Here is a 57,671-nt window from a genome sequence, read left to right on the forward strand (position 1 = left end):
AAGAAATTCTACAAGCTAAGCAAGCTGGGGATACGACAAAATAAATTTTGAGAAATTATTATTTCTGTCCCACTCCCGTGCTTTTAATATTTTTTAAACTGATAAATATCTAACTTGAGTGATTGACAAAAACTAGGGAACAACCTATCATCAATAATGAAAATGTTTTCATTAAAGGTGGTACTATGGCAACAATAAAAGATGTAGCTCAGAGAGCAGGGTTATCTATATCGACGGTTTCAAGATATTTAAATCATCATCCTTATATTTCTGAGGATAAGAAAATTAAAATCCAACAAGCGATGGATGAACTTGATTATGTGCCAAATTCAGTCGCTATGCAATTGCGTTCTAACAAGTCGTATACGATTGGTATCATTGTACCTAGAATTACGAATCCATATTTCGCGTATTTGATTGATGCAATTGATAAAAAAATTAAAGGCACACCATACCATATGTTAATTATGCAAACATATAATGATAAAGAAGAGGAATTAAGATTATTAAATATGTTTAAGCAAAGACAAATTGCTGGTGTGATAATGGGCGCACTTGAAAATGACATAGAGGTTTTAGAGACGTATACGAAATATGGACCTATTATTTTATCGGCAGATCAGTCAATGCAGTCTGATAAAGTGAAGATTATACATACCACCCAACGTCAAACGACGTATGATGCCATTCAATACTTAATTAATAAAGGATATCGAAACATAGCTTATTGCACGGACAATAATTACTATGATCATTGCTTCAATAAACCTAGAAATGTCGGATTTAGAGTAGCGATGAAAGATAATGGTCTAGATATTAGAAATGAATGGATTTTTAATAATGTTCATACAATTGAAGATGGTGAGCAGATAGGGAAAATATTGTTGCGACAAGAACAGTTACCAGATGCTATATTTACAGGTAGCGATGAAGTGGCATTAGGGTTAATGCACTTTATGACTGCCCATCAAATAGATATTCCTAACCAAATCGCCATTTTGGGATATGATAATCAACCCATTTCTAGTTTATTGAAGATTCCATTATCGACAGTCAATCAACCAGTCAATGACATTGGTATGCAATTGATTAACTATTTATTGGCATTACTTGAAGAGACAGAATTTGAAATCAACAATAATGTATTAAAATTAAATAACGTAGAACGACAAAGCACATAAATAGAGCTTTCCATTTCGAATTTCAAACGAAGTGGAAGGCTTGTTTTGATTTATAAATCAAACAAGGATACTTAAATATTGTAAGTAATTATTTTTATGTGTAAAATGTAAATAACATCTATGTATAATACATGCAAAAGTTAATAAGGGGATGAGTAGCATGGTAAATGTAAAAAAACAAAGAATGAAAATTTACGTACTAGACAATGGACGCATGAAGATGGATAAAAACTTGATGATTGCTAATTCAAACCAAGCGACGATGGATAATCCAAATCAGCCTAATGAAATGCATGAATTTCCTATTTATACTGTATTCATTGATCATCCTGAAGCAAAGATTTTATTCGATACAGCATGTAATCCAAATGCTATGGGAGATAATGGGCGTTGGATTACAGTAACACAAAAAGCGTTTCCATACTTTGCTGACGAAGCATGTCATTTACCTAATCGACTTGAACAAATTGGCATAGACCCTAAAGATGTTGATATTGTTGTGGCCTCTCACTTGCACTTAGATCATGCAGGATGTCTTGAATACTTTACAAATGCGACTGTCATAGTGCATAACGATGAACTCAACGGAACAATGCAATCTTATGCACGTAACCAAAAAGAAGGTGCGTATATATGGGCGGATATAGACGCATGGATTAAAAACGATTTAACTTGGAAGACTATGAAACGAGATGAAGATTATTTAAAACTCGTAGATGGCGTTAAGGTCTTGAATTTTGGCAGTGGTCATGCATGGGGCATGATTGGCTTAGAAATTGAAACTGAAGAACTTGGAACAATTATTCTCGCCTCAGATGCTATTTATACGAAAGAAAGTATGGAACCAACACTTAAACCTCCAGGTATCTTGTATGATTCGGTTGGTTGGACAAATTCTGTAGAAAAGATAAAAAAATTAGCAGCAGAGAAAAACGCACAAATTTGGTTTGGCCACGATGGAGAACAATTTGCAAAATTTCGAAAATCAACAGACGGATATTATGAATAGGGACTTTCAAGGGAGTGTTTAATTATGAAAACAAGAGCAGCAGTATTATATGAAATGGAAGCATCTCAACCTTATAAAGAATCGAAACCTTTAAAAATTGAGAGCTTAGAGTTAGAAGATCCTCATGAGCATGAAGTATTGCTAAAAATACATGCAGCAGGGCTATGCCATTCAGACTTATCAGTAATTAACGGCAGTAGACCTCGATCTTTACCAATGGTACTTGGTCATGAGGCAACTGGCGAAGTATTAAAAGTTGGAAGTAGTGTCACAAGGGTGAAAGAAGGTGACCATGTAGTTTGTACCTTCATTCCAAGCTGTGGTAAATGTATATCATGTAAAGAAGGACGTCCAGCTTTGTGTGAAAATGGAGCTAAAGCAAATGAAAAAGGCGAAATGTTAGAAGGAGGTATTCGATTATCTAATGAAGATGGACAAGTATATCATCATTTAGGTGTCTCTGGATTTGCAGAACACGCAGTTGTCTCTGAAAATTCTATTGTAAAAATCAGTGATGAAATACCATTTGAACGTGCAGCAGTATTTGGTTGTGCTGTCATTACAGGTATTGGTGCTGTGATGAATACAGCTCAAATTCGTCCAGGTAGTAATGTTGCTGTAGTTGGACTAGGTGGTATAGGATTAAATGCCATTATTGGTGCTAAGTTAGCAGGTGCAAATGAAATTATTGCATTAGATATTAATGAAGACAAATTTGATTTAGCTAAGCAGTTTGGAGCTACCGCGACATTTAACTCTAGTGATGATGATATAGATGAACAAATTAAAGAATATGTGCCTGGCGGAGTAGAATATGCATTTGAAACAGCAGGGGTTGTTCCAGCAATGCAAGTCGCCTATAAAATTACTAAACGAGGGGGTACTACAGTAACAACGGGCTTACCTCATCCTAAAGATGAATTTTCATTTCCACAAGTAACATTAGCTGCAGAAGAACGGACAGTTAAAGGTTCTTATGTAGGAAGCTGTGTTCCTGATAGAGATATTCCTCGTTTTATAAGTTTATATAAACAAGGAAGATTAAACATTGATCCACTCATTAGTGAAGTGATTACTCTAGATGATATCAATGAAGGATTTGATAAATTAGCTGGTGGTGATGTCGGTAGAATTATTGTTAAAATGCATTGATTGAAATTAAAAATTTGAGACTGAATAACGAAAAGTCCTCTATTTCAAATGAATGAAGTAGAGGACCTTGTTGTATAAAGTCAAAATTAAAGTGCTTTCTCCACTTTCCAATACACAATAAACATATACCACAGCATTACTACCAATTCTATGCCTAAACCAGTCATGATGATAATGTCAGTACTTCTCATCATACCTACAATTTCAATCACTACTCCGATAATTCCAAACAATAATAACACCCATAAGTATTTTAAAGAATAGATGCCAAATTGTTTTTGTGCTTTAATCCAATTACGATCATTGACCATTGATTTCGTTGTTCGATAACCGTACCAACGATTGCGCTCGGTAGGTGGATGGAATTTAAAGATATAACCAAAGCAACCCATAACAAAGCTTAATGGCAATAATATCATATTATAAACTCCCTTAATAATTTATCGACTATACAACTAAATGATATATTAAAATTTTTTCTTATCCAAATTGCATTAAAATTAGTAATTGTCTAAAATGAAAATTAAAGAGTTCGTTAATAAATGTTATGCAACTCAACTAAAATATGTTTTGAATATAAAAGACGTTGAAATTCTTCAATGAAAGAAGGCGTACTTTGTGATTAAGTATTATGTTAGTTGTTTAGTACTATTTTTCACTTTTGCAATTCTCTGTGGCATGGCACTGGCTGAAGATGTTACTGATGAAGCATCAGTGGTTGCAGTAGGAGATAATTTAATACACCCCGTTGTCTATAATGATGCACTGCAACAAGATGGGTCATTCAATTTTAAGCCTATGTATTTACATATTAAGAACGACATACAATCACCTGACCTTGCATTTATTAATCAAGAATCTCCATTAGGTGGGGATGATCGCCCATTTTCAGGATTTAAGAACTTCAATACTCCGAGTCAGATTGCTCAAGATGTTGTCGAAACCGGATTTGATATGGTAAATGGTGCCAATAATCATTCATTAGATCAAGGTGATGAAGGTGTCCTAAATCACCTCAAGACATGGAATAAGTTTGATAAACAAGTTTTATTTACAGGTATTTTTAATTCGGAAAAGGACGCTCAAACGATACCAGTTATGACTGTGAATGGTATTAAGGTGAGTTTACTTAGTTATACATATGGTACAAATGAAATGACATCACAATATCCTTACACAATTAAAACGTTTGACGAAGCTACTATTAAACAGGATATACAAAAAGCAAAACAACAAAGCGACGTAGTGATAGTGTCTGCCCATTGGGGAAATGAAAATCACCATACACCAAATAAGACACAGAAGAAATACGCTCAATTATTTGCGGATGAGGGTGTAGATGTTGTCATTGGTACACACCCACATGTCATTCAACCGGTTAAATGGGTGAAGAGTAAGCGTGATAATCATCAAACACTTGTCGCATATTCATTAGGTAACTTTCTGAATGGGCAAAATACTGGAGATGAACATAATCAATTATTAGGAAGACTAAATTTTGATATAGTTAAAGCGCCTAAAGGTGCACATATTGAAAATGTGAAGTGGACGAGTATGGTCAATCATTATCAACAGTGGGATCCTACCAATAAAGACACGAGACATGATTTTGAAGTGTATAATTTAGATGATTATAATGAGAAATTAGCCCAACAACATGGATTAATAAACGATAAGAAAAGTCAATGGGATATAAAACATCTTCAAGATATCACGAAAGATGTCATTGATTCTGAATACTTGGATGAAAAGAGTATATGATGCAAAAAAGCCTGTGACATGGTAGAACATGCGACAGGCTTATTTTAATAATTGTAGATGACCTATTTATTCTGTGCTGCAAAGGCTTTTGAAATGTCGCGAAGTTTAGCTGGTGCGTCATCCCACTTCATTGTGACTTCAGTGAAGTGTAATTGCTCTGGAGCAGCGTTAATGGCGTCAAAGACGTTCTGTAAGTCATTCGATGTTTTCACGTCATGCACAATAACATTATCGCCACCGAACACTTTAGGTAAGGCTTTATAATCCCACATACGGATATCATTGTACGTTTCTTCCATGCCGTGGATTAAACGTTCTACTGTATAACCATCGTTATTAATCACAAAGATAATCGGTTTGATATCTTGGCGGATCATCGTAGATAACTCTTGAACTGTAAGTTGTAATGAGCCATCCCCGATTAGTAAGATGTTACGGCGATTTGGATCAGCCATTTGCGTACCTAAAGTAGCTGGTAGAGTATAACCGATAGAACCCCATAATGGTTGTCCTATAAACGTCATGTCTTTCGGTAAAGCTAAATCATACGCACCGAAGAATGATGTACCTTGCTCAGCTAATAAGACATCATCCTCTTTAATGAATTGTTGCATCATGTCAAAGTAAGTTGATTGCGTTAAGATATCATCTGATAATGCGACTTCTTTTGATGTCCCTTTTTCAAAAGTAGGGAACGAGCCCTCATATCGATAATCAATGGTATTAAGTCCATCAATTAAGCTAGGTAGCGTCACATCTTCAGCAACCGTTTCATTCAATTTAAAGTTATGATGATTAAGCATAACCACATCATCAATATCAAATTCATAAGAGAAACCGGCTGTAGCTGAGTCAGTTAATTTAGCGCCAATATTTAAAATGGCATCACTGTTATCGACATAATCTTTAATTTGGTCTTCTGCAATTTTGCCATCGTAAATGCCAATATAATAGGGGTTCTCTTCGTTAAATGCCCCTTTACCTAATGATAATTGAGCGACTGGAATGTGTGTTTGATTAACAAATTGCTCGAGTGCTTTGTGTAAGTGAAAACTGTTGATTTCATGACCTGTGATAATGACTGGTTGTGAAGCGGAGCGTAGTTTGTCAGCGACCATATTAATATATCGATCAACATTTACGTCTGGAATTGGTGCGACATCATACTCTGAATCTACCTCGATTTCAGTCATTGCAACATCAATAGGAAGATGAATGTGCACTGGGCGACGTTCATGAATAGCAGCATTAATGACTCTAGGGATTTCAGTTGTTGCGTTCTCAGCAGTAATGTATGCTTGCGCTGTCGTAATGTGTTCGAACATCTTTTGATAGCTATCGAAACGACCTTCACCCAATGAATGGTGCACATACTTACCGGCTTGTTCTACTGCTTGCGTTGGCGCGCCTGTAATTGCAATCACTGGGACACGTTCAGCATACGAACCTGCGATACCGTTAACAGCACTTAATTCACCAACACCAAATGTAGTAACGAGCACGCCTAGTCCATTGATACGTGCATAGCCATCTGCAGCATAACTACCATTAAGTTCATTAGTCGTTCCTACCCATTCAACGCCTTCATGACGTACGATGTCATCTAGAAAAGCTAGGTTGAAGTCTCCTGGCACGCCAAAGATTTTGTCGACGCCTGCATGATGTACTGCATCCATTAAGTATTGTCCTACACGTTGTTTCATATTCATTCCACCTTTATTTATAAATTAGAATACACTTACAATATAATTATATTGGCTAATAAAGTCAATTTAGTTGACCTTTTTTCGACTGTTTTTTGAAAATTGATTATAATGTGTATAATCATTCATAAATGGAAAAGGAAAGAAATCTATGGATAGTAATAAAAATGATTATGAACATATGTTATTTTACTTCGCATATAAGACATTTATAAAAACGGCAGATGAAATTATTGAAAAATACGACATGAGTCGTCAGCACCATCGCTTTTTGTTCTTCATTAATAAATTGCCTGGTATTACCATTAAGCAATTATTAAAGACATTAGAAATCTCTAAACAAGGATCACATGCGACGTTGCGTAAATTGAAGGAAGAAGGGTTAATTGTTGAACAAACATCTGAAGAAGATCGACGTGTGAAACAATTATTTCCAACGCCTAAAGGCAGTAAGTTAGTTGATAAATTAAATAAAGCACAAGATGAATTAATGCAGAGTACCTTTCAGAAGGTAGGACATGATTGGTATGACATCATGGAAGAACTATCGAATTACAGAGAAGGATTTCAAGATATTCAGCATTTGAAAGATGAGAAGTAAATAGGATTGAATAGTAAAAAGGCATTGCGTAAATGACTACGCAATGCCTTTTAATATGCTTATTAGAAATTTTTACCCATTTCTTGTGCTTCAGTAATTGAAGCGGCTTTAATTTCTTCTGTTCTCTCTGGTTCCGCATTATGACCTTCAATAATTACATTTTCGTATGAAGGTACACCTAAGAATGTCATGATTGTTCTTAAGTAACGGTCGCCACTTTCAACATCTGCAGCTGGACCTTCTGAATAGAAACCACCACGTGATTGAATGTGTAATACTTTTTTATCTGTTAAAAGACCTTGAGGACCTTCTGCAGTGTATTTGAATGTTTTACCTGCAATTGAAATTGCGTCAATGTACGCTTTCAATACAGGTGGGAATGATAAGTTCCACATTGGTGAAACGAAAACATATTTATCAGCTGAAAGGAATTCTTCTAAAATTTCACTGAAACGATCAACTTTTTGTTGTTCATCTTGATTAAGTTCATCGCCATTTCTTAATTTACCGCAACCAGTTAATACATCTTTATCAATAACAGGGATATCTTCTTTGAATAAATCAATGTGCTTCACTTCATCACTTGAATGATTATCTTTGTATGAATCAATAAATGCTTTACCAGCAGCCATAGAATTAGAAGCTAATTCATCTAATGGGTGTGCTGTAATGTATAATAATTTTGCCACAGTCGTGCACCTCATATATATTTATTTCGAAATCGATATAATTAATATACTCGATTTTCAAAATAATACAATACTTTTCATGAAAAATCAGACCAATGGTGTATAAGATAATTAAACGTGACTTTAAAAATGAACAATTTTAAGTGTATAATATAGGTAAATTTAGATTTTAATATTTAAGAAATCTAATAAATGTAGAACCTTAAAGGAGTGACAGACATGAAGGGATTATTAATTACAGTAGTTTTAGGCGTAGCTGCATATGTTGGTTTCAAAAAATACCAAAACAAAGTAAACGAAATGCCAAATATTGAATATTAATGTTTTAAGCCAAGATATCTCTGTGTAGAAATATCTTGGCTTTTTTATATTTATGTAAATTACATAATTATTGTTTGTTGGAGAGACCTTAATTGAGGAAGAGGATAAATGTAAGTATAACTTTTTAAGACAAATAATGAATTTATTGCATAAGGACATATATTGACCGTTCAAAATTGTATAATGTACGGATAAAGAAATCTGAAAGTTTTACTCGGAATTACATAGCTATAAAATGAATTTTTATAAATAAGCTACTAATTCATTACGCAAGTAGTTTATTTATTGCATATTTACATGATAGTTACATTAGTTTTAACGTAAATTCTAACTAATATTATAAGATAAAATGTAATGGTTTTGATGAATGTAAAGAATATATTTTGTAATGTTGAAGAAAAACAAAATTAATTCGCAATTACAAAAAAATAATATTGAAGCACGTCCAGTATGGAAACCAATGCACTTACAACCATACTTTGAATCTTATGATTATATAATGGTTGATGGTATAGATAACAGTGCCTATTTATTTGACCATGGAGTATGTTTACCATCAGGTTCTGATATGACAGATGAGCAGCAAACACGAGTGATTGAAATTATTAAAAGTCTATAAAAAATGAGTGATTAATATTATGAAAAAAAAGAAATCAACTACTTTTAAAGTAATTATTACAATACTGATTATATTATTAGTACTTATTGTTGCTGCAGCTATTTTTGTCTTTACGAAATTACATTCATTAAATAATTCAATTAATGAATCCTTAGATAGAGATCATTCCCAATTAAGACAAAAGGCAGCAAAAGAGGGAGACCCTATGACGGTTGTGCTTTACGGTATAGATGACGATGCTGAAAGACAGCAAGAAAATCTCGGGCAACGTAGTGACTCTATCGTCTTGATGTCAATTAACCCAGAGGATAAAAAAACTGTAATGGTAAGTGTACCTCGTGATACACGTGCTAAAATTGTTGGACATGGAACTACCGAAAAAATTAACCATGCTTATGCATATGGTGGTCCCAAAATGGCAGTCAACTCATTGGAAAAATTAATGGATGTACCTGTTGACCATTATATTTCTATTGATATGGATGGCGTTAAAACAGTAGTAGATGAACTTGGTGGAGTTACAATTACGAGTAATGGCTCTTTTATAACTAAAGATAGTACCAATACCTATCAATTCACTAAAGGTGAGCAATACAAAATGGATGGTAAAAAAGCTTTAGCTTACATGCGTAGTCGTAAGGAAGATGGTGCTGGTGGCGATGAAGGTCGTCAATTGCGTCAACAACAAGTAATTACAGCAGTTGCTAGAGAAGCATTCTCTGTTAACTCAGTAACTAAATTAAACGGTATATTCAAAGCTGCTCAAGATAACTTGAAAACAGATTTAAGCTTCGTACAGTTAAATCGCTTCAAATCTGACTATGATAAAGCACAAGACAATGTTAAACGTTTAACAATTAACGGTCAAAATGCACTTGGTGATGACAATCTATACTACTTCTATCCTGATAAAAATAGTCTAAAAGAAGTTAATGAGAAATTAAAAGAAAACTTAAATCTTAACTAAATGAAAGCACCTTGTCGATGATATAAATCATTGACAAAGTGCTTTTAAATTGCAATTAACCTTTATTATACTTAAATTTTTAGTCTTAATTATTGTTGGTTTTGATTAGATGTTACATCGTTATTAAAGAAATCAAAGATATTTTTTGCGCTATCTGTATTATCATTATTACCAGCAAATTTATTTTCACCTGGTCCATGTGCATATGTGTTTACGTCTTCACCTGTATGACCATAAGTAGTCCAACCAGTGTGAGATTCATCGTTGATTGGTTTTTGAATCGCATCTTGAAGTTTAGTAGTTGCTGCAGCTACTTTTTCATCGTCTTCACTTTTAGCTTTATCTTGAGCTTCTTTCAATTCTTTAGCAGCGTCTTTAACTTTATCCATTTGTTTAGAAGGGAATTCGATACCATAACCTTCGTTGATTACTTTTTCAGGATCTTTGCCATCTGCAATTTGTTTAGTCATGTAGCTACCAGAGTGTTTCATTTTATGAATTGCTTCTGGATTCCATACGTAATCTTTCCCTTTAGCAATTGATAAACCACCAGTTGAATGATCGGCAGTTGCTACAACTAAAGTGTCTTTGTGTTTGTTTGAGTAGTCTATTGCATTTTGGAAAGCTTTTTCAAATCCGCCCATTTCTGACATAACACCAGTAATGTCGTTAGGGTGTCCTGATTTATCGATAGACGCACCTTCGACCATTAAGAAGAACCCTTTATCATTCTTTTCTAGTTTAGATAAGGCACTGTTTTCCATATCTACTAATAATGGATTACTTTGTGGTGCATCGATTTGTAAAGGCATATCTTTTTCAGAGAATAAACCTAATACTTGATCACTTTGTGAATTAGCAAGTTCATCTTTGTTTGTTACATAATCATAACCGTCTTTTTGGAACTTATTCGTTAAATTACCATTTTCTTTACCGAAGTATTTAGAACCGCCACCTAAAATAACATCAGCTTTATGTTGACCATTAATTTTGTCATTGTAAAACTGTTGCGCGATTTCGTCTTTCTTATCACGGTCATCAACGTGTGCAGCATATACGGCTGGTGTTGCATCTGTTACTTCAGCAGTTGTCACAATACCAGTTGATTTGCCAAGTTCTTTCGCTTTTTCTAGAACGGATTTTAATGGCTTTTTATTATTATCTACTGAAATTGCACCATTATATGTTTTGTGACCAGTTGCAAAGGCTGTACCACCTGCAGCTGAATCTGTTACATTCTCTTTAGGGTCATTAGGGTTAGTACGGTTAGTACCCTTTAAATATTTGTCAAATGCAGTTTGATCTAATTCTTTAGTATTTGGATTGTCGGCATAGTAACGATAAGCTGAATTGTATGCAGGTCCCATACCATCGCCGACCATGAAAATAACGTTTTTAGGATTCTTTGTGTTACCGATGGCCATGTAATCTTCATTTTGTCCTTGTTGGCCTTGGTTACCTTCGCCAGAACCTGACGCGAATGACACGTGTGTTGTCCCTAATACAGATGCAGCTAAGATTGAACTTGCTACTGTTGTTTTACCAAATTTATTGATGAAACTCATTTAAAAAAAGCCTCCTAATATGTATATTGTATAGTTGTTACACTATTCATATTAAGAAATTTAATTTGATTTTCAGTTAGTATAAAGTTATTTTTAAGTAAAGTAATTGTAAACAATTATTAATGAATAGAATTTATTTTATATTTAGTTTTATCATATGTTGTAAACGTTTTACTTTTATAATTGTTAAAAGTGAGTTATAATACCAATAAATAAAATAGTTCGTCTTATTAAGAGTGAGTGGAGGGAATTGGCCCTATGAAGCTCCAGCAACTGCGTTTGACGTGAGGTGCTAAATCCAACAGGAGTTCCTGAAAGATAAGAAGATGTCCGTGAGCGCTTCTTATTTAAGGAGGGCTATTTTATTTACCCAAATTTAGAAAAGGTGGTAAATCTTATGGAAACATTGAAAGAACTATTTGAACAATTAGACTATTGGGAGCAATATTCACCAAAGAGCTATGGTGGAAGTATGTTGAGAGTAGCCAAAATAGGAGAAGCCAAAACACAAATATACGACAGTATTTCAATAGAAGATATTAGAACTTACATCTTAAATAAAAAGTAATATCTAATCTGTACTTATGAGTCGCAATTAAATTTATAATCTTTATTATGATTGAAGCGGTACGTTGAAATAGTCATTATTTCGGTATCGCTTCAGTTTTTTGATGTTCATTTTATAAGTAAAGTTGTAAAATGAAGACTAAGACGATGTATCAATCAAATATAAAATATAGAGGTGTTCAATCGATGATATTTGTAATGTTATCACCACTACTCATCATTGGATTTATCGCATTATCAATAATGGAAGAACGTAAACGTAAAAAGAAAACTGAACAAAAAGAAGCAGAATTTGAAAAGGAAAAGAATAAAGTTTCAAATCCTGATTATGACGACGACCACAAAGCTTAATAAATCATTAGTAATGAAAGGTGAGCAATATGAAAGTATTCATCGTGGAAGATGATTTTATCATTGCAGAAAGTTTAGAGCAAGAGTTATCGAAATGGAATTATGAGGTCATCGTGGCTAAACAATTTGATAATATTATCGACGTATTTCATGCAAATCAACCGCAACTCGTATTGCTCGATATCAATCTACCGACATTCAATGGCTATCACTGGTGTCAGGAGATACGTAAGACTTCTAATGTACCGATTATGTTTATTAGTTCAAGAACCGACAATATGGATCAAATTATGGCAATTCAAATGGGCGGCGATGACTTTATCGAGAAACCATTTAATTTATCGTTAACTATAACTAAGATTCAAGCATTATTACGTAGAACGTATGATTTAGCAGTGTCTAATAATGAAATTACTGTTAAAAATTGCAAACTTGTTGTAGATGAAGCAACACTTTACCATGAAGACGAATCGGTTCAATCGGTTCAATTGTCCTTTACTGAATTACAAATCTTAAATATGTTGTTCCGCAATGTAGGTAAGTATGTCAGCCGTACCGCATTGATTGAAAAGTGTTGGGAGTCGGAGAATTTTATAGATGACAATACTTTAGCAGTCAATATGACACGATTGCGTAAGAAATTACAATCGATAGGTGTTATAGATTTAATTGAAACTAAGAAGAATGTTGGATATAAGGTGTCTTAATTATGCTGAAAGCTTTTATTAAATCAATATTAAATGAAATTATTATAGTTATCACATTTATATTATTATTCTTACTTATCTTCTTTCTATTTAATTTGCCACTGAGTGCGTATCTATTAGGTGCCGGAATAATGCTATTCATCATGATAATTTATTGGTTAGTACAATTAAGTGGGTTTAGAGAACAAGTTCAGATGAGAGACACTATTCATGAACTAGAGCATGAATTGCAACAGGTGAAAAGTGATCAAACTGAATATCAAGCTAATGTGGAGAATTACTTCTTAACGTGGGTTCATCAAATGAAGACGCCTATTACAGCATCTAAATTGTTGTTAGAGCGTAATGAAGATAATGTCGTCAATCGAGTGCGACAAGAAATTATTCAAATTGATAATTATACAAGTTTAGCGTTAAGTTATTTAAAATTGATGAACCAAGAAACGGATATGTCCTTTTCAAAAGTAAAGATTAATGACCTTGTCCGTCCATTAATTATGAAATATTCTATTCAATTTATTGATCAGAAGACAAAGATTCATTATGAACGGTGTGAGGATGAAGTTCTGACCGATGCACAATGGTGTTCGATTATGATTGAACAGATTCTAAATAATGCATTGAAGTATGCGCGAGGTAAGGACATTTGGATTACGTTTGACCAACAACAGCATGTATTGACTATTCGTGATAATGGTGTCGGTATTAGTCAAGCTGACTTACCGAAGATCTTTGATAAAGGCTATTCAGGATATAATGGTCGATTGAATGCTAATTCATCAGGCATTGGATTGTTTATTGTTAAACATATCTCTCAACATTTACATCATCATGTAGATGTACAGTCTGAGTTGAACAAAGGTACGGCATTTAGTATTTATTTCCCGAAAAATAATTAAACTTTCAATATTGTAAGCTAGCCAACAACATTTGTAAGAAATTATCAATGTTGTTGGCATTTTTTTGTTTTATGATAGAGATAACAAAAGGAACATGAGGTCTTAAATTATTGGATTACATCTTCATTGTGATCATTTTTGTAAAAAATTATTAAAGAGAGCGAGGTTGAAGCGATGTTATTAGACGTCAAAAATGTAAAGAAAACGTTTGGCAGAGGGTTAAATGCGACTACTGCGCTGAATGGCATTTCATTTACAGTTGATAAGGGAGAATTTGTAGCCATTATGGGTGAGTCGGGTTCAGGTAAATCCACATTATTAAACTTAATTGCAACGTTTGATAAAGTGTCTGAAGGCAACATCACTATTAACACTCAAGATATTCGCAAGTTACGTAATAAGCAAATTGCGCATTTTCGTCGTGATAATCTTGGCTTTGTCTTTCAAGATTTCAACGTCTTACCAACTATGACGAATCAAGATAACATCTTAATGCCACTTGTGCTTGCTAACCGCTCTCATAAAGTAATGGAACAGCGTATGAATGCGCTAAGTTCTAAATTAGGTATTGAGAAATTACTTTCTAAATACCCGTATCAAGTTTCTGGTGGTGAACAACAACGAATTGCGATTGGTCGTGCATTAATCAATGAACCCGATTTACTGCTCGCCGATGAGCCGACCGGTGCGCTCGATTCAAAGACTTCGAAACAAATCATGACGCTATTTCGAGAAATTAATGATAATACGCAAACGATATTAATGGTAACTCATTCAACTATCGATGCGTCTTATGCTAAACGAGTATTATTTATTAAAGATGGACGTTTGTATCATGAAATTTACCGAGGGGAAGAATCGCAACAAGATTTTCAAAAGCGTATCGCTGATAGTTTGGCTATTCTGAATGAAAGTGGGTACTAACATGACCATACATATGCTCTGGAAGATGATTGCTCAAAACTTCAAGATGCAGCGACATGTGATCATGCCCTTTATATTAGCACTGAGCATCATGTTCGCAACGGAATTTATTCTATTATCTTTAAATATGAATGACTACGTCCAAAAACGAAGTCAGCTATTACCTATATTTATTGGTGTGGGAAATTTCTTTATGAGTGTCTTGGGTTTTATATTTATTTTATATGCCAATCGCTTCATGATGAAACGTCGTCAACAGGAACTTGCGATGAACATGATACTTGGAATGGAGAAGAAACATTTCCGAATGATTAGGCTCATCGAGATGGTATATCAATATGTTTTAATCGCGGTTATCAGTATAACTGGTGGCTATCTCTTTGGCGTATTAATTTTTATGCTTATGAATAAATTAATGCATCAAACGGGCATGTCGCTATTGGATTATCCTTTTGATGTGAAAGCGATGTGCATTACTTTAATTATTTTAGCAGCGGTAATGTTATTTCTCTTCTTGATTAACAATTTAAAAATATTATTCCAAAGTCCTATTAAATTAATACATCAACGTCAAAGAGCTGAAAGAAAGTTACCCAAATTTGTATTATACGTTTTACTAGTTATTGGAGTTGTTACGTTATTTAGCAGTTATCACATTGCGCTCTCTAATCAAATGGTATTACGCTCGTTATATGATTTGTTCGGTGCAATTGGCTTGGTTATGATTGGGACATATTGCTTATATTTATCGTTAGGCGTTTTACTATTAGATTGGTTAAAACGAATCCCTAAATGGTATTATAATCCCAAATACTTTTTTACCATTTCAGGATTGCAGTCTAGGATGAATTCAAATGCGATTGGACTTGCAAGCATCACGATGTTATGTACATTTCTAATTGTTACTGTGGGTATGACGATTTCAACTTATAGAGGGATATCGAATCAGGTCGATTCTATTATGTCGGATCAATATAGAGTTTCAATGGATGGAAATCTTCACAATAATAAGAAGACTCAGGAGAAAGTACGTCATTTGGAACGTGATATTAAAGATCATGCTAAAGTTGATTTCTTTAAGAAGAATGCAGTTTCACTGATTGCGGTGGATTACAAACAACCAGGATTATTTAAACATCGTAATAATAAAGATTATAATATGACGATTAATAGTACCTATCTCGTGATTATGACACAGCACGATTATAATGAGCTAAATACGAAGAAGGTTAAGTTGAAACATGGGGAATTAGGATTTGAAAGTTTAAATCAACCTTTTAAAAAATTAAGAACTGCAACAATGATGGGGGACCAATTCAATATTAAACAGTTAAATGGTCATAATTATTCGTATCCAGTTCCAGGAGCGTTAACTATTATTACTCCAGATGATAAGACATTCCAACAATTAAACAATTATTATGTCAATGCTGATAAGAACGACCATCATGGCACGCAGAAAGTTCAAAATACATTTATGCATTTTAATATCATGACAAAGCATACATCTGATTTTGATAAGTTGAAAAATACATTAATGCAACGCTATAAAGTGAGTATTGATGATAAAAAAGAAGTGGCGGGCACATTATATGAAATTAATGGAGGACTTATCTTTATTGGAACGGTAGTGTCTATCATTTTATTCATTGGCACATTTCTAATGATGTATTATAAAAATGTTGCAGAAGGATATGAGGACCGTAAGAATTATCAAATTATGCAGCAAGTTGGTATAGATAATGACAGAATTAAAGATACCATTAATAAACAAATTATATGGATATTTGCATTGCCAATTATTGTCGCAACGATTCATGTTATCTTTGCTTCAAAAATAATATATAACGTGTTAAGTATTCTGAATGTTAATCATGTTGGTGTGTTTGTGACAAGTTATGTCGGTGTTATTATTTCGGTTGTTGTTATGTATGCGTTGATGTATTGGATTACATCGCGTATTTATTACATGATTGTTAATCGATATCACTAGATCGAGTATTAAAAATTTGCCATACTTTTTAAAAATTAAGTGTAACCTAATCATCGGTAGGGTATACAACAAAAAAAGGAGGCGTAAAAATGGCTAATCAAACAAACGATAATACATTACATCACACGCAAAATAACAAGATTAAACGCACAGTTGAACATATCCTTACTTGGCTAGGGGTTGTATTGCAAGCAATAGCTGCAATCATGTTCTTAGTTCTTAAACCTTTAATGGGAAATAATAACTTTAAAGATCAAATGATTAGTGAATCTCAAAAGCAAGGTAATTCAGTATCTACTTCAGAATTGAATCAAGGTATTGATGCTTTAGGTAGTTTCATTAGCTTCTTAACTTGGGGTGCTGTAATTTCACTAATTTTAGCGATTATTGGCGGTATTTTAATTAGTAAAAAACCTAAAATTGCAGGTATCTTATTAATTATTGCAGGTCTAATTGCATTATTGTCTAACTGGATTAGTTTTATTCTTTGGATCGTAGCTGGTATTATGCTACTTGTAAGAAAAGGTAAGAAAAAAGATAATTACGCTAATGGCTATTATGACAATAACAACCGTCGTGAAAATCATCATGATGATAAAGATGTTAACGCTAAAAACAATGCATTCATCTTAGATGAAGAAGATAAAGCGAAAGAAAAAAGAGATATTAAAGAACATTATTCTAATGATGATGTTCATAATGGTAGTCATAACCATTCAAATCACAATGATAACAATCGTTATGACAATAATAATCATGACCGTTCTAATTTAGAGCGTAATGATTATCAAGAGTCTAATCGTCGGGATGACTTACATCGTTCAGATGAAGACTTTAACCGTCGTAATGATGTAGATTGGTCTTCAGATGACCGTAAAGACAATAACTTTAATCAAAATAAAGAGCACAATCATAATCATCACAATGAAGAACGTAGTCAATTTGGTTCTCATAGTGATAGATATCAAGATGAAACACATAAAGATTTAAATGATTTTGATAAAGATCGAAATGAGCATAAAGATAACGATTTTGTACGTGATGAAGCAGACAAATTGAAAGATAAAAAAGATAATGACCCATATAAATATTAATAGTTGAGTCGTTTAAAGAGTGAGACGAATGTCTCGCTCTTTTTAATTGTAATAAAGAAGTCGGTGACGTCCCTAAGTTAGCATCACCGACTTTACGTTAATTTCTATTATATGGATAAATAAAATGAATTTTCTACAATACTACTAGTCTAAGCTTCTCTCAGACAATGCTTATTTCAACATGACATTTTTGCTACTATGATAAAATTGCCTGGCGGTCACCTCTGTCTCTTTTTTAAAGTAAAAAATACGCAACCTTCACTATAGAAAAGTTACGTAAATGATAGATGTGAGTTTATATGAAATAAGGCATGACATATCTAGACCTTAATCAAGTTATCTACGATTTCGTCCACACTTTCCTACGCTAGTACCATCTAGTTCAGGTTCAAAGGGTTTGGAGTATGACTCCATCTCAGTTTGAAAACACCCCTAGTGCATATTTTTATACTATGTATTTAATTTAGTATTTTTAATTTTAGAAGTCAAGACTGTAATTTGACTAGTTAGAGTTAATGTGAATAGCCGATTATAAAACAATTTCATAAGTCTACAATACAAATTCGCATTAGCTGACTGAACTGATAATAAGTTTAAAATTAACCTCTTCTTAGTACTAGTTATCCTTGCGAGAGTTGAAAAGCGAATTCAAAACGAATTCTGTTCAACTCCCTTAATTGCAAAAAGTATTGTTATTATCATAAAATGAGCATTGCATAATTTTGACCCTGTTAATTAATACTTTTTCAAACAAATAATCAATAGTAAACTTAGCAAATATTAGAAGAGGAAGGAGGTTAATCATGACCTTTACGATTGGATTAGTGCCATCGCCAGGCGTTGCACATAAGCTCGTCGATAATGCGATACCAAAGGTTCAACAACATTTACATGACCGAATTAAGGATGTGGATGAATGGCATTTCGAGAGTAAAGTAGATTTATTAATAGGATCTGCTGAGGATGTACATGAGAGTATAGATAAAGCAGCAGAATTGAAGAAAGAATATGAATGGGATTTCGTTATCTGTATTACAGATTTACCAAGTATCTCAGGTAATAAAGTTGTTATTAGTGACTTTAATAGTGAAAAGCAAGTTTCTATGCTTTCATTACCTGCGTTAGGTTGGATTAATTTAGAGCGTAAGTTAGTGAAGAGTATGACAGCACTAGTTGAACAGTTATATCACAATAATACGAAAGAGCGCCCCAAAGTGCATCCACTGATTAAACCTAAAGCTGTTGATCCTCGAGAAGATGAAAGTTCGAAAAGACGTTATATTAATCGCTACTTTATATTAGGATGGTTGCAGCTTATTTTAGGTTTAACGCGAGCGAATGAGCCATGGAGGAATTTGTTTAATTTTAAGAAGATTATTTCCGTTGCATTTGCGACAGGGACATATGTTTCTATCTTCTCTATGCCATGGGAGTTAAGTGTTCAATATTCAACCTTAAGATTTATTGTCTTAATGATTATTTCTATATTAGGTATGGCGGGATGGTTATTATACGCGCATCAGTTATTTGAAGGAAAAACAGCAAAGTCTCAACGTGTTTATCGCTATGTATATAACGCGACGACATTACTTACTTTAGTCATCATTACATTGATGAATTACGTAGTTTTATATGTATTACTATCTATTAGTATTTCATTATTTGTACCTGTAGGTTTATTTAATAGTTGGACGAGTGCAAATCCTGATTTCACATTTATAAATTATTTGAAATTATTATGGTTTGTATCATCGCTTGGTTTATTAGCGGGTGCAATGGGCTCAACTGTAGAAAATGAAGAGAAGATACGACGTATTACGTATTCTTATCGCCAATATCATCGTTATAAAGAAGCGCAACAAGAGGAAAAAGAGAAAAAAGAACAACAATCACAAGATGTATCGCAACATGACGTGGAACAATCTTCATCAAACAAAGAAAGTAATGATGATGAACAGTATGAAGGTAAAAAACAAGATCATAGAGAGGAGGATGACGCATGAATGAAGCTAAAACAATCGGTTTAGTTGTTGCTCCTGGTGTTACAGAAAAATTAGCTGAGAGTTTAATGGATGATATTCCGAACATCTTATCTCACCAGAATAACAACCAACATGACTGGGAAGTGGATCTCGTGGTTGATCCTCTGACAGGCTACGCAGAATCCGTTGGCAAAATTTTTAAAAAGATACAAGATTATCATGATAAGCGAGAATGGGATTATGTCGTTGCAATTACAGATTTACCTATGTTTCATGATGAACGTGTGTTAGCACTGGACATCAATAAGAAGAATGGTGCTGCTGTCTTTTCTTATCCTGCATTTGGTTGGCGCCCAGTTAAGAAACGTTTTAAGAACGTCATCGTTGCGATAATCAATGAAGTGCATCATTCTGAATCTGAAAAGAATGATTATGATGACAATAATCATGTAACATATGCAGTTAACAAACAATTTCCATTATCTAAAATTGATAAAACTGAAGTACATTTAGATGAAACAGATAATGATCATTTACGCTATTTATCCAATACTAGGTCAATGGGAATGGTTCGGCTTGTGAGTGGTATGACATTTGCAAATAATCCACTTAATATGATGGCAAGCCTTAGTAATATTGTGGCAATTGCTTTTACCACTGGTGCATTTGGCTTAATATTTACGACTATGTGGCAGATGAGTATGGAATTCTCAATGTGGCGTCTATTTGGAATATCTATTATCGCAGTCTTAGGTATGTTACTTTGGATTATGATGTCTCATGATTTGTGGGAATCTGTCAAACAAAGTCGTAATAAACGAATTACATGGTTATATAACTTAACTACAGTGATGACGCTCTTTGTAGCTATTATCATTTATTACATTATTCTCTACACATTATTTTTAATTGCGGAACTTGTGTTACTACCATCTAATTTCTTAGGGCAACAGGTAGGGTTAAAAGGACCGGCTGGAATTGATTTATATCTAAGTATTCCTTGGTTTGCTGCTTCTATTTCAACTGTTGCAGGTGCGATTGGTGCTGGATTATTAAATGATCAACTAATCAAAGAAAGTACTTATGGTTACCGACAACAAATGCGATATGATGATAGAGATAAAGATGAAGGATAACGAGATTAAAGTCGAGAAGCGTGAAGCTTTCTTCGGCTTTGTTTTTTAGGTAAATTTATATAAAAAGATTATAGAAAATAATTGGTGCTTAATTTAAAATTAAATATAATGTAGGTGTCAAAACAAATAAGAGTCCTAAATTCACAACAACTACTTAGATTTAGCAACATGAAGTGAAGGAAGGTAATATCAAGAATTTTTGTCCTAGATGTGGTAATAAAATAACTAAAGAGCAACGATTTTGTAGTAAATGTGGCAATGATTTACGCGTATTTGAAGATGATTCGATTGAGTCACAATATGAGGTAGCTGAGCGTAAGCCAAGCATTTGGCTATTTATATTAGTTGTCTTAGTTGTTATTGGGATTATAGTCAGTTGCTGTTTTGCTTATTATCATTTCTTTTTAAAAGAAGGGAAACAAACGGAGCAGACTACAACTACAACAGCGCATTTGAAGAAAGATAAAGAAACAACGGATGACGATAAAGTGTCTAATGATCCTATTAAAGCAGAAAAGCAAAAAGCGAAACAAAGTGAAGATGAAAAAGACAAAGATGCGATTCATTCACAAGCACCTAAAATTGATGTCATGAGTGAGGATTTCCATAAGTCATTTATGCAAAAGGATACAAGGGATGCTTACATGGGAATTAAACCTGGCATGACTAGAGCAGAAGTGGAAAAAAGATATGGCAGATCCAATCGTGTTTTTCACAAAGTGGGCATGGATAATCTATATACCATTTATGGTGATTTAGCAGTGGTCTATGAATTGAAAGGTAATACTGAAGTAGTAAGAGGAATTGGCGTGTCACCCTCAAATGTTGATGAGCAAACATTTATTAGTAAATACAGTGATTATGAAAAAAATAATGATGCTGGAAGTTATATTTATAATACCGTGAAAAATAATGGCTTTGAAATTTTAGTAACTACAAAGAACGATAAAATTGCTTTGATTCAGTGTATTCCAGAAAATCATTACTAGGGAAAAGTTGAAACGTTTAGGGAGTGTGACGGATGCAAAATGGAATCAATGTCCTACTCCCTACTTCTTTATATAATTCTCCTCAGAACCTTGACTTTATAGCAAAATCTCGATAAAGTAGTAACATATTATTCTGACAATTCTGATAGGTATTAGATTAATAAATTTGTGAAATTTTAGGGGGGACCATAAGTTTATGTCAGTACCGACAATTACGTATGAGAATTTTGAAGGTGACCCTTTCATTGATTCTATTTCTACTGACGATGCAACTAAAGGCGCTTATGAAATATTAGAATGGGCGTATCGCACATATGGTGATTCCATTGTTTATTCATGTAGTTTTGGTGCGGAAAGTATGGTTTTAATTGATTTGATTTACCAGATTAAGCCAGATGCACAAATTGTCTTTCTAGATACGGATTTACATTTCCAAGAAACGTATGACTTGATTGATAGAGTGAAAGAACGCTTTCCAAAACTTCGTATTGAAATGAAGAAGCCTGATTTAACGATTGAGGAACAAGCGGACAAATATAATCCGGCATTGTGGAAGAATAATCCTAATCAATGCTGTTATATAAGAAAGATTAAACCTTTAGAAGAAGTGTTAGGTGGCGCTGTTGCTTGGGTTTCAGGTTTACGTCGAGACCAATCGCCAACACGTGCAAATACGAACTTTATTAATAAAGACGAACGTTTCAAATCAGTGAAAGTGTGTCCTTTAATTTATTGGACAGAAGATGAAGTTTGGGACTATATTAAGAAACATGATTTACCTTATAATGTATTGCATGATCAACATTATCCTAGTATTGGCTGTATCCCATGTACCGCTCCTGTATTTGACTCAGATGATTCTAGAGCAGGGCGTTGGTCGAATTTCGATAAAACAGAATGTGGCTTACATGTTGCTGATAAACCATAATGCGTTTGGATAAAAATTTTTAACCATAAAACATAGTACTCTGATATGTTTTAAACAAAATCTACAAATATGTCCGACAATAGTGTACAGACGGACATATTTCTTACATAATAAAAGTAGTATAAAGCTTTTATAAAATGATTGTTATTTTACGGAATAAGAGGTGGATACAATTGAATTTAAGTGTTACAAATAGTCCTTTTACAGAAGGACAAGCGGCACAAATTAATGAACTCTTACAAACACTTACACCTGAACAAAAGGTATGGTTAAGTGGATACTTAGTTGCTAATCAACAATTGACGTCAAATGGAACTGTACCATCACAAACAGGTTCAAGTTCAACAAATGCAAATGGTCTAACTGAAGGCACAGAAGCAATGCTTCAACAAAACGAGCCTGTCATCACGCCGGAGAAACGAGCAATTACACTCTTATATGGTTCTGAAACAGGTAATGCACAAGGGTTAGCTGAAATATTTGAAGAACGCTTATCAAATATAGGTCATAACGTGACATTGAAAGCAATGGACGAATTTAAACCTAAGAACCTAAAAAATGTTGAAGATTTATTCATTATCACTTCTACTCAAGGTGAAGGGGATCCACCTGATAATGCAGCTGAATTGCATGAGTTCATTCATGGTCGTAAGGCACCTAAACTTGAAGGTGTGAGATTCTCAGTTCTAGCATTAGGGGATCAAACGTATGAATACTTCTGTCAAACAGGTCGTGATTTTGATAGAAAACTAGATGAATTAGGTGCTGAACGTATATATGATCGTGTGGATTGCGACGTTGATTATGAAGAAGACGCTGAAAAGTGGATGGCAAATGTAATCAATGCGATAGATACTGCACCAGAAGGCACTCAAAATGAACAAATTGTAAGTGAATCAATTAAATCTGCGAAAGAAAAGAAATTCTCTAAAGCAAATCCATATCAAGCAGAAGTCTTAGAAAACATTAACCTTAATGGACAAGGTTCAAATAAGGAAACACGTCATATTGAATTTCTATTAGATAATTTCGGTGAAGATTATGAAGTTGGAGACTGTTTAGTCGTTCTACCTCAAAATGACCCAGCTTTAGTTGATTTATTAATTAGCACATTAGGTTGGGATCCGAATGATCAAGTTCAAATTTCAGATGAGGGTGACACATTAGGATTAGAAGAAGCCTTAACAACTCATTTTGAAATTACGAAGTTAACGAAACCGCTTCTTATCAATGCGGCGTCATTCTTTGAAAATGAAGAACTTAATGAAAAGGTTGAAGATAATGAATGGGTTCAAAGTTACATTGAAGGTCGTGACTTAATCGACTTATTAAATGACTTTGCGACAACAGAACTTCAACCAGAAAATTTATATCAATTATTAAGAAAATTACCACCTAGAGAATATTCAATATCTAATAGTTATCAAGCGCTACCAGATGAAGTGCATATTACAGTTGGGGCAGTTAGATACAACTCACATGGACGTGACCGTTCAGGTGTATGTTCAGTTCAATTTGCTGAACGTATTCAACCAGGTGACACTGTTCCAATTTACTTGAAACGCAATCCAAACTTCAAATTCCCTAAAGAGGGTGACACACCAGTTATCATGATTGGACCTGGAACAGGTGTTGCACCATTTAGAGCATACATGCAGGAAAGAGAAGAGCATGGATTTAAAGGTAATACTTGGTTATTCTTTGGTGATCAACACTTTACAACAGACTTCCTATATCAAACAGAATGGCAAGAATGGTTGAAAGACGGCGTGCTAGGAAAAATGGATGTTGCATTCTCAAGAGACACTGGTGAAAAAGTATACGTCCAACATCGTATTGCTGAACGCAGTAAAGAATTTAATGAATGGCTTCAAAAAGGTGCTTCACTTTACATTTGTGGTGATGAAAAACATATGGCGAAAGATGTACATCAAGCTATCCGCAATGTTTTAATGAAAGAACAAAACTTATCTGAAGAAGATGCTGAAGCCTACCTTAAACAAATGAAGAAAGATAAACGTTACCAACGCGATGTGTACTAATAGAAAGGGTGGTACTTAATGGCTAAGACAAATAAGCAAATGTCAGAAGAACTTGATAAGAAGCTAGATGCTTTAGAGTATTTAAAAGACGAAAGTAATTATTTACGTGGGACAATTGAGCAAGGCTTAGCAGACCCACTTACTGGTGCTATTTCAGATGATGACACTAAATTATTGAAATTCCATGGTAGCTACCAACAAGATGATAGAGATTTACGTGACGAACGTCGCAAGCAGAAATTAGAACCAGCTTACAGCTTTATGATTCGCGTGCGTCTACCAGGAGGAACAGCTACACCTGAACAATGGATTGCCATGGATGACATTTCTAATAATTATGCCAACCAAACGTTGAAATTAACAACACGTCAGACTTTCCAATTTCACGGCATTTTAAAAAGAAATTTAAAAACATCTATGAAGAAAATTAATGAGTCTGTACTCGATACGATTGCGGCATGTGGGGACGTGAATCGTAATACAATGTGTAATCCTAATCCATATCAATCTCATATTCATAAAGAGATTAATGATTATGCAACTAAAATCAGTGACCATCTATTACCTAAGACAAATGCCTATCATGAAATTTGGTTAGATGGAGAGAAAGTATTAGATTCTTCAGAAGAAATTGAACCAATGTACGGTAAGAAATATTTACCACGTAAGTTTAAAATTGGTATCGCCTTACCACCATCTAATGATATTGATGTCTATTCACAAGACATCGGACTTATCGGTATCGTTGAAGATGAAACACTTGTCGGATTTAATGTCACAGTTGGTGGCGGTATGGGTATGACGCACGGAAATACAGATACGTACCCACAAGTTGGTCGTTTAGCTGGTTTCGTTCCTAAAGAACAAGTCGTTGATGTTTGTGAGAAAATCTTAACAATTCAACGTGATTATGGTAATCGTGAGAACCGCAAGAACGCACGATTCAAATATACAGTTGACCGCTTAGGTGTGGATAAAGTTGTAGAAGAACTAAATACACGTTTAGGATGGGAAATTGAAGAACCACGTGATTTTGAATTCGAACATAATGGCGATCGTCTAGGTTGGATTGAGGGCGACGAAGGTGTTTGGAATTATACTTTATTCATTCAAAATGGACGTGTTAAAGATACAGAAGATTATCAATTGAAAACGGCATTACGAAAAATTGCAGAAACACATACGGGTGACTTCAGATTATCTCCTAACCAAAATTTAATTATTGCAAATGTAACTCCAGAGAAAAAAGAAGAAATTCAAAGTCTTATCGATCAGTATGGTTTAACAGATGGTAAAAATTATACGGGATTAAGACGTAATTCAATGGCATGTGTCGCGTTCCCAACATGTGGATTAGCGATGGCTGAGTCAGAACGTTATTTACCATCATTAATCTCTAAGATTGAAGACTTATTAGATGAAGCGGGTGTGGATGATGAAGAAATCACAATCCGTATGACTGGATGCCCAAATGGTTGCGCTAGACCAGCACTTGCAGAAATTGCATTTATAGGTAAAGCACCTGGCAAATATAATATGTATTTAGGCGGTGGCTTCAAAGGTGAACGTTTAAATAAATTGTACAAAGAGAATATTGGAGAACAAGAAATTCTTGAAAGTCTACGTCCAATTCTTATGGATTATGGTAAAGAACGTCTTGAAGGTGAGCATTTTGGTGACTTTGTCATACGTTCGGGCGTTGTTGCTAAAGTTCATGGAGGACAAGACTTCCATAGTTAAAGTTTGAAATAAGTTATTTTAAACGGGGTGACAACATGGGGAAAGTGTATTTAGTAGGAGCAGGACCTGGTGATCCTGATTTATTAACTATCAAAGGTATGAAAGCCATTCAAATGTCAGATGTGATTTTATATGATCGCCTAGTCAATAAAGACATTTTAGATTTAGCTAAACCAGGGACAAAGTTCTTTTATTGTGGTAAAGACCCGAATAGACATTCATTACCGCAAGAAGAAACGAATCGGATGTTGGTTAATTTAGCAAAAAAAGGACATGTTATTACTCGTTTAAAAGGTGGTGACCCGTTTGTCTTTGGCCGAGGTGGTGAAGAGGCAGAAATATTGGCACAACATCAGATTGCATTTGAAATTGTGCCTGGTATCACTTCGGGCATTGCTGCACCAGCTTATGCAGGCATTCCTGTCACGCACAGAGATTATAGTTCGTCAGTTGCTTTTGTGACAGCAGTTAATAAACCTGGTATGTCTAAAGATGATTATTGGGCACATTTAGCGCATGGTCCAGAAACACTTTGTGTTTATATGGGTGTTAAACGATTACCAGAAATTTGTGACCTACTTATTGAACATGGTAAATCAATTGACACGCCTGTCGCACTTGTTCATTTAGGAACGACGACTTCTCAAAAAACAATTGATGGTACGTTAGGTAACATCGTTGAAAAAGCGTCAGAAATAAAAAATCCTGCTATGATTATTATTGGCGATGTTGTCCAAATGCGACAAAAAATTAGTTGGTTTAAAGAACAAACTACGGATTTAGAAATAACCTTACCTTAATTATTAATAATAAAAAAGAATAATCATAAAAGGAGGATACAATATGAGCAATATGCCACTTATGATTGATTTACAAAATAAAAAGATTGTCATAGTTGGTGGTGGGAAGGTAGCAACTCGACGAGCAATGTCATTAGTTGAATACTGTTCTCATGTTCATATTGTTAGTCCTTCAATCACCAAAGAATTACATACTTTATTTCAGCAACAGCGATTGACTTGGGCTGAAAAAATGTTTGAACCACAAGATATTAGTCGCGCATTTCTAGTTATTATTGCGACAAATCAACCAGAGGTAAATCAACATGTTAAAGATAGTTTGCCAGAAGGTACATTGTTAAATCACGCTGCAGATGCTTCTAAGGGGAATGTGACGTTTCCTAGTATGCTTAGACGTGGCAAATTGACTATTAGTGTATCTACAGATGGTGCAAGTCCTAAACTAGGTCGACAAATTATATCGACATTGCAAGACACTTACGATGAACGTTATGAAAGTTATATCGATTTTTTATATGAAAGTAGACAACTTATTAAAGCATCACCGATAGAGCCATCTAGAAAGCAAGCGTTATTACAACATGTATTATCTGAGGACTATTTGGATGAGGAGAAACAAAAAGAATTCAAGCGATGGCTTCAATCACAAGTTTAATGTCAGGGGGCATGTGATATATGAGAAAATTATTTATATTTGCATTAGCTGGTTTTTTAGCCCAACTTGTTGATGGTTCACTTGGCATGGGATTCGGTGCCTCATCATCATCAATATTATTAACTTATGGGATTGCACCGGCCATTGTATCGGCAACTGTACATTTTTCAGAAATAGCTACAACTGCTGCATCAGGAACATCACATTGGAAATTTGAGAATGTGCATAAGCCCACCATGTTAAAGTTAGCTATTCCAGGTGCTATAAGTGGATTTATTGGTGCAGGTCTACTTACACAAATACATGGGGATTATATTAAGCCATATATCGCATTGTTCTTACTTTCAATGGGTATATATATTTTGTATCAATTTTTATTTAAAAGAAATAGAGAAATTCATACACATGTTGGTAAGTTGAGTGGTTTCAAACTTGTGCCTCAAGGTGCTATCGCCGGATTCTTAGATGCGATTGGTGGAGGTGGCTGGGGACCAGTAAATACACCTTTGTTATTAGCTAGTCATAAGATTCAACCACGATATGCAATTGGTACTGTATCGGCGAGTGAGTTTTTTGTAACGTTATCAACGTCATTGAGTTTCATCATCTTCTTAGGTATTACTCAGATTAATTGGTGGTTTGTTATTGCGTTAAGTTTCGGCGGTATGATTGCAGCACCTATCTCTGCATATTTAACAAAAATATTACCAATTAATATTTTAGCCATTTGTGTTGGTGGCTTAATCATCTTCACAAATAGCAATGCATTAATGACTTATTTCGTACACGATGACACAATTTCAAATATTGTAAGATTCGCAATTATTTGTGCGATTGTGATACTTGTTATTATCACTGTGATTCGCAACAAAAAATTGTCTTTTTCTTGAAAATAAAACCGAGTAAACTAATCTAATTAATTGGAAAAGGAGTTATCAAAAATGACAACACATGAACAGATTATTAATTATACGATTAAACCACATGGTGGTACATTAATTAACCGCGTAGTAGAAGGTGAAGAAAGAGATCATCTTTTAGAAGCAGCACAATCATATAAAGTGATTACTTTAAATCCTTGGTCAATTTCTGACTTAGAATTAATCGGTATTGGTGGTTTTAGTCCGTTAACAGGATTTATGGGTGAGGCTGACTACACTAAAGTTGTTGAAGATACACATCTTGAAAATGGATTAGTGTGGAGCATTCCGATTACACTACCAGTTACTGAAGAAGAAGCGGATAAATTAGAAATCGGTGATGACATTGCATTATACGGTGAAGATGGCGAATTATATGGCACATTGAAATTAGAAGAAAAGTACACATATGATAAGAAAAAAGAAGCTCAAAATGTGTATGGTACGACTGACGAGGCACATCCAGGTGTTAAAAAGGTTTATGACAAAGGGAATGTTTACCTTGCTGGACCAATCCAATTAATTAATCGACCTAAACATGATGAGTTCTCTGATTTCCATTTAGACCCAGCAGAAACACGTCAATTATTCCATGATTTAGGATGGAAGACTGTCGTTGGATTCCAAACAAGAAATCCTGTACATCGTGCGCATGAATATATACAAAAATCTGCATTAGAAATTGTAGATGGTCTTGTACTTAATCCGTTAGTAGGAGAAACGAAATCAGATGATATTCCAGCGGACGTTCGTATGGAAAGTTATCAAGCTATCTTAAAGAACTACTTCCCTAAAGATAGAGCGCGCTTAGTCATTTATCCTGCGGCAATGCGTTATGCTGGTCCACGTGAAGCAATTCTACATGCTACAGTACGTAAAAACTATGGTTGTACACATTTCATTGTTGGACGTGACCATGCAGGAGTGGGCGATTATTATGGCACATATGAAGCACAAGAATTAATTTCTCAATTTGAAGATGAACTAGATATTCAAATATTGAAATTTGAACATGCATTTTATTGTGAAAAATGTGGCAACATGGCTACTGCTAAAACATGCCCACACGACGCATCAGAGCATGTACATTTAAGTGGTACTAAAGTAAGAGAAAAACTAAGAAATGGTGAATCATTACCTACAAAATTCTCTAGACCTGAAGTAGCTGAAGTCTTAATCAAAGGGTTAAAATAAAATTAATTCGGAGGGATTTAGCATGAGTCAATCAAGTAATATTACATGGCATGATTCTGAAGTTACTAAGTCAGATAGACAACAACAAAATGGTCATAAAAGTGTAGTGATATGGTTTACAGGATTATCAGGATCTGGAAAATCAACTGTATCAGTAGAACTTGAAAAAGCTTTGTTTCAATTAGAAAAACATTCTTATCGATTAGACGGCGATAATGTAAGACATGGTTTAAATAAGAATTTAGGCTTTAGTCCAGAAGATCGTAAGGAAAATATTCGACGCATTGGTGAAGTAAGTAAATTACTTGTAGATGCGGGAACAATTGCTATAACAGCATTTATTTCGCCTTACAGAGCAGATCGTGATGAAGTTCGTGAAATTTTAGAAGATGGAGAATTCATTGAAGTTTACACAGAGTGTAGCGTGGAAGCATGTGAACAACGTGATCCTAAAGGTCTTTATAAAAAAGCGCGCTCTGGTGAAATAAAAGAATTTACTGGTATAAGTGCGCCGTATGAAGCACCACATCAACCAGAAATTACGATTAATACAGAACATCAAAGTGTAGAAGAATCAGTAAGTACTATTATTGAATATTTGAAGAATAAAGAAATTATTTAAAATTATTATGCGTGTGAGGCTGGGACAAAATAAAATGTCTCAGCCTATTTTTATCATTTTGTTAGTAGCTGACTGATTTGAAAATGTACTTGAATCAAGCTTTTTTCAAACCTAGTCATCCTTGCCTGGTAGGCGGGGCCCCAGCAAAGAGAATTTCCTAAAGAAATTCTACAAGCTAAACAAGCTGGGGATACAACGAAATAAATTTTGAGAAAATATTATTTCTGTCCCACCCCATACGCTTTTTTTGCATATCGTCTTAAATTAAAGTCAGATTTCTGATAAAATTATGAAAACGTTTTCTATATAAGTGGAAAGCGTATTTCGAAATAAGGGGGAATTCACATGCAAGGGGATAGTATGTGGTTAACAATAATGGGGATAATCATTATCGGCTCAATTGTTGGACTTTTAATTGCAAAAAAGATTAGTCCGGTCGTTGGTATGATTTTAATTCCTAGTATTGGTGCTTTGCTATTAGGATACGGCATTAAAGATTTAGTTAAATTCTTTAATAGTGGTTTAGAATCTGTGATGAGCGTAGTCATCATGTTTATCTTCGCAATTATATTCTTTGGCATTATGACTGACAGTGGACTGTTCAAACCTATTGTCAAACGACTTATATTAATGACTCGCGGTAATGTAGTCATTGTTTGTATTGTCACAGCATTGATTGGTATGTTTGCACAATTAGATGGTGCAGGTGCTGTCACTTTCTTATTATCAATTCCTGCATTATTGCCACTATATAAAGCTTTAAACATGAACAAATACTTATTAATTCTTTTACTAGCAATTAGTGCTGCGATTATGAATATGGTGCCTTGGGGCGGTCCAATGGCTCGTGTTGCTTCTGTATTGAAAGTGAAAAGTGTTAACGAATTATGGTATGGCATCATTCCAGTACAATTGATTGGCTTCGTGTTAGTACTTATCTTCGCAACTTATTTAGGGTTTAGGGAAAAGAAACGAATTAAGAAGGCAATCGATAACGGTGAAGTAGAACCTACATTAAACATTGATATTCATCGACTTGTGAAAAACTACGAACGAGATCAAGACATTAAGTTTCCTGTAAGAGGACGCGCGCTCAAACATGGTTGGGTAATTTGGACCAATGTATTGTTGACGATTATCGTATTAGTTATGATGTTAACTAACATTGCACCGCCAGAATTTGCCTTTATGGTTGGTGTTGCAATTGCATTAGTGATTAACTTCCCAAATGTGGATGAACAAATGAACCGTCTAAAGGCACATGCACCAAATGCATTAATGATGGCCGCAGTTATTATAGCAGCAGGTATGTTCTTGGGTGTTTTAGAAGAGACAGGTATGTTAAAGTCAATTGCTTTAAATTTCATTAAGATCATTCCTGATGCCGTTGGACCATATTTACATATCATTGTTGGTTTCTTTGGTGTTCCACTTGATTTACTTACAAGTACAGATGCGTATTATTTCGCGTTACTTCCTATAGTAGAACAAACTGCAAGTCAATTTGGTATTAATCCAGTTTCAACAGCATATTCAATGGTAATCGGTAATATTGTAGGAACATTTGTAAGCCCATTCTCTCCTGCATTATGGTTAGCTATTGGTCTCGCTGAGGCAAATATGGGTACATATATTAAGTATGCATTCTTTTGGATTTGGGGATTTGCGATTGTGTTATTAGGCATAGCAGTATTAATTGGTACAGTTACAATCTAAATTACTAGATACAGTACGTTGTTAAAAGATTTTAATTGAATAATTAAACTCATATTCCTCCTTATAAGTATGTCGCTGATGTCTTATAAGGGGGGATTTGATTTTTTTATCATTACTATTATAAAAAATACTTCCAAAATATCCTCGCCAAACCTTGAAAACGATTCATATTTCCCACTTTTCATGAAATAAAACATCTTTAAAATTATCAGATATTTTACAAGTCGGGTATATACATTGTTGATTAATATAGTATAAGCACTGTCATAGAAGTGTTTTTATAATTGTAATATAAGTCTATGTTTATTACATGAAACGTAAAATTATTATGATTCATTTACAAACCCTTAACATTCCACACAAACCCTTGTGTGTCTGTTAGAGTATGTCTTGTCGTTATTTAACGAGGAAAAAATTTCTTAAAACTATTTTGAATCAAATGATTTAAAATTTCTGATATGTCAATTGCAGGTAGCCACGAGAAAAAATAAGCTTTAAACATTCTAGGAGGATATTTTATTATGAAAAAGATCGCTACAGCTACAATTGCAACAGCAGGTATTGCAACATTCGGATTAGCACATCAAGATGCAAACGCAGCGGAAAACAATAATGGATATAACCCTAATGACCCATATTCATATAGTTACACTTACACAATTGACCAACAAGGTAATTATCATTATGAATGGCAAGGTAACTGGAGCCCATCTCAAGTTCAACAAGGTGGTCAACAAAACACTGGCAACCAAGCAGTAAATAATACTCAATCAAACAATAACTACAACTATAATTACAATAACAATCAATCAAACCAATACACTCAATCATACACAGCAAACAATAATGCTGGCGGTGGTTTAGGTGCTAGTTATTCAACTTCAGATCGTAACGTTAAAGTCACAACTCAAAACGCACCAACTACACAATCAACTAGTTCAAGTTCTAGTAGCGAAGCATTAGCTGGTAAATCAAGTGGAGGTTCTAACCTTTACACTGCAGGTCAATGTACGTATTATGTATATGACAAAGTAGGCGGTAAAATTGGTAGCACTTGGGGTAACGCAAATAACTGGGCAACTGCAGCAGCTGCAGATGGCTACACAGTTAATAACACACCTAAAGCAGGTGCAGTAATGCAAACATCTCAAGGTGCATACGGTCACGTTGCATATGTTGAAAGTGTAAACGATGATGGTTCAGTTAAAGTTTCAGAAATGAACTATAATGGTGGACCTGGTGTCGTTTCATCACGTACAATCTCAGCTAGCCAAGCTGGTTCATACAACTACATTTCATAATTTGAAATCACTTTTAACCACGATTCCTTATCATACGGAGTCGTGGTTTTTTCTTTTGAGAAAAGACTGTGACAAGATAGGTATTCGTGTGATTGAAGCCCAACCATAAAGGGAAACATAATATAAAGAAGAATAATGCTTAAAGAATATTATGTTTAATTGTGAAGGAGGGTGAGTAGAGATGACGTTTGATGTGATTAAGTGGATTATATTAGCTCTAATTGCTATTGTAACTATTGCGATTATTTGTGGTCTCATTTGGGGTTCGTTATTAGAAGAACGAGCATATGATAAACGCTCTAAAAAAGAAAAACGAAAAGAAACTGAGAAAAATTTAGAAATGGCAAAAGGTCATACTGATAATAAAGGTGTAGATGGTGACTATGAAGAGGCACCAACTAAAGAAGGAACGCTCAAAGATGAGCATATTAATCATCGTGAGAAATAATGATTATAAAACCCTTGGAAGATGCTATATCAAGCATACTTTCAAGGGTTTTTAAATTGAATAGTAAGGTTGAATGTTCACATTTTATTTACATTTAATATCTCAATTTTTCTTCATTTCTATACTTTTAACATCTGCAAGTGATAAACTATGTATGTTAAAAAATCACAATAATTTTCAGAAAAGTTAGGAGCTTTCATCATGCTACTGTTTGTAGTAGAAATCATCATAATGATACTGGCTATTATATTAGGGCTTCGCACAGCTGGTGCATTAGGGTGTGGTATCTTCGCCATTGTGGCACAACTCATTATGATCTTTGGTTTTCAATTGCCTCCAGGTTCAGCGCCTGTCACTGCAGTTTTAATCATTTTATCTATTGGTATCGCAGGTGGTACTTTACAAGCTACAGGAGGAATAGACTATTTAGTCTTTCTTGCTTCTAAAATTATCGAGCGTTTCCCGAAATCCATTATTTTTATCGCACCAATGATTGTCTTTCTGTTTGTATTTGGTGTAGGTACCGCAAATATTGCGTTATCTTTAGAACCTATTATTGCTAAGACTGCTGTTAGAGCAAATATCCAACCTAAACGACCACTCACCGCATCTGTTTTGACTGCAAATTTAGCCTTATTATGTAGTCCTGCAGCATCAGCAACAGCTTACATCATATCAGTAATGGCTGGTTATCACATTTCAATGGGACAATATTTAAGTATTGTATTACCTACAGCGATTATTACGATGTTAATGTTAAGTGTCTTTTGTACATTTGTTGGTCGTAAGACAACGGTCACTGTAAGTGAAATTGCACATACACCTGAAGTGTCAGTCAAAAAATCATTTACAACGAAAACCAAATTAGGCGTAGTTGGATTTTTATTATGTGTTGCAGGTATATTAACTTTTGGTATTTTTCCAAATTTAATGCCTTCATTTAATGTTGATGGTGAACAAGTTAAAGTAACTATGACGGAAATCGTCCAATTCTTTATGTATTTGAGTGTCGCAATTAATTTATTAATGATAAAGATTAACACGAGTGATATATTGTCATCTAATATTGCGCAATCAGCTATTGGTGCACTCTTTGCAGTACTTGGCCCAGGTTGGTTAGGTGCTACTGTATTTAATGCACCGCAAAATTTAAAAATTATACAAGACGATATTGGACAAACAATTCAATCTATACCTTGGCTAGTCATTGTCTTAGTTGCCATAGTGGCAATGATCGTTATCTCGCAAACTGCAACAGCCTCCATTATGGTGCCGATTGTCATGAGTATGGGTATTCCACCAATGTATTTCATTGCAATGGTCCAAACGCTTAATGTCAATTTCGTCATTCCAGCACAGCCAACATTATTATTTGCAGTTAATCTAGATGAGACTGGACGCACACGTGCAACAAGTTTTATTATTCCAGGATTCTTTGCGATTGGTGTATCAATCGTGGTTGGATTTCTAATTAAATTTTTATTGGGATTATAGATTATAAGACCACTAATTTTGGGTAAATGCTCAAAGTTTAGTGGTCTTTTCTTTTGAAAATGAACAGGTATTTTAAAAGAATTTAAATAAATATAAATTCACAATAACAGTATTATTATGCAAAATTAATACAATATAAAATTTGTTAAATACGTTAAGTTTAAACTTAACACTGTTGTTATGGCAATTTTTAAAGCTTTAAAATATGTCTGAAATATATATTTATTCAATAAAAAGAAAAGTATAATTTGAATGGAATTTGCATTTTTATTTAATTTTAGATATCGTCAATATGTGAATAAACCGTGACAAGAAAGTGGTTTTTAATTTTTATCGAAACAACAATTTTGAGGAGGAACATAATTGAAACGAGAAAAAATTATGGATTGGCCGACTTTTATAGGGACGGTAATCGTATTACTTGTAGCTGTTACACCGATGATGGTATTTCCTAAGGCTAGTGAAAAAGTAATTACCGATATCAATAGCGCAATCTCCAATTCAATTGGATCCGTGTATTTATTTATGGGATTAATCATTCTATTCTTTGTACTATATATTGCATTCGGTCGTTATGGCAATGTAACACTTGGAAAGGCGACTGATAGACCAGAATTCAATAACTTTAGTTGGGCATCTATGCTCTTCTGTGCAGGTATTGGATCGGATATTTTATATTGGGGTGTCATTGAGTGGGCATTCTATTATCAAGTACCACCGAATGGTGCGAAAGCGATGTCTGATGAAGCACTTACATATGCAACGCAATATGGGATGTTCCATTGGGGACCAATCGCTTGGGCAATCTATGTGTTACCAGCGTTACCTATTGGTTATTTAGTATTTGTTAAGAAACAACCAATTTATAAAATCAGTCAAGCATGTCGTCCAGTTTTAAAAGGACAAACGGATAAATTCTTAGGTAAATTAGTGGATATATTATTTATTTTTGGTTTACTAGGAGGCGCAGCAACATCACTTGCTCTTGGAGTGCCAATGATTTCTGCTGGTATAGAGAAACTTACAGGAATCGATGGAGAGAATATGGTTGTGCGTTCAATCATTTTATTAACAATCACAGTAGTATTCGCAGTCAGTTCGTATTCTGGCTTGAAAAAGGGAATTCAAAAATTAAGTGATGTTAACGTATGGCTATCATTCTTATTATTAGGCTTTGTATTTATTGTTGGGCCTACTGTATTTATTATGGAAACAACGATTACAAGCTTTGGTAATATGTTGAGAGATTTCTTCCATATGGCCACTTGGATGGAACCTTTTGGTGGCATTAAGGGACGTAAAGAAACGAATTTCCCACAAGACTGGACAATATTCTATTGGTCATGGTGGTTAGTATATGCACCGTTTATCGGTCTATTCATCGCACGTATTTCAAAAGGACGTCGTCTTAAAGAAGTCATTCTAGGTACTATTATTTATGGTACATTAGGCTGTCTATTGTTCTTTGGTATATTTGGAAACTATGCTGTGTATTTACAAATTACAGGTGAATTTAATGTGATTAACTTTTTAAATACACACGGCACTGAAGCAACGATTATTCAAGTAATGCATCAATTACCATTCTCATCATTAATTGTTGTATTGTTCTTGATTTCTGCTTTCTTATTCTTGGCGACAACATTTGATTCAGGTTCATATATTTTAGCTGCTGCATCTCAGAAAAAAATTGTTGGAGAACCATTAAAGGCTAACCGTCTATTCTGGGCATTTGCGTTATGTCTTTTACCGTTCTCTCTTATGTTAGTTGGTGGTGAACGTGCGCTAGAAGTATTAAAAACAGCATCCTTACTGGCGAGTGTACCGTTAATTGTCATATTTATTTTTATGATGATATCGTTTATTATTACGCTTAATACAGATCGGATTAAACTGGAGACAAGAGCGGATAAACATAAAGAAATTGAGAGACGTTCATTACGTATTGTGCAAGTTAAAGAAAAATCAGATGATGATGACAACTTATAAATAAAAAAGAGCTAGCAGATTCTTCAAAGTTTTACACTTTAGAAAATCTGCTAGCTTTTTTAAATATCTTCTTTTTCTGGAATTGGGTAATGTTCGAATATCTGTCCACTTTCAATGGCATTACTTAAGTTTTCTAACCATTTACAATATTGCTTTGTGTGGTCTAATTGAGCTTGGATTTTATCGACTTCTGCTTTAGCATGTTCGTCTAAGTCAGCATTTTTTAATGTTTCGTCTAACAGTAATTGTGCCTTTTCGACCGCTTCTAAATTAGTATCAACTTCACGTTCCCACTTTTGTGTAAAGAAATTTCGGAAAAAATGGAAGAAGTTTTTTTCTGCAATGAAATGTTGTTTTCTGCTACCACGCGTAAATTGTTGTTTTACGATGTCGAATTCTTGTAATTTCTTGACACCAGCACTCATGCTAGGTTTGCTCATTTGTAAATGCTCACGCATCTCATCAAGCGTCATGCTTCCTTCGAAGACCATTGTGCCGTATAAATTGCCAACGCTACGATTCGTACCGTACAAATCCATCGTTTCACCGATTGAGTTAATCACAAGGTCTTTTGCTTCTTCAATTTTTTGATCATAATTCGTTGAACGTGCCATAGTGCACCTCCATTGTTACTTAGTAATTTTTCAAAAGAGAAATAAACGATGATGTTTATTTTTTCGATTCTAAATCATTATAAAGTGTTTGATGAAAAGTTTCAAAATCGCATATTCATTATTAGCACTTTTGATACTAAAATTTCAAGTTTATGTAAAAAATGTGCAGATATGTGTTGTTTGCAAGACTGTAAAAAGTGTGATAACCTAGTTTTGTAAAATTCGTTAAATAAAAATTTAACAAACTTAACGGAGGTCGTTTGATGGAACTTGTAGAGAAATTGTCTAATCGTCAATATATCGATGGTGAATGGGTAGAAAGTTCAAATAAAAATACAAGAGATATTATTAATCCTTATAACCAAGAAGTTATCTTTACGGTTGCAGAAGGTACTGCTGAAGATGCAGAAAGAGCAATACTTGCAGCACGTCGCGCATTTGAAGATGCCGAGTGGTCACTAGAAACAAGTGAAGTCAGAGGTAAAAAAGTAAAAGCAATTGCGGATAAAATAACAGAAAACCGTGATGAATTAGCCAAATTAGAAACTTTAGATACTGGTAAAACGTTAGAAGAATCATATGCGGATATGGATGATATAGCTAATGTATTTACTTACTTTGCAGGTTTAGCAGATAAAGATGGTGGTGAAATGATAAATTCACCAATTCCTAACACTGAGAGTAAAGTAGTTAAAGAACCTGTAGGTGTAGTTACTCAAATCACACCTTGGAACTATCCGTTACTTCAAGCTTCATGGAAGATCGCACCAGCTTTAGCAACAGGATGTTCACTCGTTATGAAACCAAGTGAAATTACGCCATTAACTACCATTCGTGTATTCGAATTAATGGAGAAAGTTGGCTTCCCTAAAGGCGTTATCAACTTAGTATTAAGTAGCGGTGAGGAAATTGGAGATACGTTATCAGGTCATGAAGAAGTAGACTTAGTTTCATTCACAGGCGGAATTGAAACAGGTAAACATATCATGAAGAATGCGGCCAATCATGTAACTAACATCGCTTTAGAACTTGGTGGAAAGAACCCTAATATCATTTTTGATGATGCTGACTTTGAAGTTGCAGTAGATCAAGCGTTAAATGGTGGTTACTTCCACGCAGGTCAAGTATGTTCGGCAGGTTCACGTATATTAGTACACAACGATATTAAAGCTGACTTTGAAAAGGCATTAATCGATCGTGTCGGCAAAATTAAACTTGGTAATGGTTTCGATGATGATACAGAAATGGGACCAGTGATTTCTACAGAACATCGCAATAAGATTGAAGGTTACATGGAAATTGCAAAAGAAGAAGGCGCTACAATCGCGATTGGTGGTAAACGTCCAGAACGAGAAGATTTACAAGCTGGTTTGTTCTTTGAACCAACAGTGATTACAGATTGTGATACTTCAATGCGTATCGTTCAAGAAGAAGTCTTTGGACCAGTTGTGACAATTGAAGGATTTGATAGTGAAGAAGAAGCAATTAAATTAGCTAATGATTCTATTTATGGTTTAGCCGGTGCAGTATTCACTAAAGATATCGGTAAAGCACAACGTGTAGCTAATAAATTAAAACTTGGTACAGTTTGGATTAATGATTTCCATCCATACTTTGCACAGGCACCTTGGGGTGGCTATAAACAATCAGGTATTGGACGTGAACTAGGTAAAGAAGGCTTGGAAGAGTACTTAACTAGTAAACACATCTTAACTAACACAAACCCAGAACCAGTCAACTTCTTTAGTAAATAACAAGTCCATGCTAGAACTTTAGAGTCGTTATATTGATTAACTATGCGACTCTATTTATTTGAGTTATAAAGTTGTACGTATCGAACTTAAAACATGAAATAAAAAGACATAATAATCAATTTAAGGGAGGACGAATTTATAATGAGTAAAAAGAATTCATATGATTACGTCATTATTGGTGGCGGTAGTGCAGGATCAGTATTAGGTAATCGTTTAACAGAAGATAAAGATAAAGAGGTATTAGTGTTAGAGGCAGGACGTAGTGACTATCCTTGGGATTTATTCATTCAAATGCCAGCAGCATTAATGTTCCCATCAGGTAATCGTTTTTACGATTGGATTTATCAAACGGAAGAAGAACCGCATATGGGACGTAAAGTAGACCATGCACGTGGTAAAGTGCTTGGTGGCTCTAGTTCAATTAATGGTATGATTTACCAAAGAGGGAATCCAATGGACTATGAAGGATGGGCTGAACCAGAAGGTATGGAATCATGGGACTACGCACATTGTTTACCATACTTTAAACGTCTAGAGAAAACATACGGTGCTACACCATTTGATCAATTCAGAGGACATCACGGTCCAATTAAATTAAAACGTGGACCTGCAACAAATCCTTTATTCAAATCATTCTTTGATGCCGGTGTAGAAGCAGGTTACCATAAAACAAAAGATGTGAACGGATATAGACAAGAAGGGTTTGGACCGTTTGATAGCCAAGTGCATAATGGTCGTCGTGTTTCAGCATCAAGAGCTTACTTACACCCAGCAATGAAACGTAAAAACTTAACTGTTAAGACTCGTGCATTTGTCACTAAAATTCATTTTGATGGTAACAAAGCAACAGGGGTAACATTTAAACGTAATGGTAGATATCATACTGTTGAGGCTGGTGAAGTTATCTTATCTGGTGGAGCGTTCAACACGCCTCAATTATTACAATTATCAGGCATTGGTGACGCAGAATTCTTGAAATCTAAAGGTATAGAACCACGTATGCATTTACCAGGTGTTGGTGAAAACTTCGAAGACCACTTAGAAGTATATATTCAACACGAATGTAAAGAGCCTGTGTCACTTCAACCTAGCTTAGATGTTAAACGTATGCCATGGATTGGTTTACAATGGATATTCGCGCGTAAAGGTGCAGCAGCATCAAATCACTTTGAAGGTGGTGCTTTCGTAAGATCAAATAATCAAGTTGCATACCCTAACTTAATGTTCCACTTCTTACCAATTGCTGTAAGATATGATGGACAAAAAGCACCAGTAGCACATGGTTACCAAGTTCACGTAGGTCCTATGTATTCCAATTCACGTGGTAGCTTGAAAATTAAATCAAAAGACCCGTTTGAAAAACCAAGTATTGTCTTTAATTACCTTTCAACTAAAGAAGACGAACAAGAGTGGGTAGAAGCTATTCGAGTAGCCAGAAATATATTAGCACAAAAAGCAATGGATCCATTTAATGGTGGTGAAATTTCACCAGGACCATCAGTACAAACAGACGAAGAAATCTTGGATTGGGTACGTAGAGATGGTGAAACAGCATTGCATCCATCTTGTAGTGCTAAAATGGGACCTGCCTCAGATCCAATGTCTGTTGTTGACCCATTAACAATGAAAGTTCACGGTATGGAAAATTTACGTGTTGTTGACGCTTCGGCTATGCCTCGTACAACAAACGGTAATATTCATGCACCAGTTTTAATGCTTGCTGAAAAAGCAGCAGATATCATCCGTGGTAAGAAACCATTGGAACCGCAATATGTAGATTATTATAAACATGGCGTAAGCGATGAAAACACTGGCGCAATGGAATTTGATCCATATTACCAACACTAATTATAAAATACTATATTAATAATCTAGAACCAGTATAATTAATAAATCAATGTTACTTTACAAATTTGCAGTAGCTGACTGAATTGAGAAGGCGTTTAAATTAAGCTTTTATTAGTTCTAGTTATCCCTGAAGGGGGAGTGGGACAATGAATTCAAAATGAATTCTGACTCACTCCCCCTTTTCTATTTAACTTTTGATTTTAAACATTCAGAACAATATCACGTTATTAAAACCTTCTTAGTCATCAAAGTTTGATATTATAGATAGAAAGAAGTGATTGAGAAGGGCGGATGAATACCTCTTGAATACTAATTATGAAATCACGTTTGACACTAAGAAGGATGATATAGCCTCTGATTATTTATCACTTAATTTAATTTTAAAAGGTAACGTCACATGTCAATGTGAAAATCAAAATAAGCACTATCATGTTGGAGATTTAATATTAATCAATAGCTATCAAAACTTTTTGATTTTAGAAGATTCAGATGTAATTTATATGTCGCTCCGACTGTCTAATAATTATTTTTCTCATTACATTGAAGATAAGAATATTTATTTTCATTTTGAATCGGTTCCTAAACAACAATCTAAATAATTAACGATAATCATTTTACAGAGGCGTATACAAGCATTTATCAAAGCTTGCATATGCTTCTTTTTTTCGGGAAAAGCAGACTATAAAATGGATGTAACATTGAATCATGTTTGGAACATATGAAACCGTGACACAACATTGTTAAAAGAGAAAAGCATATAATGAGGAAAAAGGAGTGGATATAATGATGAAAGAACTAGTAAAACGTCTACAAGAGAAAGAAGAAAAGATGATTGAAATTCGTAGACACTTACATGAACATCCAGAATTATCATTCCAAGAATCAGAAACACCTAAATATATTGCTGATTTCTATAAAGACAAAGATTGTGAAGTTAAAACAAATGTCGGTGAAAATGGTGTGAAAGTGACTATCGATAGCGGTAATCCTGGAAAAACAATTGCGATTAGAGCAGACTTTGATGCTTTACCAATCCAAGAAGATACTGGATTGTCATTTGCGTCTAAAAATGATGGTGTGATGCATGCATGTGGTCATGATGCGCATACCGCGTATATGTTAATATTAGCTGAAACGTTAATTGAAATGAAAGATCAATTTAATGGTAAAGTGATTGTTATTCACCAACCAGCTGAAGAAATGCCTCCAGGCGGTGCCAAAGGCATGATTGAAGATGGTGTGCTAGATGGAGTCGATCATGTTCTAGGTACACATGTAATGACAAATATGGAACCGGGTAAAGTGTTTTATCGTCCTGAAAATGTTCAAACAGGACGCTCATACTTTAAGTTAACGATACAAGGTGAAGGTGGTCATGGTTCATCACCTCATACAGCAAACGATGCGATTGTCGCTGGTGCTAACTTTGTTACTACTGCACAAACAATCGTTTCACGTCGCCTTAACCCGTTTGAAACAGGTGTTGTAACAATTGGCTCATTTGATGGTAAAGGTCAATTTAATGTCATTAAAGATAAAATCGAGCTTGAAGGTGATGTGCGTGCATTAACCGATGCTACACGTGATAAAATTGCTGACGAATTACAACAAATGGTCAAAGGTCTTGAAGCAACATTTGGTGTTAAATGTGACTTTGAGTTTAGTAAAGACTATCCGGCATTATATAATGACCCTGATTTTACAAATTATGTTGCAGAAACTATTAAAAAAGCTGATTTAGATGATGTAAAAGGGGTAGAAGAATGTGAAGCACAACCGCCATCAGAAGATTTCGCATTTTACGCTAAAACATTGCCAAGCACATTTATTTATTCAGGTGCTGCGCCTCAAGATGGAAAAGCGTATCCTCATCATCATCCTAAATTTAAAATTGATGAGAAAAGTATGTTAGTCGCAGCAGAAGCTGTGGGTGCAGTTGTGTTAGATTACTTAAATTCTAAATAAAAAATGCTTATCTCAACTTAGTCAACAAAACTTCAGAAATTGTTGGCTTTCCAGTACTAGTGTAAAGCTATGTATCATGATAGTATTAGCGTATATCTAAACACTGGGGTGAGATAATGAGTTTTTACGAATTTATGCAGGGATTTATTGGTGACCAAACCCCTTTAGGAGAACTTGCACATTGGATTAACCAAGATCAGTATTTTCCTAAGTATGAACGAATTTCTGATAACATACTTAGTTATTTTACGAAAATTACAACATTGGACCACGAATTTTTAGAAATCGTAAAGCGTTCTATCTCGCTTTATGAACTAAGCCAATTATAATAACAGAACGCATATAGATATACGAATTTAATAGTAGCTCAGTGCTAGTTTAGAAATGAAGGATAAGAATCATGATTTTAAATGATAGTTACAAAACTTATGTAGTAGAAGAAAAAAACGATAACACGATTTCAATAAAGAAAAATAATGATGAACATCAATATGATGTGTTAGAAGTGATTGATGATTTATCAAATGATTCTTTTTGTGTGTTAAATCATTTGTTTATTAATGAAGGTATGGAAGATGAATTCGAGAAGAAATTCTTAGAACGTCCTAAATACTTACAAAATGTTCCAGGATTTAAAGCTTTAAGATTTTTACGTCCACAAGTAGCAAGACGACACTATATTATTTTAACTTTATGGGAAGAACGTCAGGCATTTTATGATTGGCAGAATTCTAATGAATATAGTCAAACCCATAAACATAGAGGCACTGAACGTGGTGTTGATCGCAACATTGTTAATCGTGATTTATCTTATAATGTGCGTATTGAGCTATCTGGTTTAGAGTCAAAATTAGATTTAAGTCATATTTTCTAGTACAGATATAAAGATTAAGCCAATGTCATTGTTATCGACATATGTGCTTAATCTTTTTCAATTTCAAACCAAATTGTAAAAACGTTTACATAAATTATTTTGATTTCATCAGACTAAAGCGTTTGATAAGATAATAAATAAGGTCGAACTGAAAGGGAGTATAGTAATGGATAATTCAAGTTTATTAGCACCAGAGACTTACAATATTGTTTCAGAAATAGAGAAACATGCTTCTAATACATCGAAGAAAGCCCTAATTTATGAAAATGGGGTAGACGAACCAATTACAGTGACATATTCAGAATTAATTAAAAATGCCAATAAAGTGGGACATGTCTTATTAAATCACGGACTTAAAAAAGGTGATAAAGTATTAATCATGATGCCGAGAGCAATTATGACATATGAACTATATCTTGCTGCATTAAAACTGGGTATTGCGATTATTCCTAGTTCAGAAATGCTAAGAACTAAAGATTTACAATATCGAATTACACATGGTGAGATTAAAGCAGTAATTGCTAAATCTGATTTTATTGAAGAGTTCAAAGGCGTTAAAGAGTATGACGCATTAACGAAATTTATTATTGACGGACACGAAACGGACTGGATTAATATTGAAGATGAAAAAACATCACAAAGTGATACGTTAGATATTGAAAAAACTTCAAGAGACGATTTAGCCATCTTATCATATACATCTGGAACGACAGGAAATCCTAAGGCTGTTACACATTCTCATGGTTGGGGCTTTGCACACATGAAAATGGCGCCGGAACATTGGTTATGTATTAAAGAAGACGACTTAGTGTGGGCGACAGCTGCACCAGGTTGGCAAAAATGGGTATGGAGTCCGTTCTTATCAATTATGGGTTCAGGCGCAACAGCATTTGTTTATAATGGTAAATTCAACCCTTCTCGTTATCTTGAATTACTACAAGGCTTTGAAATCAATGTCTTATGTTGTACACCAACAGAATATCGTATGATGGCGAAATTAGACAATTTACAAGAATATAACTTAGAACACCTTCACAGTGCTGTATCAGCAGGAGAGCCATTAAACCGTGAAGTTGTAGAACAATTCCGTAGTAACTTTAATTTAACGGTGCGTGATGGTTATGGACAAACAGAGAGTACTTTATTAATCGGGTTCCTAAAAGACACTAAATCACGACCAGGTTCAATGGGTAAAGAAATCCCAGGTAGCCGTGTTACTATTGTTGATGATGAAGGACAACCGGTTGAAACAAATGTTAAAGGAAATATTGCTTTGCCACTTGATTTCCCTGGTTTGTTTAAAGGTTATTATAAAGATGAAGAACGTACGAAAGCAGCTCAAGCAGGTGACTATTACATTACTGGAGACTTAGCGCATATAGATGAAGATGGCTATTTCTGGTTTGAAGGTCGACGAGATGATATTATCATCAGTTCAGGCTATACAATTGGACCGTTTGAAGTTGAAGATGCCTTAACAAATCACCCGGTCGTTAAAGAATGTGCTGTTGTAGCAAGTCCTCATGAAATTCGAGGCAACATTGTTAAAGCATTCGTTATTTTACAAGATAATTATCAAGGTAATGATGACCTTGTTAAAGAATTACAAACTTTTGCGAAGAATGAAGTAGCACCATATAAATACCCACGTGCAATTGAATTTGTAGACTCATTACCTAAAACAAATTCAGGTAAAATCCGTCGTGTTGAATTACGCGATGCTGAACGTGAGAAATATAATAAAGAAAATGGATTTAAATAATATCGATTTCAATGTATAAAAGACACCTCGTTAAATGCTTTGGTCATCTAACGAGGTGTTATTTTTGTGTATCAGTTTGTATTTGATTGAGTAATCGATACCAATTGATGAAGCATATTATCTTGCAGTATATCCACCGTCTACAGTTAATGTCGCACCTGTAATAAATCGAGTTTCATCACTTGCTAAGAATAATACTGCATTGGCAACGTCTACAGGTTCACCTAAATAGCCAATAGGATGGTGTTCAGACATTTTAGCAGTATAAGCCTCTAAACCACCTTCTGTTCTACATCGAGTTTTTTCACTAAAGGTGTTAATAATGTACCTGGATGTACATAGTTAACACGAATGTGATTTTTACCCAAGCTGATGGCATCTTGTCGTGTCATATTTGTAACATCACCTTTAGCAGCTGCGTATGGTGTGAGTTCATCTGTACCGACTAAACCTAAGATAGATGAGAAGTTGACGATTGAACCGCCACCGTTTTCACGTAAGAGTGTTACAGCATGTTTAGTACAGAAGAATACGCCTTTTACATCGACTGCAAATACTTGATCCCATTCTTCTTCAGTGAGTTGGTCTGTCGTTTTACCTGCACCAGTTATACCCGCACAATTAATGAGTATGTCTAATTTACCAATATCACGCTTAATATGTGTAAATGTTTCATCAACACTAGCTTCTTTAGAAACGTCTAAAACATAACCATATACCTTTTGATTAGTTTCTTTAGAAAGTGTGTCAACCCGCTTGATTGACTACATCTTCTTTAAGGTCTGAAATGGTAACTGTTGCACCCTCTTCAACAAAACGCTTAGCAGTTTCGAAGCCCATGCCATCACCTGAATCAGTAATTAAAGCTACTTTGTTTTCTAGTCTCATAATAATCCTCTTTTCAAAAATAGTCTCATCACAATTTGATGGTATCATCGGAAATATATAATGTATAATGCATAATAATTATATTTTTATAACTTAAAGTTATGGTTTGAGGTGTAGCGTTTGGAGATTATAAAGCTCAAATATTTTAAAGTGGTAGCTAATATGAATAATATTACAGAGGCAGCAAAGCGACTGAATATTTCTCAACCAGCACTTAGTAAGGCGATTACATCAATTGAAGATGAGTTTGGTGTGGCATTATTTGACCGGAAAGATAGACATATCTACTTAAACCGATAGGGTGAATTAATGCTGAATTATATCGATAGTGCATTTAGGGAGTTAAATGAAGGTGAACGTATAATCAAAGAATTAACAGGTGTCGAAAGTGGTCAAGTTACTTTTGCAGTAACATTTCCATATGTCATGCCATTACTCATTCAAAATTACGTGTCACGACATCCCAATATTAAAATTAAGCAATATCAAGCAATATCTGAACGGGCACCTCATTTGATTTTAAATAACGAAGTAGATTTTGCTATATCATCTTTTAAAATTGAACATCGCGATATTAGTTGGGAACCTATCATACAAGATGATATTTATTTAACTGTTAGTAAAGAACATCCTCTCTCTCAATGTACTTCTCTTGAATTAACACAAATTAAAGATGAACGATTGATAGGTCAAATTGAAGGTTATGGTTTTCGAGATACGATAGATCACATTTTAAAACAAGAAGGGATTGTTCCTAATTATCAAGTAGAGGTTGAGGATTCGAGCGCTATCTTAAAACTAGTACCTATGAATATAGGCATCTCATTCACACCTAAACAAGCCTTAAGAAATTTGGATAAGCAAATTGTAGCAATACCTATTAACAATGAACATTGTTATAGGGAGATTGGTTTAGCTTATAAAAAATCTCATTACTTTACAGAAGTAGCGTGGTCATTTAAGACATTTGCGACTAATTATTTTCAAAATCATATCACTTAAACTGAATAATATATAAATAGTATGACACAATTAAAGCGTGCAAAACAGACTTTTAGTTATTCTTATAAGGCCGTTTTATGCTTTAATTGTGTCTTTTTTATAAATATTGAAACTAAATGTGATGTTTTTAATTGTATTTATTTCGATTTTATGACATACTCAATGATAATTAGTATGACATAATAATTAATTGAGGTGACATTATAATGACGAAATATATTTATGCTTTTGATGAAGGACAAAAATCGATGAAAGATTTACTTGGAGGTAAAGGTGCTAACCTATCTGAAATGAAACGTTTAGGTTTACCTGTGCCAGACGGTTTTACAATAACAACTGCCGCTTGTATTGAATACTTAAGACAAGGCAAATCATTATCAACTGATGTAAAAACACAATTAATTGATCATCTTGTTGACTTTTCAGAGAGAACTGGGAAAGCATTCTCATCAGATGCTAACTTATTACTTGTATCTGTACGAAGCGGTGCAAAAATATCGATGCCTGGTATGATGGATACAATTCTTAACTTGGGATTAAATGACGATAACGTAAAGAAACTTGCAGATAAAACAGGTGATGCTCGCTTTGCATATGACTGTTACCGTCGCTTACTACAAATGTTCGGTGAAGTGGTATACAACGTTCCGATGCAAGCATTTGATACATATTTTGAAGATTATAAACAACGTCACAACTTTGAAAATGACGCTGCAATTACAGCTGAAGGTTTACAAGAAATTTGTGAACGTTTCAAAGACATTTATATGGAAGAAGTTTATAAACCGTTCCCTCAAGAACCTTTGAAACAATTAGAAGAAGCAATCGAAGCGGTCTTTAAGTCTTGGGATAATGACCGTGCACGAATTTATCGTGATTTAAATGATATTCCACATGACATAGGTACTGCTGTTAATATCCAAGAAATGGTATTTGGTAATAGTGGTAATAATAGTGGAACAGGTGTTGCATTTACTCGTAATCCTGTGAGCGGAGAAAATAAATTATTTGGTGAATATTTATTAAATGCACAGGGTGAAGATGTCGTAGCTGGTATTCGTACACCAAAAGACATTTCAACTTTACACGATCAAATGCCTGACGTACATCGAGAATTTGTTGAAGTAACGAAACAACTTGAACAGCATTATAAAGATATGCAAGATATTGAATTTACAATTGAAAATGGAAAGTTATACTTATTACAAACTCGTAATGGTAAACGTACGGCACGTGCAGCAATTAAAATAGCAGTAGATTTAGTAGATGAAGGTGTCATTAAAAAAGAAGAAGCGATGTCAAATGTTGATGTGAAATCAATCGACCAATTATTACATCCTAATTTTGATGAAAAAGCATTAAAACAAGCAACTGAAATTTCAAAAATAGGTTTACCTGCAAGTCCAGGGGCAGCTACAGGGCAAATTGTATTTTCAGCTGAAGATGCTAAGGCACAAGTTGATGCAGGTAAGAAAGTTATCTTAATGCGTCCGGAAACGTCTCCTGAAGATATAGAAGGTATGATTGCGAGTGAAGCAATCGTAACAACACACGGAGGTATGACATCTCACGCAGCAGTTGTAGCTCGTGGTATGGGTAAATGTTGTGTGACAGGTTGTTCGGATTTAGAAATCAATACTGTAGCAAAGACAGTTTGCTATGATGGTGGGGAACTTCATGAAGGCGATACAATTTCAGTTGATGGTACTAAAGGTGACATCTACATAGGTGAGATTGAAACAGTCAGTGCTGAACACAGTGAAGAGTTCACTCAATTTATGGAATGGTCAGAGGATATTGCACGCTTGAATGTTCGAATGAACGCAGAGACGCCTCAAGATATTAAAGCGGGTTATGACTTTGGTTCTAAAGGTATTGGTTTAGTTCGTACGGAGCATATGTTCTTCGGAGCGGAACGTTTAGTTGAAATGCGACGATTTATTCTTTCATCTTCATATGAACAACGAGTAGAAGCTTTGAATAATATTCGTAAGTATCAAGTAGAAGACTTTGAAGCAATATTCCGATTATCTGGAGAGCGTCCTACAATTGTCCGTTTGCTTGATCCACCTTTACATGAGTTTTTACCTAATTCTGATGAAGATGTTGAAAATGTAGCACGACAACTCAACATTCCTAAAGAAGTATTGAATAAACGCATTGTAGATCTTCATGAAGTGAATCCAATGCTAGGACATCGTGGTTGTAGACTTGCAATCACATACCCTGAGTTATATGAAATGCAAGTTGAAGCGATTATGGGAAGCGTATTAAAACTTAAAAAAGAGGGTATAACATGTAAACCTGAAATTATGATTCCGCTAGTATCAACTGTGGAAGAATTCACAACGCTTAAAGAGAAATTGGTTAAAACCATTGAACAATTAGAGGATGAACAAGGTGACAGCGTACCATATTTAATTGGTACAATGATTGAAACACCGCGCGCATGTTTAGTAGCAGATGAATTAGCAAAACATTGTGATTTCTTTAGTTTCGGTACAAATGATTTAACGCAATTGACATTTGGTTTCTCAAGAGATGATGCAGGTAAATTTATAAATGTGTATACTGAAAGTAATATATTGAAGCTTGACCCATTCCAAACGTTAGATAGAGACGGTGTCGGAAAATTAATCGAAATTGCAGTTGAACAAGCTAAAAAAGTAAATCCGAAAATCAAAATCGGTGTATGTGGTGAATTAGGTGGAGATGCTAAGTCTATTCGTCGTTTCAATCAATTAGCGATAGACTATGTTTCATGCTCACCATTCCGAGTTCCAGGTGCAATTTTAGCAACAGCTCAGAGTCAAGCGGAGGAAAGCGAGCAGTAAAGTGAACGAAACTCAATCAAATGAACAAATTCTAAAGTTATTTATCGTATCAGATTCCATTGGCGAAACAGCACAACGAATGATTCATGCAACATTAACACAATTCCCTGATTTGCATAATGTTGAAATTAAGAAATTTCCATATATTAAAGATGAAGAGGAATTCTTAAATATTTTAAATTTAGCACGTGAACAACATGCGATTGTAGCGACGACGTTAGTAAGTGAATCCTTTAATGCATTGGGACATCAATTTGCACATGAACATGATATTCCTTATGTTGACTACATGTCTGATTTAATCAGCATTATTAAGAAGATAACACACAGTCAACCGCTTATGGAGAGCGGTGCGTTACGTAAATTAAATGATGAATATTTCAAGCGTATTGAAGCGATTGAATACTCTGTTAAATACGATGATGGTAAACATTTTACTGATATAGGTGAAGCGGATGCATTAATTGTTGGTGTGTCACGAACATCTAAAACACCATTAAGTATGTATTTAGCTAACAAAGGTTATAAAATAGCTAATATTCCATTGGTACCTGAAATTGAAATTCCTGATAATGTTTATAAACAAAAAGGGTTAAAAGTATTTGGATTAACTGCGAGTCCACAGTATATTGCAAACATACGAAAGAATCGTGCGGAAACGTTAGGTTTATCTAGTGAATCACGATACAATAACTTGGATCGTATTAAGAAAGAACTTGTATATGCTGAGGAAGTCTTTAAGAAATTAAATGCGACTGTTATCAATACGGAATATAAATCGATTGAAGAGTCAGCATTCTATATTGAGAAATTTTTACAACCTAAATTGTAATTGCAAGAATAAAGAAGTATTTGGTTACAGTTTTATAAGGTTAAAATGAGATGAATTTAAACACTTAGTTGCATATCTGTAACTAGGTGTTTTCTTATAAAAAATAGGTAGCGTTGATGCGTTCATTTTCATATAAAAAAATAATTTTAATTAAGTTTCGCAATTTACAATTTACCATATTTGTTTTAACATAGAAATGAAAGGCTTAACAATCTTTATATAAAAAGATATTACTTTATATTAGGGAGAAAGAGTAGTAAGTAATAGCTTTTTAGTTGTTAACTAATAAATTTGGAGAGGTGTACAACCATGGCAGAATCAAAAGACGTCATTTTAATTGGTGCGGGTGTCTTAAGTACAACATTTGGTTCTATGTTAAATGAGCTTGAGCCTAATTGGAATATCAAGCTTTATGAACGTATGGATCGACCAGGTCTTGAAAGTTCTAATGAACGCCACAACGCTGGTACTGGTCATGCTGCACTTTGTGAATTGAACTACACTGTTCAACAACCTGATGGTTCAATTGACATTGATAAAGCAAAAGAAATCAACGAAGAATTTGAAATTTCAAAACAGTTCTGGGGTCACTTAGTGAAAGCAGGACATATTGAGAATCCAAGAGAATTTATTAATCCTCTTCCACACATTAGTTTTGTTAGAGGCGTTAACAATAAAGAATTCTTGAAGAAACGTTATGAAGCAATGAAACAATCACCAATGTTCGATAACATCGAATATACTGAAGACATTGAAGTAATGAGAAAATGGATTCCATTAATGATGCAAGGTCGCGTTGATGACGGCAAAATGGCTGCTAGTAAAATCGACGAAGGTACAGACGTTAACTTTGGTGAATTAACACGTAAAATGGCACGTCACTTAGATTTAGACGAGCATGTTGAAGTTAAATATAGTCACCAAGTACTTGATTTTGAACGTTTATCAAATGGTAAATGGCAAGTTAAAATCAAAGATCTTAAAACTGGTAGCGTATTTGAAGAAGTTACTGACTATGTATTCATTGGTGCAGGTGGTGCTGCAATTCCATTACTACAAAAAACAGGCATCCCTGAAAGTAAACATTTAGGTGGATTCCCTATTACTGGTCAATTCTTAGCATGTACAAATCCACAAGTAATTGAAGCACATGATGCGAAAGTATATGGTAAAGAACCACCAGGTACACCACCAATGACAGTACCTCACCTTGATGCTCGTTATATCGAAGGTAAACGTACGTTATTATTTGGACCATTTGCAAACGTTGGACCTAAATTCCTTAAAAATGGCTCAAACTTAGATTTATTCAAATCTATCAAACCTTATAACATTACAACGATGTTAGCTGCTGCAGTTAAAAACTTACCATTGATTAAATATTCATTTGATCAAATTATCATGACTAAAGAGGGTTGTATGAACCATTTACGTACATTCTACCCTGAAGCTCGTGATGAAGATTGGGAATTATACACAGCAGGTAAACGTGTACAAGTAATTAAAGATACTGAAAAAGAAGGTAAAGGATTTATCCAATTCGGTACAGAAGTGGTTAACTCTGAAGATCATTCAGTGATTGCTTTACTTGGTGAATCACCAGGGGCATCAACTTCAGTATCAGTAGCTTTAGAAGTTCTTGAGAAAAACTTCCCAGAACAAATCGGCCAATGGAATGCTAAAATTAAAGAAATGATTCCATCATACGGTCAATCATTAATTGAAGATGTTGAATTAATGAGAAAAATACGTCGTCAAACGTCTAAAGATCTTGAATTAGGATACTATGAAGACGCTAAATAAGATGTGTTAATAATAAGTAAGAGTCGCTTGAGAGTTTATAGCTCAAGCGACTCTTTTTTAACTTTCTATAGGTATAAAGAAGTTGGCGTATTTATAATGATAAACAATCTTTGAATAATCAAAAGGTAGTCCTTTATTAGTGTAAAAGGTTAAATCATGACGCATACAAGGATCATTTGGATTGAGATCCAATTGTGGTGCTTCACGTTCAGTAAGAAAATCAATATAGAAATAGATATCAGAAAAACCGATATTAATCTTAAGCTGTGCTTGAAGATAGTCGAATATTGAATGTTCTGCACTGTCATGATCAAGGTGCGTAACTAATGTTTTATTGAAGTAAGATGTTTCAATACATAAAGGGTTATGATCTAAATAGCGAATACGTTCGACATAATAAACTTCTTCATCTTGTTCCGTTAAACGTAAGTGCGCTCTTACTTCATCATTAGGTTTTATCGTTTCAAACGTTAAAACTTTACTTGTGATTTGATGGCCTTGCAGATTATCTGAGAAACCCTTTGTTTTCAAAAGGTTGATATACCCTGATTTATTTTTATTTCGTACATAAATTCCACTGCCTCTTGTTTGGAAAATCATACCATCTCTTTGGAGTATCGCTAATGCTTTAATGATGGTACTTTTGCTAACCTCATATCGTGCTTTTAATTGTTCGACACTTGGAAGTTTATCACCAACATTATATTCATCATTTGCAATGGCACTTGTAATATCTTGAGCAATTCGTTCGTACTTTAACATCATTTGACTCCCTTAATGCGTAATTTATTTTTATTATAACAAATGTAAAACACTATTAGTAAATTGTACCGGTATAATTACAATAGATTTTGAAAAGGCTTTCGTATTGTTGTTAATGATAAGATTATGAAAGTAGTTAAAAAGTAAAACACTAATGAAAAAATTATAAAGGAGTTTTGGAACATGTCTAAATTACCTAATGATTTCTTATGGGGTGGCGCTTTAGCGGCTAATCAATTCGAAGGTGGCTATGACCAAGGTGGAAAAGGACTAAGTGTCATTGATGTTATGACAGCTGGGGCACACGGTAAAGCACATGAAATTACGCAAGATGTAGAACCTGACAAATATTATCCAAATCATGTTGGCATTGATTTCTACAATCGTTATAAAGAAGATGTGAAAATGTTTAGTGACATGGGTTTAAAATGCTTAAGAACATCAATTGCTTGGACTCGAATTTTTCCAAAAGGTGACGAAGTTGAACCCAATGAGGAAGGTTTACAATTCTATGATGACTTATTTGATGAGTTATTAAAATATAACATTCAACCTGTTATCACACTTTCACATTTTGAAATGCCGTTACACTTAGCTCGTGAATATGGTGGTTTCAGAAATCGTAAAGTGGCAGATTTCTTTGCACATTTTGCAGAAACAGTATTTAACCGTTATAAAGATAAAGTGAAATATTGGATGACATTTAACGAAATTAATAACCAAATGGACATTAATAATCCAATCTTCTTATGGACAAACTCAGGTGTATCATTAAAAGAGGACGATAATAAAGAAGAGGTATTGTACCAAGTAGCACATAATGAATTAATCGCTAGTGCTAAAGCAGTTAAGATTGGTAAAGAAATCAATCCTGAGTTCGAAATTGGTGCGATGATTTCACATGTTCCAATCTACCCATATAGTTGTAATCCAAATGATATTATGGAAGCAGAAGTGGCTAGTCGTATGCGTTTCTTCTTCCCTGATGTTCATGCGCGTGGTTATTACCCAGGTTATGCAACGAAGATGTTTGAACGTGAAGGTTTCGACATTGGTTGGCAAGAGGGTGATGATGAAATTTTACGTGATGGCAAAGTGGATTACATTGGATTTAGCTACTATATGTCAACTGTCGTAAAACATGATAATGAAGCAAGTGTCGAAGATAATATCGTTAATGGTGGTTTACCTAATTCAGTAGATAACCCTTATATTAAGAAGAGTGATTGGGGTTGGGCAATCGATCCAGTAGGGTTACGTTATACATTAAATGCCTTATATAATCGCTATCAAATTCCATTGTTTATTGTTGAAAATGGCTTTGGTGCCGTGGATGAGTTTGATGAAAATGGACAAATCCATGATGATTATCGTGTAGATTATTTACGTGAACATATCAAAGCAGCTATTGATGCAGTTGACAAAGATGGTGTTGATTTAACGGGCTACACACCATGGGGTATTATTGATATCGTGTCATTTACAACAGGTGAAATGAAAAAACGTTATGGCTTAATTCACGTAGATCGTGATAATGAAGGAAATGGCTCACTAGAACGTACAAAGAAAGACTCATTTGACTGGTATCGTAATGTGATTGAGTCAAACGGTGAAGAACTGTAACTTTTGAAATTGTTAGGAATAATAGAATACAACATAAGCTTTCAATCATTTTCAAAGCGTAGCTAACTTGCTTTGGATTGGTTGAAAGCTTTTTTAATGAGAATGCGAATTAGTTTATGAACTATACAAGAGTGGTTAAGATGAGGGTATCAAATGAAAAGGAGATTACTTATGACAAAAGATATATTTAGTAATCAATATTGGGAGAAAGCGTGGGAAGATGACCCTAATACTCAGGATAAAAGGATGAAACGTGCAGGTTTAGGTGATCCATCGACACCAGGTTTTGAAAAGTGGGCAGAAAACTTTAATAAAAATTCTTTTACTGAAGAAAGCCAGCACCGTACGAAACGGATTATGAATTGGATTGAGCAACAAACAGGTCGATTTAGTAATTTAAGTGTATTAGATGTAGGGGCTGCGTCAGGAGTGTTTAGTGTCCCGTTTGCTAAAGAAGGTGCTAAAGTTACAGCGTTGGAACCATCGCCAATTTTACATGACATGTTAAAAGATAATGCAAATCATTACGGTGTAACACTTAAAACATTAAATCAATCGTTTGAAGATGCTCAACTAGAAGAATTAGGGCAGCATGATTTAGTTTTTGCGTCAATGTGTCCAGCAGTGACTACGTGGGAAGCGGTTAGCAAGGCAATCGATATTGCACAGAAATTTGTTTATGTCAGTTTAATTGCAGGACCTAAGGAAAACTCAATTGTCGATGAAGTCGTGGCATTTTTAGACGAAGAAAGTCAACCTATGACGGCGGATATGTATTATTTATTACAGTTGTTATACTTTAATGATTATACTTATGAAACATTAATCGAACGCCATACGCAACATAATGACAAACCAATTGAAGATGTGATGCAACAATTGCCACAATGGTTAAAAGAAGTAGAAGTAGAACTAGATGAACAGCAACTTGCAAGCGTAGAACACTATTTACGAGATAAATATGGCGATACCATACCTGTTATCACTGGGGGGTAAATTTGGTAAAGTATTGATTCACGTTTAGAGGAGGCATTCGATGAAACACTACATC

53 protein-coding genes, 1 pseudogene and 2 riboswitches (1 of these 56 running past the window's edge) are annotated in these 57,671 nt (G+C 34.5%); of the genes and pseudogenes, 45 read left to right on the top strand and 9 right to left on the bottom strand.

Features of this window, described 5'->3' with window-relative positions; translation table 11 throughout:
* The first annotated feature begins 185 nt into the window (after positions 1 to 185).
* The 3 genes from HMPREF2715_RS07340 (at position 186) to HMPREF2715_RS07350 (ending at position 3,342) form a co-directional block, all read left to right on the top strand.
* Positions 186 to 1,181: a LacI family DNA-binding transcriptional regulator gene (locus HMPREF2715_RS07340; protein ID WP_037551475.1), complete on the top strand. Its 996-nt coding sequence runs from the start codon at positions 186 to 188 to the stop codon at positions 1,179 to 1,181.
* A 160-nt stretch (positions 1,182 to 1,341) separates the two neighbouring features.
* Entirely contained in the window at positions 1,342 to 2,190 is an 849-nt protein-coding gene (locus HMPREF2715_RS07345; RefSeq protein WP_037551477.1) for an AhlS family quorum-quenching N-acyl homoserine lactonase, read from the top strand.
* Positions 2,191 to 2,214: 24 nt separating this feature from the next.
* Positions 2,215 to 3,342 carry a zinc-dependent alcohol dehydrogenase family protein gene (locus HMPREF2715_RS07350; protein WP_070581017.1) on the top strand — a complete coding sequence of 376 codons (1,128 nt, stop codon included), beginning with the start codon at positions 2,215 to 2,217 and terminating at the stop codon, positions 3,340 to 3,342.
* 86 nt (positions 3,343 to 3,428) lie between these two features.
* Here HMPREF2715_RS07350 and HMPREF2715_RS07355 read toward each other — a convergent pair whose 3' ends face one another.
* Positions 3,429 to 3,761 carry an SdpI family protein gene (locus HMPREF2715_RS07355; RefSeq protein WP_037551487.1) on the bottom strand — a complete coding sequence of 111 codons (333 nt, stop codon included), beginning with the start codon at positions 3,759 to 3,761 and terminating at the stop codon, positions 3,429 to 3,431.
* Positions 3,762 to 4,020: 259 nt separating this feature from the next.
* Between HMPREF2715_RS07355 and HMPREF2715_RS07360 the strand changes: the two genes are divergently transcribed.
* The gene (locus HMPREF2715_RS07360; RefSeq protein WP_176743870.1) at positions 4,021 to 5,103 is read left to right on the top strand and encodes a CapA family protein; all 1,083 of its coding nucleotides are present in this window, start codon (positions 4,021 to 4,023) and stop codon (positions 5,101 to 5,103) included.
* A 62-nt stretch (positions 5,104 to 5,165) separates the two neighbouring features.
* On the opposite strand, the gene HMPREF2715_RS07365 is transcribed toward HMPREF2715_RS07360, so the two are convergent.
* Positions 5,166 to 6,806 carry an alpha-keto acid decarboxylase family protein gene (locus HMPREF2715_RS07365; RefSeq protein ID WP_070839740.1) on the bottom strand — a complete coding sequence of 547 codons (1,641 nt, stop codon included), beginning with the start codon at positions 6,804 to 6,806 and terminating at the stop codon, positions 5,166 to 5,168.
* Positions 6,807 to 6,957: 151 nt separating this feature from the next.
* Here HMPREF2715_RS07365 and HMPREF2715_RS07370 point away from each other — a divergent pair, with 151 nt between their 5' ends.
* The gene (locus tag HMPREF2715_RS07370) at positions 6,958 to 7,407 is read left to right on the top strand and encodes a MarR family winged helix-turn-helix transcriptional regulator (RefSeq protein ID WP_037551495.1); all 450 of its coding nucleotides are present in this window, start codon (positions 6,958 to 6,960) and stop codon (positions 7,405 to 7,407) included.
* Between the two features lie 62 nt (positions 7,408 to 7,469).
* On the opposite strand, the gene HMPREF2715_RS07375 is transcribed toward HMPREF2715_RS07370, so the two are convergent.
* Complete coding sequence (locus HMPREF2715_RS07375; protein ID WP_070581013.1) at positions 7,470 to 8,096, bottom strand: FMN-dependent NADH-azoreductase; 627 nt, start codon at positions 8,094 to 8,096, stop codon at positions 7,470 to 7,472.
* A gap of 219 nt (positions 8,097 to 8,315) precedes the next feature.
* On the opposite strand from HMPREF2715_RS07375, the gene HMPREF2715_RS11680 reads away from it, so the two are divergent.
* The 3 genes and pseudogenes from HMPREF2715_RS11680 (at position 8,316) to HMPREF2715_RS07385 (ending at position 10,003) form a co-directional block, all read left to right on the top strand.
* Positions 8,316 to 8,417, top strand: a complete 102-nt coding sequence (locus tag HMPREF2715_RS11680) for an SE2200 family small protein (protein WP_016930637.1) — start codon at positions 8,316 to 8,318, stop codon at positions 8,415 to 8,417.
* 400 nt (positions 8,418 to 8,817) lie between these two features.
* Positions 8,818 to 9,036 (top strand): annotated as a pseudogene (locus tag HMPREF2715_RS07380) (DegT/DnrJ/EryC1/StrS family aminotransferase); the annotation flags it as partial.
* Positions 9,037 to 9,055: 19 nt separating this feature from the next.
* On the top strand, positions 9,056 to 10,003 hold the full coding sequence (locus HMPREF2715_RS07385; protein WP_070440973.1) for an LCP family protein: 948 nt from the start codon (positions 9,056 to 9,058) through the stop codon (positions 10,001 to 10,003).
* An 89-nt stretch (positions 10,004 to 10,092) separates the two neighbouring features.
* On the opposite strand, the gene HMPREF2715_RS07390 is transcribed toward HMPREF2715_RS07385, so the two are convergent.
* Complete coding sequence (locus tag HMPREF2715_RS07390) at positions 10,093 to 11,568, bottom strand: alkaline phosphatase (protein WP_070440970.1); 1,476 nt, start codon at positions 11,566 to 11,568, stop codon at positions 10,093 to 10,095.
* Positions 11,569 to 11,792: 224 nt separating this feature from the next.
* Positions 11,793 to 11,893, top strand: a riboswitch (SAM riboswitch).
* A 72-nt stretch (positions 11,894 to 11,965) separates the two neighbouring features.
* On the opposite strand from HMPREF2715_RS07390, the gene HMPREF2715_RS12050 reads away from it, so the two are divergent.
* The 23 genes from HMPREF2715_RS12050 to HMPREF2715_RS07495 all read left to right on the top strand — a co-directional run bounded on the left by HMPREF2715_RS12050 (position 11,966) and on the right by HMPREF2715_RS07495 (position 38,059).
* Entirely contained in the window at positions 11,966 to 12,136 is a 171-nt protein-coding gene (locus HMPREF2715_RS12050) for a hypothetical protein (protein WP_176744128.1), read from the top strand.
* A 185-nt stretch (positions 12,137 to 12,321) separates the two neighbouring features.
* A complete protein-coding gene (locus HMPREF2715_RS12055; protein WP_016930641.1) occupies positions 12,322 to 12,486 on the top strand; it encodes a hypothetical protein in 165 nt (54 codons plus the stop codon).
* A 29-nt stretch (positions 12,487 to 12,515) separates the two neighbouring features.
* On the top strand, positions 12,516 to 13,193 hold the full coding sequence (locus tag HMPREF2715_RS07395) for a response regulator transcription factor (protein WP_070440967.1): 678 nt from the start codon (positions 12,516 to 12,518) through the stop codon (positions 13,191 to 13,193).
* Positions 13,194 to 13,195: 2 nt separating this feature from the next.
* Positions 13,196 to 14,092 (top strand): sensor histidine kinase, encoded by an 897-nt coding sequence (locus HMPREF2715_RS07400; RefSeq protein ID WP_053036308.1) that lies wholly within the window; start codon positions 13,196 to 13,198, stop codon positions 14,090 to 14,092.
* A 174-nt stretch (positions 14,093 to 14,266) separates the two neighbouring features.
* Positions 14,267 to 15,016 (top strand): ABC transporter ATP-binding protein, encoded by a 750-nt coding sequence (locus HMPREF2715_RS07405; RefSeq protein ID WP_070440961.1) that lies wholly within the window; start codon positions 14,267 to 14,269, stop codon positions 15,014 to 15,016.
* A gap of 1 nt (position 15,017) precedes the next feature.
* Positions 15,018 to 17,009 (top strand): ABC transporter permease, encoded by a 1,992-nt coding sequence (locus HMPREF2715_RS07410; RefSeq protein WP_070581008.1) that lies wholly within the window; start codon positions 15,018 to 15,020, stop codon positions 17,007 to 17,009.
* A gap of 89 nt (positions 17,010 to 17,098) precedes the next feature.
* Positions 17,099 to 18,103 carry a DUF4064 domain-containing protein gene (locus HMPREF2715_RS07415; protein WP_070440955.1) on the top strand — a complete coding sequence of 335 codons (1,005 nt, stop codon included), beginning with the start codon at positions 17,099 to 17,101 and terminating at the stop codon, positions 18,101 to 18,103.
* Positions 18,104 to 18,445: 342 nt separating this feature from the next.
* A riboswitch (TPP riboswitch) is annotated at positions 18,446 to 18,547 on the bottom strand.
* A gap of 359 nt (positions 18,548 to 18,906) precedes the next feature.
* The gene (locus HMPREF2715_RS07420) at positions 18,907 to 20,106 is read left to right on the top strand and encodes a 5,10-methylene-tetrahydrofolate dehydrogenase (protein WP_070581006.1); all 1,200 of its coding nucleotides are present in this window, start codon (positions 18,907 to 18,909) and stop codon (positions 20,104 to 20,106) included.
* Positions 20,103 to 21,221, top strand: a complete 1,119-nt coding sequence (locus HMPREF2715_RS07425) for a 5,10-methylene-tetrahydrofolate dehydrogenase (protein WP_070440949.1) — start codon at positions 20,103 to 20,105, stop codon at positions 21,219 to 21,221. Before HMPREF2715_RS07420 ends, HMPREF2715_RS07425 begins: the two co-directional genes overlap by 4 nt.
* Positions 21,222 to 21,394: 173 nt before the next feature.
* The gene (locus HMPREF2715_RS07430; RefSeq protein ID WP_070440946.1) at positions 21,395 to 22,210 is read left to right on the top strand and encodes a zinc ribbon domain-containing protein; all 816 of its coding nucleotides are present in this window, start codon (positions 21,395 to 21,397) and stop codon (positions 22,208 to 22,210) included.
* Between the two features lie 196 nt (positions 22,211 to 22,406).
* Complete coding sequence (locus HMPREF2715_RS07435; RefSeq protein WP_070440943.1) at positions 22,407 to 23,138, top strand: phosphoadenylyl-sulfate reductase; 732 nt, start codon at positions 22,407 to 22,409, stop codon at positions 23,136 to 23,138.
* A 173-nt stretch (positions 23,139 to 23,311) separates the two neighbouring features.
* On the top strand, positions 23,312 to 25,180 hold the full coding sequence (locus HMPREF2715_RS07440) for an assimilatory sulfite reductase (NADPH) flavoprotein subunit (protein ID WP_070839743.1): 1,869 nt from the start codon (positions 23,312 to 23,314) through the stop codon (positions 25,178 to 25,180).
* 18 nt (positions 25,181 to 25,198) lie between these two features.
* Positions 25,199 to 26,920 (top strand): assimilatory sulfite reductase (NADPH) hemoprotein subunit, encoded by a 1,722-nt coding sequence (gene cysI, locus HMPREF2715_RS07445; protein WP_037551515.1) that lies wholly within the window; start codon positions 25,199 to 25,201, stop codon positions 26,918 to 26,920.
* A gap of 35 nt (positions 26,921 to 26,955) precedes the next feature.
* A complete protein-coding gene (gene cobA / locus HMPREF2715_RS07450; protein WP_011274742.1) occupies positions 26,956 to 27,720 on the top strand; it encodes a uroporphyrinogen-III C-methyltransferase in 765 nt (254 codons plus the stop codon).
* Between the two features lie 43 nt (positions 27,721 to 27,763).
* Positions 27,764 to 28,375, top strand: a complete 612-nt coding sequence (locus HMPREF2715_RS07455; RefSeq protein WP_070440934.1) for an NAD(P)-binding protein — start codon at positions 27,764 to 27,766, stop codon at positions 28,373 to 28,375.
* Positions 28,376 to 28,395: 20 nt separating this feature from the next.
* Positions 28,396 to 29,265 carry a sulfite exporter TauE/SafE family protein gene (locus HMPREF2715_RS07460; protein WP_070839747.1) on the top strand — a complete coding sequence of 290 codons (870 nt, stop codon included), beginning with the start codon at positions 28,396 to 28,398 and terminating at the stop codon, positions 29,263 to 29,265.
* 51 nt (positions 29,266 to 29,316) lie between these two features.
* Positions 29,317 to 30,489 carry a sulfate adenylyltransferase gene (sat, locus tag HMPREF2715_RS07465; protein ID WP_070440931.1) on the top strand — a complete coding sequence of 391 codons (1,173 nt, stop codon included), beginning with the start codon at positions 29,317 to 29,319 and terminating at the stop codon, positions 30,487 to 30,489.
* A gap of 22 nt (positions 30,490 to 30,511) precedes the next feature.
* The gene (cysC, locus tag HMPREF2715_RS07470) at positions 30,512 to 31,111 is read left to right on the top strand and encodes an adenylyl-sulfate kinase (RefSeq protein ID WP_037551520.1); all 600 of its coding nucleotides are present in this window, start codon (positions 30,512 to 30,514) and stop codon (positions 31,109 to 31,111) included.
* 345 nt (positions 31,112 to 31,456) lie between these two features.
* Positions 31,457 to 32,827, top strand: a complete 1,371-nt coding sequence (locus tag HMPREF2715_RS07475; protein ID WP_070440928.1) for a CitMHS family transporter — start codon at positions 31,457 to 31,459, stop codon at positions 32,825 to 32,827.
* 521 nt (positions 32,828 to 33,348) lie between these two features.
* On the top strand, positions 33,349 to 34,128 hold the full coding sequence (locus HMPREF2715_RS07480; RefSeq protein WP_070440925.1) for a CHAP domain-containing protein: 780 nt from the start codon (positions 33,349 to 33,351) through the stop codon (positions 34,126 to 34,128).
* A gap of 181 nt (positions 34,129 to 34,309) precedes the next feature.
* Complete coding sequence (locus tag HMPREF2715_RS07485; RefSeq protein WP_037551523.1) at positions 34,310 to 34,576, top strand: hypothetical protein; 267 nt, start codon at positions 34,310 to 34,312, stop codon at positions 34,574 to 34,576.
* 201 nt (positions 34,577 to 34,777) lie between these two features.
* A complete protein-coding gene (locus HMPREF2715_RS07490; RefSeq protein WP_070440922.1) occupies positions 34,778 to 36,070 on the top strand; it encodes an anaerobic C4-dicarboxylate transporter family protein in 1,293 nt (430 codons plus the stop codon).
* Between the two features lie 363 nt (positions 36,071 to 36,433).
* Positions 36,434 to 38,059: a BCCT family transporter gene (locus HMPREF2715_RS07495; RefSeq protein ID WP_070581000.1), complete on the top strand. Its 1,626-nt coding sequence runs from the start codon at positions 36,434 to 36,436 to the stop codon at positions 38,057 to 38,059.
* A 59-nt stretch (positions 38,060 to 38,118) separates the two neighbouring features.
* Here HMPREF2715_RS07495 and HMPREF2715_RS07500 read toward each other — a convergent pair whose 3' ends face one another.
* On the bottom strand, positions 38,119 to 38,673 hold the full coding sequence (locus HMPREF2715_RS07500) for a choline uptake/conversion transcriptional regulator CudC (protein ID WP_037551526.1): 555 nt from the start codon (positions 38,671 to 38,673) through the stop codon (positions 38,119 to 38,121).
* Between the two features lie 263 nt (positions 38,674 to 38,936).
* Between HMPREF2715_RS07500 and betB the strand changes: the two genes are divergently transcribed.
* The 6 genes from betB to mbcS all read left to right on the top strand — a co-directional run bounded on the left by betB (position 38,937) and on the right by mbcS (position 46,876).
* Positions 38,937 to 40,427 carry a betaine-aldehyde dehydrogenase gene (betB, locus tag HMPREF2715_RS07505; protein WP_070580998.1) on the top strand — a complete coding sequence of 497 codons (1,491 nt, stop codon included), beginning with the start codon at positions 38,937 to 38,939 and terminating at the stop codon, positions 40,425 to 40,427.
* 141 nt (positions 40,428 to 40,568) lie between these two features.
* The gene (gene betA / locus HMPREF2715_RS07510) at positions 40,569 to 42,275 is read left to right on the top strand and encodes a choline dehydrogenase (protein ID WP_070580996.1); all 1,707 of its coding nucleotides are present in this window, start codon (positions 40,569 to 40,571) and stop codon (positions 42,273 to 42,275) included.
* A 783-nt stretch (positions 42,276 to 43,058) separates the two neighbouring features.
* Positions 43,059 to 44,240, top strand: a complete 1,182-nt coding sequence (locus HMPREF2715_RS07520; protein WP_070485287.1) for an amidohydrolase — start codon at positions 43,059 to 43,061, stop codon at positions 44,238 to 44,240.
* A 116-nt stretch (positions 44,241 to 44,356) separates the two neighbouring features.
* Positions 44,357 to 44,569: a YozE family protein gene (locus tag HMPREF2715_RS07525; protein ID WP_070485289.1), complete on the top strand. Its 213-nt coding sequence runs from the start codon at positions 44,357 to 44,359 to the stop codon at positions 44,567 to 44,569.
* 71 nt (positions 44,570 to 44,640) lie between these two features.
* Positions 44,641 to 45,114 carry an antibiotic biosynthesis monooxygenase family protein gene (locus HMPREF2715_RS07530; protein ID WP_070580993.1) on the top strand — a complete coding sequence of 158 codons (474 nt, stop codon included), beginning with the start codon at positions 44,641 to 44,643 and terminating at the stop codon, positions 45,112 to 45,114.
* 166 nt (positions 45,115 to 45,280) lie between these two features.
* On the top strand, positions 45,281 to 46,876 hold the full coding sequence (mbcS, locus tag HMPREF2715_RS07535) for an acyl-CoA synthetase MbcS (protein WP_037551533.1): 1,596 nt from the start codon (positions 45,281 to 45,283) through the stop codon (positions 46,874 to 46,876).
* Between the two features lie 117 nt (positions 46,877 to 46,993).
* On the opposite strand, the gene HMPREF2715_RS12150 is transcribed toward mbcS, so the two are convergent.
* From HMPREF2715_RS12150 to HMPREF2715_RS12160, 3 genes are read right to left on the bottom strand one after another with little or no spacing between them, the layout of a single operon-like run.
* Entirely contained in the window at positions 46,994 to 47,200 is a 207-nt protein-coding gene (locus HMPREF2715_RS12150; protein ID WP_368668581.1) for an SDR family oxidoreductase, read from the bottom strand.
* The gene (locus HMPREF2715_RS12155) at positions 47,149 to 47,637 is read right to left on the bottom strand and encodes an SDR family NAD(P)-dependent oxidoreductase (RefSeq protein WP_218117715.1); all 489 of its coding nucleotides are present in this window, start codon (positions 47,635 to 47,637) and stop codon (positions 47,149 to 47,151) included. Before HMPREF2715_RS12155 ends, HMPREF2715_RS12150 begins: the two co-directional genes overlap by 52 nt.
* Positions 47,624 to 47,764, bottom strand: coding sequence for a hypothetical protein (locus tag HMPREF2715_RS12160; RefSeq protein WP_218085300.1), 141 nt, complete (start codon positions 47,762 to 47,764; stop codon positions 47,624 to 47,626). The genes HMPREF2715_RS12155 and HMPREF2715_RS12160 overlap by 14 nt, the downstream gene beginning before the upstream one ends.
* Before the next feature lie 120 nt (positions 47,765 to 47,884).
* Here HMPREF2715_RS12160 and HMPREF2715_RS11690 point away from each other — a divergent pair, with 120 nt between their 5' ends.
* From HMPREF2715_RS11690 to lqo, 5 genes are all read left to right on the top strand, one after another.
* On the top strand, positions 47,885 to 48,064 hold the full coding sequence (locus HMPREF2715_RS11690; protein WP_070440913.1) for a helix-turn-helix domain-containing protein: 180 nt from the start codon (positions 47,885 to 47,887) through the stop codon (positions 48,062 to 48,064).
* Between the two features lie 9 nt (positions 48,065 to 48,073).
* Complete coding sequence (locus HMPREF2715_RS07545) at positions 48,074 to 48,766, top strand: LysR family transcriptional regulator substrate-binding protein (RefSeq protein WP_070580991.1); 693 nt, start codon at positions 48,074 to 48,076, stop codon at positions 48,764 to 48,766.
* A gap of 206 nt (positions 48,767 to 48,972) precedes the next feature.
* Entirely contained in the window at positions 48,973 to 51,600 is a 2,628-nt protein-coding gene (ppdK, locus tag HMPREF2715_RS07550) for a pyruvate, phosphate dikinase (protein WP_070632631.1), read from the top strand.
* A gap of 1 nt (position 51,601) precedes the next feature.
* Complete coding sequence (locus tag HMPREF2715_RS07555; RefSeq protein ID WP_037551536.1) at positions 51,602 to 52,432, top strand: pyruvate, water dikinase regulatory protein; 831 nt, start codon at positions 51,602 to 51,604, stop codon at positions 52,430 to 52,432.
* Between the two features lie 309 nt (positions 52,433 to 52,741).
* Positions 52,742 to 54,235, top strand: coding sequence for an L-lactate dehydrogenase (quinone) (gene lqo, locus HMPREF2715_RS07560; RefSeq protein ID WP_070839750.1), 1,494 nt, complete (start codon positions 52,742 to 52,744; stop codon positions 54,233 to 54,235).
* A 57-nt stretch (positions 54,236 to 54,292) separates the two neighbouring features.
* On the opposite strand, the gene HMPREF2715_RS07565 is transcribed toward lqo, so the two are convergent.
* Positions 54,293 to 54,997 carry a GntR family transcriptional regulator gene (locus HMPREF2715_RS07565; protein ID WP_048668171.1) on the bottom strand — a complete coding sequence of 235 codons (705 nt, stop codon included), beginning with the start codon at positions 54,995 to 54,997 and terminating at the stop codon, positions 54,293 to 54,295.
* Between the two features lie 183 nt (positions 54,998 to 55,180).
* Here HMPREF2715_RS07565 and HMPREF2715_RS07570 point away from each other — a divergent pair, with 183 nt between their 5' ends.
* The 3 genes from HMPREF2715_RS07570 to HMPREF2715_RS07580 all read left to right on the top strand — a co-directional run.
* On the top strand, positions 55,181 to 56,620 hold the full coding sequence (locus HMPREF2715_RS07570; protein WP_070839754.1) for a 6-phospho-beta-glucosidase: 1,440 nt from the start codon (positions 55,181 to 55,183) through the stop codon (positions 56,618 to 56,620).
* Between the two features lie 171 nt (positions 56,621 to 56,791).
* A complete protein-coding gene (locus tag HMPREF2715_RS07575) occupies positions 56,792 to 57,616 on the top strand; it encodes a class I SAM-dependent methyltransferase (protein WP_141749008.1) in 825 nt (274 codons plus the stop codon).
* A 40-nt stretch (positions 57,617 to 57,656) separates the two neighbouring features.
* Positions 57,657 to 57,671, top strand: partial view of a YciI family protein gene (locus HMPREF2715_RS07580; RefSeq protein WP_033079711.1) — the start only. 306 nt of this gene lie beyond the right edge of the window; 15 of the gene's 321 nt are visible here — the first part of the coding sequence; its start codon is at positions 57,657 to 57,659; its stop codon lies off the right edge, out of view.

The sequence above is a fragment of the Staphylococcus sp. HMSC062A01 genome, assembly GCF_001836805.1.
Taxonomy (GTDB): Bacteria; Bacillota; Bacilli; order Staphylococcales; family Staphylococcaceae; genus Staphylococcus; species Staphylococcus haemolyticus.

What these genes read in the sequence shown, in the direction of transcription:
- HMPREF2715_RS07565 (WP_048668171.1), bottom strand. Translation starts at nt 54,997, where the DNA reads ATGTTAAAGTACGAACGAATTGCTCAAGATATTACAAGTGCCATTGCA.
- HMPREF2715_RS07370 (WP_037551495.1), top strand. Translation starts at nt 6,958, where the DNA reads ATGGATAGTAATAAAAATGATTATGAACATATGTTATTTTACTTCGCA.
- HMPREF2715_RS07410 (WP_070581008.1), top strand. Translation starts at nt 15,018, where the DNA reads ATGACCATACATATGCTCTGGAAGATGATTGCTCAAAACTTCAAGATG.
- HMPREF2715_RS07460 (WP_070839747.1), top strand. Translation starts at nt 28,396, where the DNA reads ATGAGAAAATTATTTATATTTGCATTAGCTGGTTTTTTAGCCCAACTT.
- HMPREF2715_RS07385 (WP_070440973.1), top strand. Translation starts at nt 9,056, where the DNA reads ATGAAAAAAAAGAAATCAACTACTTTTAAAGTAATTATTACAATACTG.
- HMPREF2715_RS07350 (WP_070581017.1), top strand. Translation starts at nt 2,215, where the DNA reads ATGAAAACAAGAGCAGCAGTATTATATGAAATGGAAGCATCTCAACCT.
- sat (WP_070440931.1), top strand. Translation starts at nt 29,317, where the DNA reads ATGACAACACATGAACAGATTATTAATTATACGATTAAACCACATGGT.
- cysI (WP_037551515.1), top strand. Translation starts at nt 25,199, where the DNA reads ATGGCTAAGACAAATAAGCAAATGTCAGAAGAACTTGATAAGAAGCTA.
- HMPREF2715_RS07435 (WP_070440943.1), top strand. Translation starts at nt 22,407, where the DNA reads ATGTCAGTACCGACAATTACGTATGAGAATTTTGAAGGTGACCCTTTC.
- HMPREF2715_RS07475 (WP_070440928.1), top strand. Translation starts at nt 31,457, where the DNA reads ATGCAAGGGGATAGTATGTGGTTAACAATAATGGGGATAATCATTATC.
- HMPREF2715_RS07500 (WP_037551526.1), bottom strand. Translation starts at nt 38,673, where the DNA reads ATGGCACGTTCAACGAATTATGATCAAAAAATTGAAGAAGCAAAAGAC.
- HMPREF2715_RS07340 (WP_037551475.1), top strand. Translation starts at nt 186, where the DNA reads ATGGCAACAATAAAAGATGTAGCTCAGAGAGCAGGGTTATCTATATCG.
- betB (WP_070580998.1), top strand. Translation starts at nt 38,937, where the DNA reads ATGGAACTTGTAGAGAAATTGTCTAATCGTCAATATATCGATGGTGAA.
- HMPREF2715_RS07345 (WP_037551477.1), top strand. Translation starts at nt 1,342, where the DNA reads ATGGTAAATGTAAAAAAACAAAGAATGAAAATTTACGTACTAGACAAT.
- HMPREF2715_RS07425 (WP_070440949.1), top strand. Translation starts at nt 20,103, where the DNA reads ATGAATGAAGCTAAAACAATCGGTTTAGTTGTTGCTCCTGGTGTTACA.
- HMPREF2715_RS07405 (WP_070440961.1), top strand. Translation starts at nt 14,267, where the DNA reads ATGTTATTAGACGTCAAAAATGTAAAGAAAACGTTTGGCAGAGGGTTA.
- HMPREF2715_RS07420 (WP_070581006.1), top strand. Translation starts at nt 18,907, where the DNA reads ATGACCTTTACGATTGGATTAGTGCCATCGCCAGGCGTTGCACATAAG.
- HMPREF2715_RS12055 (WP_016930641.1), top strand. Translation starts at nt 12,322, where the DNA reads ATGATATTTGTAATGTTATCACCACTACTCATCATTGGATTTATCGCA.
- HMPREF2715_RS12050 (WP_176744128.1), top strand. Translation starts at nt 11,966, where the DNA reads ATGGAAACATTGAAAGAACTATTTGAACAATTAGACTATTGGGAGCAA.
- HMPREF2715_RS07480 (WP_070440925.1), top strand. Translation starts at nt 33,349, where the DNA reads ATGAAAAAGATCGCTACAGCTACAATTGCAACAGCAGGTATTGCAACA.
- HMPREF2715_RS07545 (WP_070580991.1), top strand. Translation starts at nt 48,074, where the DNA reads ATGCTGAATTATATCGATAGTGCATTTAGGGAGTTAAATGAAGGTGAA.
- HMPREF2715_RS07355 (WP_037551487.1), bottom strand. Translation starts at nt 3,761, where the DNA reads ATGATATTATTGCCATTAAGCTTTGTTATGGGTTGCTTTGGTTATATC.
- HMPREF2715_RS07525 (WP_070485289.1), top strand. Translation starts at nt 44,357, where the DNA reads ATGAGTTTTTACGAATTTATGCAGGGATTTATTGGTGACCAAACCCCT.
- HMPREF2715_RS07575 (WP_141749008.1), top strand. Translation starts at nt 56,792, where the DNA reads ATGACAAAAGATATATTTAGTAATCAATATTGGGAGAAAGCGTGGGAA.
- HMPREF2715_RS07490 (WP_070440922.1), top strand. Translation starts at nt 34,778, where the DNA reads ATGCTACTGTTTGTAGTAGAAATCATCATAATGATACTGGCTATTATA.
- HMPREF2715_RS07485 (WP_037551523.1), top strand. Translation starts at nt 34,310, where the DNA reads ATGACGTTTGATGTGATTAAGTGGATTATATTAGCTCTAATTGCTATT.
- cysC (WP_037551520.1), top strand. Translation starts at nt 30,512, where the DNA reads ATGAGTCAATCAAGTAATATTACATGGCATGATTCTGAAGTTACTAAG.
- HMPREF2715_RS12160 (WP_218085300.1), bottom strand. Translation starts at nt 47,764, where the DNA reads ATGAGACTAGAAAACAAAGTAGCTTTAATTACTGATTCAGGTGATGGC.
- HMPREF2715_RS07395 (WP_070440967.1), top strand. Translation starts at nt 12,516, where the DNA reads ATGAAAGTATTCATCGTGGAAGATGATTTTATCATTGCAGAAAGTTTA.
- ppdK (WP_070632631.1), top strand. Translation starts at nt 48,973, where the DNA reads ATGACGAAATATATTTATGCTTTTGATGAAGGACAAAAATCGATGAAA.
- HMPREF2715_RS07365 (WP_070839740.1), bottom strand. Translation starts at nt 6,806, where the DNA reads ATGAAACAACGTGTAGGACAATACTTAATGGATGCAGTACATCATGCA.
- HMPREF2715_RS07360 (WP_176743870.1), top strand. Translation starts at nt 4,021, where the DNA reads ATGGCACTGGCTGAAGATGTTACTGATGAAGCATCAGTGGTTGCAGTA.
- HMPREF2715_RS07400 (WP_053036308.1), top strand. Translation starts at nt 13,196, where the DNA reads ATGCTGAAAGCTTTTATTAAATCAATATTAAATGAAATTATTATAGTT.
- mbcS (WP_037551533.1), top strand. Translation starts at nt 45,281, where the DNA reads ATGGATAATTCAAGTTTATTAGCACCAGAGACTTACAATATTGTTTCA.
- HMPREF2715_RS07520 (WP_070485287.1), top strand. Translation starts at nt 43,059, where the DNA reads ATGATGAAAGAACTAGTAAAACGTCTACAAGAGAAAGAAGAAAAGATG.
- HMPREF2715_RS07415 (WP_070440955.1), top strand. Translation starts at nt 17,099, where the DNA reads ATGGCTAATCAAACAAACGATAATACATTACATCACACGCAAAATAAC.
- HMPREF2715_RS07570 (WP_070839754.1), top strand. Translation starts at nt 55,181, where the DNA reads ATGTCTAAATTACCTAATGATTTCTTATGGGGTGGCGCTTTAGCGGCT.
- HMPREF2715_RS07530 (WP_070580993.1), top strand. Translation starts at nt 44,641, where the DNA reads ATGATTTTAAATGATAGTTACAAAACTTATGTAGTAGAAGAAAAAAAC.
- HMPREF2715_RS07455 (WP_070440934.1), top strand. Translation starts at nt 27,764, where the DNA reads ATGAGCAATATGCCACTTATGATTGATTTACAAAATAAAAAGATTGTC.
- betA (WP_070580996.1), top strand. Translation starts at nt 40,569, where the DNA reads ATGAGTAAAAAGAATTCATATGATTACGTCATTATTGGTGGCGGTAGT.
- cobA (WP_011274742.1), top strand. Translation starts at nt 26,956, where the DNA reads ATGGGGAAAGTGTATTTAGTAGGAGCAGGACCTGGTGATCCTGATTTA.
- lqo (WP_070839750.1), top strand. Translation starts at nt 52,742, where the DNA reads ATGGCAGAATCAAAAGACGTCATTTTAATTGGTGCGGGTGTCTTAAGT.
- HMPREF2715_RS07390 (WP_070440970.1), bottom strand. Translation starts at nt 11,568, where the DNA reads ATGAGTTTCATCAATAAATTTGGTAAAACAACAGTAGCAAGTTCAATC.
- HMPREF2715_RS11680 (WP_016930637.1), top strand. Translation starts at nt 8,316, where the DNA reads ATGAAGGGATTATTAATTACAGTAGTTTTAGGCGTAGCTGCATATGTT.